51 protein-coding genes (1 of these 51 running past the window's edge) are annotated in these 57671 nt (G+C 62.8%); 23 read left to right on the top strand and 28 right to left on the bottom strand.

Annotation, left to right across the window (positions count from 1 at the left end; all coding sequences use genetic code 11):
* The first annotated feature begins 71 nt into the window (after window positions 1–71).
* Together QN222_RS23235 and QN222_RS23230 are read left to right on the top strand one after the other, a co-directional pair.
* Window positions 72–530, top strand: coding sequence for a (2Fe-2S)-binding protein (locus QN222_RS23235; RefSeq protein ID WP_283962107.1), 459 nt, complete (start codon window positions 72–74; stop codon window positions 528–530).
* Between the two features lie 3 nt (window positions 531–533).
* Window positions 534–2750, top strand: coding sequence for a xanthine dehydrogenase family protein molybdopterin-binding subunit (locus QN222_RS23230; RefSeq protein ID WP_283962106.1), 2217 nt, complete (start codon window positions 534–536; stop codon window positions 2748–2750).
* On the opposite strand, the gene QN222_RS23225 is transcribed toward QN222_RS23230, so the two are convergent.
* On the bottom strand, window positions 2740–3711 hold the full coding sequence (locus QN222_RS23225; protein WP_283962105.1) for a hydrogen peroxide-inducible genes activator: 972 nt from the start codon (window positions 3709–3711) through the stop codon (window positions 2740–2742). The genes QN222_RS23230 and QN222_RS23225 overlap by 11 nt on opposite strands.
* A gap of 283 nt (window positions 3712–3994) precedes the next feature.
* Here QN222_RS23225 and katG point away from each other — a divergent pair, with 283 nt between their 5' ends.
* From katG to QN222_RS23205, 3 genes are all read left to right on the top strand, one after another.
* A complete protein-coding gene (gene katG / locus QN222_RS23220; protein ID WP_283962104.1) occupies window positions 3995–6175 on the top strand; it encodes a catalase/peroxidase HPI in 2181 nt (726 codons plus the stop codon).
* Between the two features lie 352 nt (window positions 6176–6527).
* A complete protein-coding gene (locus tag QN222_RS23215) occupies window positions 6528–6704 on the top strand; it encodes a hypothetical protein (RefSeq protein ID WP_283962103.1) in 177 nt (58 codons plus the stop codon).
* A 609-nt stretch (window positions 6705–7313) separates the two neighbouring features.
* On the top strand, window positions 7314–9374 hold the full coding sequence (locus QN222_RS23205; protein WP_283962101.1) for an ATP-dependent helicase: 2061 nt from the start codon (window positions 7314–7316) through the stop codon (window positions 9372–9374).
* Between the two features lie 290 nt (window positions 9375–9664).
* On the opposite strand, the gene QN222_RS23200 is transcribed toward QN222_RS23205, so the two are convergent.
* The gene (locus tag QN222_RS23200; protein ID WP_283962100.1) at window positions 9665–10093 is read right to left on the bottom strand and encodes an EF-hand domain-containing protein; all 429 of its coding nucleotides are present in this window, start codon (window positions 10091–10093) and stop codon (window positions 9665–9667) included.
* Window positions 10094–10429: 336 nt separating this feature from the next.
* On the opposite strand from QN222_RS23200, the gene nuoH reads away from it, so the two are divergent.
* From nuoH to QN222_RS23185, 3 genes are all read left to right on the top strand, one after another.
* Window positions 10430–11416 carry an NADH-quinone oxidoreductase subunit NuoH gene (nuoH, locus tag QN222_RS23195; RefSeq protein WP_283962099.1) on the top strand — a complete coding sequence of 329 codons (987 nt, stop codon included), beginning with the start codon at window positions 10430–10432 and terminating at the stop codon, window positions 11414–11416.
* Between the two features lie 53 nt (window positions 11417–11469).
* Window positions 11470–12036, top strand: coding sequence for an NADH-quinone oxidoreductase subunit I (locus QN222_RS23190; RefSeq protein ID WP_283962098.1), 567 nt, complete (start codon window positions 11470–11472; stop codon window positions 12034–12036).
* 146 nt (window positions 12037–12182) lie between these two features.
* Window positions 12183–12623: a CBS domain-containing protein gene (locus QN222_RS23185; RefSeq protein WP_283962097.1), complete on the top strand. Its 441-nt coding sequence runs from the start codon at window positions 12183–12185 to the stop codon at window positions 12621–12623.
* Between the two features lie 42 nt (window positions 12624–12665).
* Here the strand turns inward: QN222_RS23185 and nuoG are convergent, their stop codons facing one another.
* The 14 genes from nuoG to QN222_RS23115 form a co-directional block, all read right to left on the bottom strand.
* Complete coding sequence (gene nuoG, locus QN222_RS23180; RefSeq protein WP_284005608.1) at window positions 12666–15242, bottom strand: NADH-quinone oxidoreductase subunit NuoG; 2577 nt, start codon at window positions 15240–15242, stop codon at window positions 12666–12668.
* Between the two features lie 78 nt (window positions 15243–15320).
* On the bottom strand, window positions 15321–16586 hold the full coding sequence (nuoF, locus tag QN222_RS23175; protein WP_283962095.1) for an NADH-quinone oxidoreductase subunit NuoF: 1266 nt from the start codon (window positions 16584–16586) through the stop codon (window positions 15321–15323).
* A gap of 4 nt (window positions 16587–16590) precedes the next feature.
* Window positions 16591–17103 carry an NADH-quinone oxidoreductase subunit NuoE gene (gene nuoE / locus QN222_RS23170; protein WP_283962094.1) on the bottom strand — a complete coding sequence of 171 codons (513 nt, stop codon included), beginning with the start codon at window positions 17101–17103 and terminating at the stop codon, window positions 16591–16593.
* A gap of 14 nt (window positions 17104–17117) precedes the next feature.
* Complete coding sequence (gene nuoD, locus QN222_RS23165; protein WP_283962093.1) at window positions 17118–18332, bottom strand: NADH dehydrogenase (quinone) subunit D; 1215 nt, start codon at window positions 18330–18332, stop codon at window positions 17118–17120.
* Between the two features lie 99 nt (window positions 18333–18431).
* Window positions 18432–18968: an NADH-quinone oxidoreductase subunit C gene (locus tag QN222_RS23160; protein ID WP_283962092.1), complete on the bottom strand. Its 537-nt coding sequence runs from the start codon at window positions 18966–18968 to the stop codon at window positions 18432–18434.
* Entirely contained in the window at window positions 18965–19468 is a 504-nt protein-coding gene (locus QN222_RS23155) for an NADH-quinone oxidoreductase subunit B family protein (RefSeq protein WP_283962091.1), read from the bottom strand. Before QN222_RS23155 ends, QN222_RS23160 begins: the two co-directional genes overlap by 4 nt.
* On the bottom strand, window positions 19456–19821 hold the full coding sequence (locus tag QN222_RS23150; protein WP_283962090.1) for an NADH-quinone oxidoreductase subunit A: 366 nt from the start codon (window positions 19819–19821) through the stop codon (window positions 19456–19458). Before QN222_RS23150 ends, QN222_RS23155 begins: the two co-directional genes overlap by 13 nt.
* Window positions 19822–20054: 233 nt before the next feature.
* The gene (locus QN222_RS23145) at window positions 20055–21494 is read right to left on the bottom strand and encodes an NADH-quinone oxidoreductase subunit N (protein WP_283962089.1); all 1440 of its coding nucleotides are present in this window, start codon (window positions 21492–21494) and stop codon (window positions 20055–20057) included.
* A complete protein-coding gene (locus tag QN222_RS23140) occupies window positions 21491–22966 on the bottom strand; it encodes an NADH-quinone oxidoreductase subunit M (RefSeq protein ID WP_283962088.1) in 1476 nt (491 codons plus the stop codon). Before QN222_RS23140 ends, QN222_RS23145 begins: the two co-directional genes overlap by 4 nt.
* Window positions 22967–22974: 8 nt before the next feature.
* The gene (locus QN222_RS23135) at window positions 22975–24735 is read right to left on the bottom strand and encodes a Na(+)/H(+) antiporter subunit D (RefSeq protein WP_283962087.1); all 1761 of its coding nucleotides are present in this window, start codon (window positions 24733–24735) and stop codon (window positions 22975–22977) included.
* The gene (locus QN222_RS23130; protein ID WP_283962086.1) at window positions 24728–24982 is read right to left on the bottom strand and encodes a hypothetical protein; all 255 of its coding nucleotides are present in this window, start codon (window positions 24980–24982) and stop codon (window positions 24728–24730) included. The genes QN222_RS23135 and QN222_RS23130 overlap by 8 nt, the downstream gene beginning before the upstream one ends.
* Entirely contained in the window at window positions 24979–26442 is a 1464-nt protein-coding gene (locus QN222_RS23125) for a monovalent cation/H+ antiporter subunit D family protein (RefSeq protein WP_283962085.1), read from the bottom strand. The genes QN222_RS23130 and QN222_RS23125 overlap by 4 nt, the downstream gene beginning before the upstream one ends.
* Window positions 26443–26446: 4 nt before the next feature.
* Entirely contained in the window at window positions 26447–26749 is a 303-nt protein-coding gene (gene nuoK, locus QN222_RS23120; protein ID WP_136504789.1) for an NADH-quinone oxidoreductase subunit NuoK, read from the bottom strand.
* Window positions 26749–27249, bottom strand: a complete 501-nt coding sequence (locus QN222_RS23115) for an NADH-quinone oxidoreductase subunit J (protein WP_283962084.1) — start codon at window positions 27247–27249, stop codon at window positions 26749–26751. Before QN222_RS23115 ends, nuoK begins: the two co-directional genes overlap by 1 nt.
* Window positions 27250–27829: 580 nt before the next feature.
* On the opposite strand from QN222_RS23115, the gene QN222_RS23110 reads away from it, so the two are divergent.
* Complete coding sequence (locus tag QN222_RS23110) at window positions 27830–30097, top strand: PBP1A family penicillin-binding protein (RefSeq protein WP_283962083.1); 2268 nt, start codon at window positions 27830–27832, stop codon at window positions 30095–30097.
* 93 nt (window positions 30098–30190) lie between these two features.
* Here the strand turns inward: QN222_RS23110 and QN222_RS23105 are convergent, their stop codons facing one another.
* Window positions 30191–30406, bottom strand: a complete 216-nt coding sequence (locus tag QN222_RS23105; protein ID WP_180943237.1) for a hypothetical protein — start codon at window positions 30404–30406, stop codon at window positions 30191–30193.
* A 651-nt stretch (window positions 30407–31057) separates the two neighbouring features.
* On the opposite strand from QN222_RS23105, the gene QN222_RS23100 reads away from it, so the two are divergent.
* The gene (locus QN222_RS23100) at window positions 31058–31462 is read left to right on the top strand and encodes a DUF1236 domain-containing protein (RefSeq protein WP_283962082.1); all 405 of its coding nucleotides are present in this window, start codon (window positions 31058–31060) and stop codon (window positions 31460–31462) included.
* Window positions 31463–31608: 146 nt separating this feature from the next.
* Here QN222_RS23100 and QN222_RS23095 read toward each other — a convergent pair whose 3' ends face one another.
* Together QN222_RS23095 and QN222_RS23090 are read right to left on the bottom strand one after the other, a co-directional pair.
* On the bottom strand, window positions 31609–33552 hold the full coding sequence (locus tag QN222_RS23095; protein WP_283962081.1) for a DUF5054 domain-containing protein: 1944 nt from the start codon (window positions 33550–33552) through the stop codon (window positions 31609–31611).
* A gap of 109 nt (window positions 33553–33661) precedes the next feature.
* Entirely contained in the window at window positions 33662–34714 is a 1053-nt protein-coding gene (locus tag QN222_RS23090) for a LacI family DNA-binding transcriptional regulator (RefSeq protein WP_283962080.1), read from the bottom strand.
* A 296-nt stretch (window positions 34715–35010) separates the two neighbouring features.
* Between QN222_RS23090 and QN222_RS23085 the strand changes: the two genes are divergently transcribed.
* From QN222_RS23085 to QN222_RS23055, 7 genes are all read left to right on the top strand, one after another.
* On the top strand, window positions 35011–36363 hold the full coding sequence (locus QN222_RS23085; RefSeq protein ID WP_283962079.1) for an extracellular solute-binding protein: 1353 nt from the start codon (window positions 35011–35013) through the stop codon (window positions 36361–36363).
* A 158-nt stretch (window positions 36364–36521) separates the two neighbouring features.
* The gene (locus QN222_RS23080; protein WP_283962078.1) at window positions 36522–37433 is read left to right on the top strand and encodes a sugar ABC transporter permease; all 912 of its coding nucleotides are present in this window, start codon (window positions 36522–36524) and stop codon (window positions 37431–37433) included.
* Window positions 37430–38260, top strand: coding sequence for a carbohydrate ABC transporter permease (locus QN222_RS23075; protein WP_283962077.1), 831 nt, complete (start codon window positions 37430–37432; stop codon window positions 38258–38260). Before QN222_RS23080 ends, QN222_RS23075 begins: the two co-directional genes overlap by 4 nt.
* A 6-nt stretch (window positions 38261–38266) precedes the next feature.
* The gene (locus QN222_RS23070; protein ID WP_283962076.1) at window positions 38267–39376 is read left to right on the top strand and encodes an ABC transporter ATP-binding protein; all 1110 of its coding nucleotides are present in this window, start codon (window positions 38267–38269) and stop codon (window positions 39374–39376) included.
* Window position 39377: 1 nt separating this feature from the next.
* On the top strand, window positions 39378–40775 hold the full coding sequence (locus QN222_RS23065) for a CehA/McbA family metallohydrolase (protein WP_283962075.1): 1398 nt from the start codon (window positions 39378–39380) through the stop codon (window positions 40773–40775).
* Between the two features lie 10 nt (window positions 40776–40785).
* Window positions 40786–41637: a sugar phosphate isomerase/epimerase gene (locus QN222_RS23060; protein ID WP_283962074.1), complete on the top strand. Its 852-nt coding sequence runs from the start codon at window positions 40786–40788 to the stop codon at window positions 41635–41637.
* Between the two features lie 12 nt (window positions 41638–41649).
* Entirely contained in the window at window positions 41650–42708 is a 1059-nt protein-coding gene (locus QN222_RS23055) for a Gfo/Idh/MocA family oxidoreductase (protein ID WP_283962073.1), read from the top strand.
* Window positions 42709–42941: 233 nt separating this feature from the next.
* On the opposite strand, the gene QN222_RS23050 is transcribed toward QN222_RS23055, so the two are convergent.
* A complete protein-coding gene (locus QN222_RS23050; protein ID WP_283962072.1) occupies window positions 42942–43817 on the bottom strand; it encodes a LysR family transcriptional regulator in 876 nt (291 codons plus the stop codon).
* Between the two features lie 205 nt (window positions 43818–44022).
* Here QN222_RS23050 and QN222_RS23045 point away from each other — a divergent pair, with 205 nt between their 5' ends.
* Window positions 44023–44277, top strand: a complete 255-nt coding sequence (locus tag QN222_RS23045; protein ID WP_283962071.1) for a hypothetical protein — start codon at window positions 44023–44025, stop codon at window positions 44275–44277.
* A gap of 15 nt (window positions 44278–44292) precedes the next feature.
* Here QN222_RS23045 and QN222_RS23040 read toward each other — a convergent pair whose 3' ends face one another.
* Genes QN222_RS23040 through QN222_RS23030 form a run of 3 tightly spaced genes read right to left on the bottom strand, consistent with a single transcriptional unit; the run spans window position 44293 to window position 46287 of the window.
* Window positions 44293–45267 carry a DUF3618 domain-containing protein gene (locus QN222_RS23040; protein ID WP_283962070.1) on the bottom strand — a complete coding sequence of 325 codons (975 nt, stop codon included), beginning with the start codon at window positions 45265–45267 and terminating at the stop codon, window positions 44293–44295.
* The gene (locus QN222_RS23035; protein ID WP_283962069.1) at window positions 45264–45683 is read right to left on the bottom strand and encodes a phage holin family protein; all 420 of its coding nucleotides are present in this window, start codon (window positions 45681–45683) and stop codon (window positions 45264–45266) included. The genes QN222_RS23040 and QN222_RS23035 overlap by 4 nt, the downstream gene beginning before the upstream one ends.
* Window positions 45676–46287: a nutrient deprivation-induced protein gene (locus QN222_RS23030; protein WP_283962130.1), complete on the bottom strand. Its 612-nt coding sequence runs from the start codon at window positions 46285–46287 to the stop codon at window positions 45676–45678. The genes QN222_RS23035 and QN222_RS23030 overlap by 8 nt, the downstream gene beginning before the upstream one ends.
* Before the next feature lie 287 nt (window positions 46288–46574).
* On the opposite strand from QN222_RS23030, the gene QN222_RS23025 reads away from it, so the two are divergent.
* Window positions 46575–47003 carry a peptidylprolyl isomerase gene (locus QN222_RS23025; RefSeq protein WP_283962068.1) on the top strand — a complete coding sequence of 143 codons (429 nt, stop codon included), beginning with the start codon at window positions 46575–46577 and terminating at the stop codon, window positions 47001–47003.
* Between the two features lie 120 nt (window positions 47004–47123).
* Here QN222_RS23025 and QN222_RS23020 read toward each other — a convergent pair whose 3' ends face one another.
* Window positions 47124–48116: a YihY/virulence factor BrkB family protein gene (locus QN222_RS23020; protein ID WP_283962067.1), complete on the bottom strand. Its 993-nt coding sequence runs from the start codon at window positions 48114–48116 to the stop codon at window positions 47124–47126.
* Window positions 48117–48433: 317 nt separating this feature from the next.
* On the opposite strand from QN222_RS23020, the gene QN222_RS23015 reads away from it, so the two are divergent.
* From QN222_RS23015 to QN222_RS23000, 4 genes are all read left to right on the top strand, one after another.
* Window positions 48434–49192 carry a DUF3365 domain-containing protein gene (locus QN222_RS23015; RefSeq protein WP_283962066.1) on the top strand — a complete coding sequence of 253 codons (759 nt, stop codon included), beginning with the start codon at window positions 48434–48436 and terminating at the stop codon, window positions 49190–49192.
* The gene (locus QN222_RS23010; protein ID WP_284005606.1) at window positions 49189–51945 is read left to right on the top strand and encodes a response regulator; all 2757 of its coding nucleotides are present in this window, start codon (window positions 49189–49191) and stop codon (window positions 51943–51945) included. The genes QN222_RS23015 and QN222_RS23010 overlap by 4 nt, the downstream gene beginning before the upstream one ends.
* Before the next feature lie 123 nt (window positions 51946–52068).
* Window positions 52069–52434 carry a response regulator gene (locus QN222_RS23005; RefSeq protein WP_283963461.1) on the top strand — a complete coding sequence of 122 codons (366 nt, stop codon included), beginning with the start codon at window positions 52069–52071 and terminating at the stop codon, window positions 52432–52434.
* Between the two features lie 19 nt (window positions 52435–52453).
* A complete protein-coding gene (locus QN222_RS23000) occupies window positions 52454–54016 on the top strand; it encodes an adenylate/guanylate cyclase domain-containing protein (RefSeq protein ID WP_283963460.1) in 1563 nt (520 codons plus the stop codon).
* Between the two features lie 40 nt (window positions 54017–54056).
* Here QN222_RS23000 and QN222_RS22995 read toward each other — a convergent pair whose 3' ends face one another.
* The 4 genes in view from QN222_RS22995 to QN222_RS22980 are tightly spaced (at most 22 nt apart) and all read right to left on the bottom strand, a layout consistent with a single transcriptional unit that may run on beyond the window.
* Window positions 54057–54698, bottom strand: coding sequence for a dihydroxyacetone kinase subunit L (locus QN222_RS22995; RefSeq protein WP_284005605.1), 642 nt, complete (start codon window positions 54696–54698; stop codon window positions 54057–54059).
* Window position 54699: 1 nt separating this feature from the next.
* Entirely contained in the window at window positions 54700–55704 is a 1005-nt protein-coding gene (locus QN222_RS22990; RefSeq protein WP_283963458.1) for a dihydroxyacetone kinase subunit DhaK, read from the bottom strand.
* A 22-nt stretch (window positions 55705–55726) separates the two neighbouring features.
* Complete coding sequence (locus QN222_RS22985; RefSeq protein ID WP_283963457.1) at window positions 55727–56761, bottom strand: ABC transporter permease; 1035 nt, start codon at window positions 56759–56761, stop codon at window positions 55727–55729.
* Window positions 56758–57671, bottom strand: the 3' portion of a protein-coding gene (locus QN222_RS22980) for a sugar ABC transporter ATP-binding protein (RefSeq protein WP_283963456.1). 640 nt of this gene lie beyond the right edge of the window; 914 of the gene's 1554 nt are visible here — the last part of the coding sequence; its start codon lies beyond the right edge, outside the window; its stop codon occupies window positions 56758–56760. The genes QN222_RS22985 and QN222_RS22980 overlap by 4 nt, the downstream gene beginning before the upstream one ends.

Genomic DNA, 57671 nt, shown 5'->3' with positions numbered 1-57671 from the left:
GGCGAATGGCTGCGGCGCATGAACGGCATCTCCCAAATGCCGAGAGCTGCGTCCAACGCGAGGAGACCACCATGGCAATTGTGACGATCAACGGCGTCAAGCACTCGGTCGAAGCCGAGGCGGATATGCCGCTTCTTTGGGTAGTCCGCGATCTTGTGGGCCTGACAGGTACGAAGTTCGGTTGCGGCATGGCGCAATGCGGTGCCTGCACGGTCTATGTCGACGGCGCGCCGGTCCGGTCCTGTCAGACGCTCATCGGCGACATCGAAGGCGCCGAGATAACCACCATAGAGGGGCTCAAGGGCAAGGTCGCGGAAGCGGTCCAGGCCGTCTGGGCCGACCTCGACGTCCCGCAGTGCGGCTACTGTCAGTCGGGACAGATCATGTCGGCGACAGATCTCCTGACCAACAATCCGAAACCCAGCGACGAGGACATCGACGCAGCGATGGCGGGCAATCTCTGTCGTTGCGCCACCTATCATCGAATCCGTGCCGGCATTCATGAAGCCGCAAAGCGCCTGGAGGGCTAAGTCATGATCCCGAGATTGATGCAATCGGTTACCCTCCCTGCAGCACGGGTCCAGGCGTCGCGGCGGCAGTTCCTCATCGGCGCCCTTGCCGCCGGCACCGGCATCGCCGTCGGCTTCCACCTCCTGCGTGCATCGCCGGCGGCGGCAGGCGAAACGACGTCGGCAGAGGGCGCGCATTCCTTCTCCCCCTATCTGATAATCGACGGGGAGGGAAAGGTGACCGTACTCTCGTCGCAGTTCGAGATGGGGCAAGGATCCTATAACGGTATCGCCACGCTGGTGGCGGAAGAACTCGATGCCGACTGGTCGGCGATCGACGTGAAGGGTGCCGCCGGCAACATCAAGGCCTACGGCAATCTCGCCTTCGGCGGCGCAATACAGGCAACCGGAGGCTCGACCTCCATGGCGTCCTCGTGGGAGCGCTATCGCAAGGCAGGTGCAGCGGCCCGCGCGATGCTTGTCGCTGCAGCAGCCTCCGAGTGGGGCGTCGATGCGGCGGAAATCACCATCGAGAACGGCGTTCTTGCCCATCCCTCCGGCAAGAGCAACGGCTTTGGCGCCTTTGCCGCCAAGGCGGCGGCCATGCCGGTGCCCGGCGACGTCAAGCTTAAGCAGCCTGGCGACTGGAAGCTTATCGGCAATGCCGGCCTGAAGCGCTTCGACAGCGCCCGCAAGGCGAACGGGACGGAGCAATATACGATCGACGTTAAGCTGCCCGGCATGCTGACGGCCGTGATGATCCACCCGCCGCTCTTCGGCGCGAAGGTGAAGTCCTTCGACGCTTCCGCCGCCCGCGCCGTCAAGGGCGTGGTCGAAGTCGCCGAAACTCCGCGCGGCATCGCGGTGATCGGCGAACACATGTGGGCGGCGATCAAGGGACGCGAAGCGGTCAAGGTGGAATGGGACGACGCGTCGGCGGAAAAGCGCGGCACGCAGCAGGTCATGTCCACCTACCGCGATCTCGCCAAGGAGACGCCGGTGGCGGTTGCCCGCAAGGACGGCGACGCCGACGCCGCCTTTGCGCAGGCTGCGAAGGTCATCGAAGCGAGCTTCGAGTTCCCGTACCTGGCGCACGCCGCCCTGGAGCCGCTGAATGCCGTCGCGCGCATGAATGAGGACGGCACGCTCGAGGTCTGGGGCGGGCACCAGTTCCCGGACGTCTACCAGAAGCTTGCCGGCGAGATTGCCGGAATCGCCCCCGACAAGGTCCGCCTGAACGTCATGAAGTCGGGCGGCAGCTTCGGCCGGCGGGCCGTCTTCGACGGCGATGTCGTCGTCGAGGCCGTGCATGCGGCGAAGGCGATCGGCTTCCGTGCCCCGGTAAAGGTGCAGTGGACGCGCGAGGACGACATGCGAGCGGGCCGCTATCGCCCCGCTTATGTGCACACGCTCAAGGCGGGCATCGACGCGGACGGAAAGCTCGTCGCCTGGGACAACCACATTGTCGGCCAGTCCATCATGGCGAAGACGGCGTTCGAGGGAATGGTCAAGAACGGCGTGGACCCGACTTCGGTGGAAGGGGCAAGCAACCTCCCCTATGGCATCCCGAACCAGACAGTCGGCCTCACGACCACCGACGTCGGTGTTCCCGTTCTCTGGTGGCGTTCGGTCGGCTCGACGCATACCGCCTTTGCCGCCGAAACCTTCCTCGACGAGATAGCTGAAGCGGCGGGACGTGATCCGGTGGAATTCCGTCTGTCCTTGCTCGAGCCAGAGTCGCGCCACGCAACCGTGCTCAAGCTGGCGGCGGAAAAGGCGGAATGGCAGAAGCCGTTGCCCGAAGGTCGTTTCCGCGGTGTCGCCCTCGCAGAAAGCTTCGGCTCTGTGGTGGCACAGATCGCCGAGGTATCGACGGATGGGAATGGCGGCATCGGGGTCGAACGCGTGGTCGCCGCCGTTGATTGCGGTCTGGCGATCAACCCGGATCAGGTCCGCGCGCAGGTCGAGGGCGGCATCGGCTTCGGGCTCGGCGCCATTCTGGGCGAGGAAATCACGCTGACGGATGGCAAGGTCGATCAGGGCAATTTCGACGTCTATACGCCGCTCAGGATCGACGCCATGCCGAAGGTCGAAGTCCACATCGTGCCCTCGGCCAATCCGCCCTCCGGCATCGGCGAACCTGGGGTTCCGCCGATCGGCCCCGCCGTTGCCAATGCCGCCTACAAGGCGCTCGGCAAGCGGATCCGCGTCATGCCGTTCTCAAAATCGCTCAACGCATAGTCTCCGATGCCCGGCCGCTGCTCCGGCCGGGCATTTGGTCTCTCGGCGAAGAAATTTCGCTGCTCGCCGGCCTCTTATCCGCGCATCGGCGAACGACTTCTGAAATCTGCCGGAGCTGCTTGGCCAAGGGGCTCGTCTTGCGCCAGATCATGCCGATCGTGCGCGAAGGCTGGGGGCTCTCGAAGCGGGCGACAGACACGGACGCCGAGCGCGTTTCCACCGGTACGGCCATCTCCGGGATCAAAGTGACCCCGATGCCGGCGCTGACCATCTGGACCAGCGTGGACAGAGAACTGCCGTCCAGCAATTCCCGCGGCAGCGCCGAGCGCATATTGCAGAACGACAGGGCCTGGTCGCGAAAGCAATGCCCCTCCTCAAGCAGAAGCAGCCGCATTTCGCGCAAGCTTTCGCGACTGGGCACCGGCTTTCCTTCGTCGTCTTCCGGCCGAACGAGCACAAAATTCTCCTCGAACAGCGCAACCTCGGTCAACGAGGGTTCGGATATCGGCAGTGCCACGATGGCCGTGTCGAGCCGGCCCTCCAACAGGTCCCGAACCAGCTTCGACGTCACCGTCTCGCGAACGTTGATATCAAGGCCGTCATACATGCGGGTCAGATTGCCTATTATCCGAGGCAGCAGGTAGGGTGCGACCGTCGGGATGACGCCGATCCGCAGCCGTCCTGCCAGTCGGTCCTGCGAGGCGCGCGCCAGGTCTGCAAGTTCATCGACCGAGCGCAAGATGTCGCGCACGCGCTGGGCAAGCACTTCCCCAAAGCTGCTGAGCCGCACCTGGCGCGCGCCTCTTTCAAACAGCTCCGTGCCGAGCGCTTCCTCCAGTTCCTTGATCTGCACAGACAATGCGGGTTGAGAGATTGCGCAGGCATCCGCCGCACGCCCGAAATGGCCGTATCGTGCCAATGCCTCGAAATAGCGAAGCTGCTTGAGTGTGAAATTGATCATAACCGCATCTTATCGCAGCGATCAGGAAATCCAACTTAAATTAATGAAACCCTTTTGTTAGAGTGATTAAGCTGCAGAGGAGATGCAGCCACCGCCTCGAATTCCGACGGCGGGAAGGTTGCCGGCGTCCTGATCGTTCAGAACGCCGGCACTCGAGGCTGTTTTGTTTCAGAGGGCCTTGTCCCAGAAGGACCTCAAGCAAAAGACATTCCATGTGCCGGGCGCTCGCGCGGGCCATGAAACCGAACCAGCGAAATTCGCGCAATCACAATGGGAGACAAAAATGGACGCAAAAGCCGAAAAAACGGGCCGCTGCCCAGTCGTGCACGGCACGTCGAACCGCGACTGGTGGCCCAACCAGTTGAACCTGAAAATTCTTCACCAGAATTCGTCGCTCACCGATCCTATGGACGAGGCGTTCAACTACGCCGAGGAGTTCAAGAAGCTTGACCTGAATGCCGTCAAACAGGATCTCTACGCGCTGATGACGGACAGCCAGGACTGGTGGCCGGCCGACTTCGGCCATTATGGCCCGCTTCTCATCCGCATGGCCTGGCATAGCGCGGGCACCTACCGCACCGGCGATGGCCGCGGCGGCGCGTCCTCCGGGACGCAGCGCTTTGCGCCGCTCAACAGCTGGCCGGACAATGCCAACCTCGACAAGGCGCGCCGGCTGCTCTGGCCGATCAAGCAGAAATACGGCAACAGCATCTCCTGGGCCGACCTGATGATCCTCGCCGGAAACTGTGCGCTGGAATCGATGGGCTTCAAGACCTTCGGCTTTGGCGGCGGCCGTGCCGACGTCTGGGAGCCGGAGGAAGACATCTATTGGGGCATGGAGACCGAGTGGCTCGGTGACAAGCGCTACACGGGTGACCGGGAGCTCGAAAATCCCCTTGCCGCCGTGCAGATGGGTCTGATCTACGTCAACCCGGAAGGACCGAACGGCAACCCCGATCCGGTCGCGGCCGCGCGAGACATCCGCGAGACCTTCGCCCGTATGGCCATGAACGACGAGGAGACCGTCGCTCTCATCGCCGGCGGCCACACGTTCGGCAAGACCCACGGCGCCGGTGATGCCGCACTCGTCGGCCCGGAACCCGAGGGCGCCGGCATCGAAGAGCAGGGCCTCGGCTGGAAGAGCAGTTACGGCAGCGGCAAGGGCGGCGACACCATCACCAGCGGCCTTGAAGTCACCTGGACATCGACGCCGACGAAGTGGAGCAACAACTTCTTCTGGAACCTGTTCGGCTATGATTGGGAGTTGACCAAGAGCCCGGCCGGCGCGCACCAGTGGAGACCGAAGCATGGTGCAGGCGCCGATGCCATACCGGATGCGCACGATCCGTCAAAGCGTCATGCGCCATCCATGCTGACCACCGACATTGCGCTCAGGGTCGACCCCGCCTACGAGAAGATCGCAAGGCGCTTCTACGAGAATCCGGATCAGTTCGCTGATGCCTTTGCCCGGGCGTGGTTCAAGCTGACGCACCGCGACATGGGTCCGCGCTCGCGCTATCTCGGCCCGGAAGTCCCAACGGAGGAGCTGATCTGGCAGGATCCGGTTCCGGCCGTCGATCATCCGCTGGTCGATGCGGCTGACATTGCCGGCCTCAAGGCCAAGATCCTCGCCTCGGGCCTTTCGGTCCCCGACCTGGTCTCGACGGCCTGGGCGTCGGCTGCCACCTTCCGCGGCACCGACAAACGCGGTGGAGCGAACGGCGCGCGCATCCGTCTCAGCCCTCAGAAGGACTGGGAAGTCAACCAGCCCGCCCAGCTCGCCAGAGTGCTGGAAACTCTCGAAGGCATCCAGAAGGCCTTCAACCAGGCGCAGTCCGGCGGCAAGAAGATCTCGCTCGCCGACCTGATCGTCCTCGGCGGCGCCGCTGCGATCGAGGAGGCAGCAAAGGCTGCCGGGCACGATGTGGACGTTCCCTTCGCGCCTGGCCGCACGGATGCATCGCAGGAGCAGACCGATGCGGAAGCCTTTGCCGTCCTCGAGCCGATCGCCGACGGCTTCCGCAACTACCAGAAGGCTCAATATGCCGTTTCGGCAGAGGAGTTGCTGGTCGACAGGGCGCATCTCCTGACGCTGACCGCCCCGGAGATGACGGTTCTCGTCGGCGGCTTGCGCGCCCTGAACGCAAATGCCGGACAGTCCCAGCATGGCGTCTTTACCAAGCGCCCAGGGGCACTCACCAACGACTTCTTCGTGAACCTGCTCGACATGGGCACGGTCTGGAAGGCGTCCACGGAAGCCCAGGACGTGTACGAGGGGCGTGACCGCAAGAGCGGCGAAGTGAAGTGGACCGGCACCCGCGTCGACCTCGTCTTCGGTTCGAACTCCGTGCTTCGTGCGGTCGCGGAAGTCTACGCACAGCAGGATTCGCAGAAGAAGTTCGTGCGCGACTTCGTGGCGGCCTGGAACAAGGTGATGAACGCCGATCGGTTCGACCTCGTCTGATACTACAGCGCCGCGCGTCTTATCAGACGCGCAAAGGACGCTGTAGCACTTTGAAGTGCTGCATGTTTTTGTCCTTAAATCGGATAGGATTTAAGGAAACATGCAGTGGCCGAATCCGCCGTCCCCTGTAGCGGGGCGGCACACAAACAAAAAAGGTCCCGGCGATCCGCCGGGACCACGATTCATGGGGCGCTCCGGCGGCCATCGACCCCACGCTGAGGGTTTGAAACCACAGCTCCAATGAATGGACATTCAGCTGGCCGTTTCACCACACTCACACGAGACTTCTATGCGGAGCTTGACAACTTGGTGCCCGAATGAGAACATAACGTGAACATTCGGAGAGCTTACCATGACCCACGCCGAAGAAGTCATGAACCGCGCCATGGCCGTCGTCGATGCCTCTCGCGTCAGGCGAGAGCGCGAAGAGGAACGGCGAAGACTGATCTTCGGGCGGATTCAACTGACTCCGCCCCTGCCCGCGCTGAAGCGTGGCGGCACGCAGCTTTCGCTCAATCTGGACAGCTAAGCGCATGAATGACGATGAGGCATCGACGGGGGATCGACCTGGCACCGCGCGGAGATACCGCGGAATCCGCTTTGACCCTGGAGACGCTGCCCGAGTGGTATGTGCTCGCTGCCAGGTGCGGGAAGTGTCGGCATCAGGCGCCGGTTGATCGTCGTCGGATTGCCAGAACGCGCGGTGGCGGCACATCCTTGATAGCCATCGCAGGCATGCTGAAATGCCGTCGATGCGGAAACGCCGAGGGAAATGAGCTGTTACTCGGCAGGCTTCCGCGCGATTGACGTCGGGAACTGCAACGTGTGCTCGCATCATTGTTCCCCGCCAATGTGGGGAGGGGAGCCCGTGTTCGCAGCAATTCCGGGCGCGCAGCGACGCTTATGCGTCTTAAAGAGCCGCGGCGCTCCAGAAATGTTCATTTGCTGGGGTCTTTTGCCATTCCTGTCGTTTTTCAGCTTGACCGCACCCGCTGCATGTTTCCTTAAATCGGAGCCGACTTAAGAGCAAAAACATGCAGCAACTCAAAGTGCTGCAACATCCTTTGCGCGTCTGACAAGGCGCGCGGCACTGTGGGTGCAGAGCCGGACTCATTGCGGAACGGACATGGCAGGGCGAATGAGCGCAGCTTACCTTGAAAAACTGAACGACAGGCAGCGCTGCGCCGTCGAGCATGGTATCGGACCGGACCACGGCATTGTCGGCGGGCCATTGCTGATTATCGCCGGAGCGGGGTCGGGGAAGACCAACACGCTGGCCCATCGGGTCGCTCACCTGATCGTCAACGGAGCAGATCCCCGCCGTATCCTTCTCATGACCTTTTCGCGCAGGGCCGCGGCTGAAATGTCGCGCCGTGTCGAGCGCATCTGTGCTGAGGTGCTTGGTGCCGGCTCCGGCGTGATGACGGACGCGCTTGCCTGGGCCGGAACATTTCACGGCATCGGAGCGCGCCTGCTGAGGATCTACGCCGAGCAGATCGGCCTGAATGTGGATTTTACCGTCCACGACCGCGAGGACAGCGCCGACCTGATGAACCTCATCCGGCACGAGCTCGGTTTCTCGAAGACCGAAAGCAGGTTTCCGACGAAGGGGACCTGCCTGGCGATCTATTCGCGGACGGTGAATTCGCAGATGCCGCTGAACGACGTGCTCCGGAACTGGTATCCTTGGGTTTCCGGCTGGGAGAACCAGTTGAAGGCGCTGTTTTCCGGATATGTCGAAGCCAAGCAGGCGCAGAACGTTCTCGACTACGACGACCTGCTCCTCTACTGGGCGCAGATGGTGACCGACCCGACACTTGCCGCCGACATCGGCGGCCGGTTCGACCACGTGCTTGTCGACGAATACCAGGACACCAACAAGCTGCAGTCTTCCGTCCTGATGGCGCTGAAGCCCGGCGGGCGTGGCCTCACGGTCGTCGGCGACGACGCACAGTCCATTTATTCCTTTCGGGCGGCGACCGTTCGCAACATCCTCGATTTTCCGAAGGAGTTCGCCCCGCCCGCCGACGTCATCACGCTCGATCGGAACTACCGTTCGACGCAAACGATCCTCGCGGCCGCCAATGGCGTCATCGAGCTTGCGCGCGAGCGCTTCACCAAGAACCTCTGGACCGACAGACAGTCGGCGGAGCGTCCGAAGCTGCTGACAGTCAAGGATGAGAGCGATCAGGCGAACTACATCGTCGAGCAGGTCCTCGCCAACCGTGAGACCGGAATGCGCTTGAAGCAGCAAGCCGTCCTCTTCCGCACGTCGAACCACAGCGGTCCTCTCGAGGTGGAACTCACCCGCCGCAACATCCCCTTCGTGAAGTTCGGCGGCCTGAAGTTCCTCGACTCGGCCCATGTGAAGGACATGCTCGCGGTACTGCGTTTTGCACAGAACCCGCGCGACCGCGTCGCCGGATTCAGACTGCTCCAGATGCTACCGGGAATCGGGCCGCAAACCGCCAGCAAGATCCTGGACGCGATCGCGGCCGACCCCGAACCGCTGATGGCCCTCGGCGAAGTCCCTTCCCCGCCCAAAAGCGGAGACGACTGGGTGCGTCTGGTGGAACTGCTGCAGGGTCTCCGCAGATCCGGGTGGCCCGCAGAACTCGCCATGGTGCGCGCCTGGTACGAGCCGCATCTCGATCGCATCCACGAGGATGCCGAGACACGCAAGGCCGATCTGCTGCAACTTGAGCAGATCGCTTCCGGCTATCCGAGTCGCGAACGTTTTCTGACGGAACTGACCCTCGATCCACCGGATGCGACCAGCGACCAGGCGGGCGTGCCGCTGCTCGACGAGGACTATCTGATCCTCTCGACCATTCATTCGGCCAAGGGGCAGGAATGGCGCGCCGTCTTCATGCTCAATGTGGTCGACGGCTGCATTCCGTCCGACCTCGCAACCGGAACGACCCATGATCTCGAAGAGGAGCGGCGGCTGCTCTATGTCGGCATGACGCGTGCCAAGGACAGCCTGACGCTGGTGCTCCCGCAGCGCTTCTTCACCGGTGGCCAGCATGCCCAGGGCGACCGCCATGTCTATGCGAGCCGAACGCGGTTTATTCCCGCGACGCTCCTGCAGTTTTTCGAGGCGGCAAGCTGGCCCATGGCCGGCCCGACGAGCGCCGAGCGTAACGCCCTGCAGATCCGGATCGACGTCGCCGAGCGCATGCGCGGCATGTGGCGATAAGGGGCGACGGTCACCGAGAAGCAATTCCAGGAAAAGTGTGTAGCGGTTTTCCGTCCGTACTTGCGTAGTTTCAAAGAGTTAGATCATTTCACTGTTTCAATGAAACAATGAAATGATCGCGGAGGGACGGCGGCCCGCGTCCCTTGTACAAGGGACGCTAAGACTGAACGCTCCTCGGCCAGAGCGGGACAGGGAAAAGTGTTGCCGGTTTCCGGCCGCATCCCGCGCTAGCTTGTCGAAATCGAGCACGTTTATGATTTTGGGTCGATTCAACCCAAAATCATCGTGATCTAGGGCCGCATGAACGCCTGAACCTCTTCGACAGAAACCTTCCCGTCCTTGTTGGCATCCACCTTGTCGAAGATCCGCTTGTGGATGGCCGTCACCTCATCGAAAGAGAGGCTGCCGTCCCCGTCCGCATCGGCGATGGCGAACATTATCTTCATCATGTGCCCGCGCATGTGCATCATCGGCATGCGCCCCATCATGCCCCTACCCATGTCCTGGCCCATCATGTCCTGGCCCATCATATCCCGCTCGCGAGGCTGGTCGCCGTCCCTCATCGTGCCTTCCGGGCTGGAGGGCTGCGCCTCCGCTTCAGGTGGCGCGTCGGGCCGACGCTCTTCGCTCTCGGTTGTTTGCGCGCTGGCGCCAGCACTCAGGCCAAGGGCGATGAGACCGGCAACAGCAGCCGAACGCAGTAATGCAGTCGGTATCATGGACTCCTCCTTCCCGTCAGGGGCTGTCAGAACCGTTCGAAGCCATCGGCGTTCTTCGCCGATGGCTGATGACGCGGTCATTATATCTTAGATCGGCGACGGCCTCGCGACCTTGCACCGGATCAAATTGTCGGGAAATGTCGCCTATCGCATCGTCGGCTTCGGGCGATGGTAACGTGGGACCGACCGACAGGCCGCGGCGGCAGAACTGTGATCCCATTGTGGTTCGGGCGACGCCGTTGTACCGTGCAGATAGACAGCGCCCAGATTGCCAGTGCTTAGCCGGCGCAAAAGTCCGGCCACGTGTTTCAACCCGTTGGAAAAGCAGCCACGGACATGGAACTTATCGTCGCCCTTGGCCTGATCCTCTTCAAAGTCGCGTTGCTGATCGCGATGCTCTTGCTCTTGCCCTTGCCGCTGACCTGGCTGGAACGCAAGATCGCCGGGCACATGCAGCAGCGGATGGGGCCGATGCGCGTCGGGTGGCACGGGATGCTGCAACCGGTGGCGGACGGCATCAAGCTCCTGACCAAGGAGGACCACATCCCGGCCGAAGCCGATCGCTTCCTGTTCAAGCTGGCGCCGATCCTGGCGCTCGCCCCGCCCTTTGTGGTGTTCGTCGCGATCCCCTTCGGCGAGAGCGTCTCGGTGCTCGGCAACGAGATCTCCCTCTACGTTTCCAACATGAACGTGGCGCTGCTTTTCGTCTTCGCGGTGATCGGGCTCGAGGTTTATGGCGTCATCTTCGGCGGCTGGGCCGCAAACAGCAAATATGCCGTGCTCGGCAGCCTCAGGACCTGTGCCCAGATGATCAGCTACGAGATCCCGATGGGGTTCGCTGTCATCGGCGTGGTGATGCTGGCGCAATCCATGAGCCTTTTGGACATCGTCCGGGCCCAGGCCGATGGCTGGAATATCCTTTACCAACCGGTCGGATTCTTCGTGTTCTTCGTCGCCGGGCTGGCCGAAGCGCAGCGCATCCCCTTCGATCTGGCGGAAGCGGAAGGCGATCTGGGAGCCGGATTCCACACCGAATACAGCGGCATCCGCTTCGCCTTCTTCATGGTCAGCGAATACGTCATCATGCTGCTCGTCTCGGTCCTCTCGGTGATCCTGTTCTTCGGTGGCTGGAACGGGGTGCTGATCCCCTTGCCGCCGCTCCTCTGGTTCGTGCTCAAGGTGGCGTTCTTCGTCTATTTGTTCATGTGGTTTCGCTTCACCTTCCCGCGCTACCGCTATGACCAGCTGATGGCCATCGGGTGGAAGGTCTTGCTTCCGCTGTCGATGGCGAACATAATTATAACGGGTATTGTTTTCTCCTAGGGGCCGGGAGCGGCTTCCTGCATCCAAGGAGACGATGCAACAGCGAGGCGGCGATGTCGCGCGCACGAGACAGAACTGGAACATGGATCGGCTGGGCGTTCTTCTCCGATCTGTCGAGCGCCCTGGCGCTGACCTTCGGCTACATGTTCTCCAGAACCGTGACCATGCAGTACCCGGACAAGGAGAAATGGCTGCCCTATTCGCGCTATCGGGGACATCACTTCCTCAAACGTGACGATGAGGGCGAGATCAAGTGCGTGGCCTGCGAACTCTGTGCGCGGATCTGTCCCTGCGACTGCATCGAAGTCGTTCCCTACGAGGACGAGAAGGGCAACCGGCGCCCGGCCAAATTCGAGATCGACACGGCCCGGTGCCTGTTCTGCGGGCTGTGCGAGGACGCCTGCCCAGCCGATGCAATCGCGCTTGGCCAACAATATGAATTCTCGAGTTTCTCCTCGCGCGACCTGGTAATCGGGCGCGACGACCTGCTCGCGAAGCCCGGCAAGGCGGCGACCGGCGGCGGCGTGGTTGCCGCCCGGCTGAACACAAAAAAAGACGTTCTGGTGGAGGCGAGCGAGCCGCAGGGCTACAACTGGTGGCGGAATATCCGCCGAACTTGAACGCGCGTCAGTTGTCGATCCCGGGGCGGGCGCATGACCGCTTAAATTGCAGGCGATTTGAGGGTAAAATCGTGCGGCAATTCAAAGTGCTACGCGACCCTTGTGCCTTTGAAAGGACGCACGGCGCTGCAGGGCAGGAGGCTCAGATGTTTGTCGGCGAAATCGTGAAGAACAAGGGCGTCGGGGTCATTGCGGTCACGCCCGCCCACACGATGGTGGAAGTGCTCCGGCTGTTTCGCGAAAGCAATATCGGCTTCGTGGTCGTCAGCCGCGCGCCGGGGGAATACTTGGGTACGCTTTCGGAACGCGATTGCTGCAACGCACTGGCTGAATACGGGGCCGACGCGGCGATGATGCGGGCTGTCGACATCATGAACCGCAGTGTCGCGACCTGTTCGACACAGGATTTGCTGCCTTACGTGATGGCGATGATGACCCAGCGGCGTACGCGCCATGTGCTGGTGCTCGAAGGCGACAGCGTTGTCGGCGTGGTCAGCATCGGCGACGTGGTCAAGCACAGGCTCGACGAAGCGTTGCGCACGGAGCAGGACCTGCAGGATTACATTTGCGGGAACCGCTATCACTGACGAGATCAGCTGGGCGGTGTGGCGCGCAGGGCCTGGATCCAATCAAATTCGATCTTGCTCAAAAACGGAGCCGGTAGAAGCGGCGCTATCGACAGCCGGTGCGGCCCCGCATACTTCCACCGGACATGGATATTCGTTTCGCCGCATCAGGCTGTTGAGGCGCAGCGCCCTGTAGTTCTCGGGAACAAATACGAGGCCGCTCGGAAAGCGCCGGTTGACTTTGAGCTTCGCCGTCAGTTCGCCGTGCGCGGATCGCACTACCACCTGGGCGCCATCCGAAAGGCCAAGCTCGGCGGCGTCCTCAGCGCTCATTTCGACATAGGGGTCATCTGCAACGGTGTTCAGGATCTCCGAGCGCTCGGAAAGATATCCGTTGTGGAACAGCGAGTTGCCGGTCACCAGCGCGAGCCGGTCGGTCGCCTTCGGGACAGGCGGCGCCGGGAAGAACTTGCCAGCCGCAGGTAGCGCGGCCGATCTCGTGAAGGCACCGTCGGCGCCGAGCCCGTCCTGCGTCAGTCCCTGATAGGCTGGAACGAGCCGGGCAATCTCGTCGAAAATCCCCTCTTGCGTCGACGGCTGCAGCGGTTCTTTGCGGAGCGCCGCGACGAAGTCGAAGATCGCCAGATTACCCCGCGCCTCGAAGGCTGGTTCGCGGAATTTGCGAACCGTCTGGACCCGGCCCTCGTTGTTGGTGAACGTACCGGCTTCCTCACCGAACCCCGCCGCGGGCAGGACGACCTCCGCCAAGCCTGCCGTCTCCGTGAGGAAGGTATCCTGCACGATCAAAAGATCGGCGGCGCTAAGCGCACGCGTCACAAAATCCCGGTCGGGATAGGCGATCAGGGGGTCGGTTCCGGCGACGTAGAGCGCACCCATCCGCCCGTCGATTGAGAGCTCCAGCATGGCGTCGAGATCGGCGCCCGGTTGGGACGGAATCGCGGTGCCCCAGGCCCGTCCGAGCGCTGTGCGTGCTGCATCGTCGGAGACCGCGCGAAGCCCCGGCAGCGCCGCCGGCAGAACGCCCATGTCCCAGGCGCCCATCTGGTTGGCACGGTCGAAGAGGAACTGTATCGCAGGGCGCTTGCCGAGCAGATGGAGAATCTTGAGCAGGTTGTTGAGCTGCTGCAGCGTCGCGCGCGCTTCGGGTGATCTCAGGAGCTCGATGCTGACAAGTACGGCGACACGACGGCTCTCCTCGAGTGCGGAGACCAGACGTTCCTGCGCGCCGCTGCTCACCGCTGGCCTTGTCGCGCCGACATTGGCAGAAACGTCGCCCGGCAAGGCCTGGCCGTCCGCCGTCACGAGTGCGGACACGACCGCCGCAAGGCTCGCCGCCTCCCCGCCCGGTGGCACGCGAACCACCGCACGGGCATCGGCGTCCAGGCGGGACGGCCGCGCCGAGAGCATCAGCAATCCGGTCTGCCGACGTCGCACGGCATCCCTCAGCAGGTATTCGGTGACCGGGTTTTCCTCCGTCACGTTGCCGCCGATCACGAGCACACAATCGCCACCGATCACCTCTTGCAACGGAGCACGGCTATAGAAACCCGCCACCAGCGGACCGAGCACATCGAAAGGCGTAGACCAGCGCGACGAGCAGTCGATATTGTTGGTGCGGAACACCGTCCGCATCAGCTTCTGGAACTGATAGAGCACCTCGTTGGGCAGGCGTGCAGAGGCAAGCCCGCCTGCGGCCTTGCCCTCGACCGCCGAGAGGCGCCGGCGCAAGTAGTCCCCAGCCTCCGCCCAGGAAACCGGAGTGAGCGCGCCGTCACGACGGATCATCGGTCGCTTGATCCGGTCCCGGCTCTCGATGAAGTCGAGGCCAAAGCGCCCGCGCACGCAGAGCGTTTCGCGGTTGACCCCGTGCTCCCAGTCCGAGCGGACGCGCATGAACTCCCCCTTGCGCGCGCCGACGGTCAGTTGACAGCCGGTGCCGCAATGCGGGCAGATAGTGTCGGTCTCGTTGAGATCCCAAGGCCGCGCCTTGTAGCGATAGGGGAAGCTCATCAGCGCGCCGACGGGGCAGACCTCGACGCAGTTGCCGCACTGGTCGCAGCTCGCAAGACTGCCCTCGAAACCGGTGACGGCGGTATCCATCCCCTTTTCGACCGTGCCCAAAGCAACCGCACCGACGACCTCTTCGCACATCCTGACGCAGCGTTGGCACTGAATGCAGCGGTTGACGTTCATGATGATGACCGGGCTCAGACGGATGTCCTTCGAATGGAACACCCGCTTGGGGTCGCGGAACTCGCTTTTGCGCGGACCGTAGGCCATCACCATGTCCTGCAGCTCGCACTCTCCGCCCTTGTCGCAGATCGGGCAGTCGAGCGGATGGTTGGCGAGCAGCATGTCGAGCATGGACGAACGCGTCTCCTCGATTAGGGGCGTGTCCGTCCTGATCACCATGCCGTCGGTGACCACGGTCGCGCAGGACGGTTGCAACCGCCTGAGCCCCTCGATCTCCACCAGGCACATGCGGCACGAGGCAAGCGCCGGCAGCCGCTTCCAGTAGCAGAAAGTCGGGATGTCGATGCCCAAACGCTCGGCCGCACTGAGCACCGTGGAGCCAGCCTCAACTTCCAGCGTTTGTCCGTCGATTGTGATACTGACCATATTTCCTCACAGCCCTGTCCGTCTTGCTTTCATGCATGTCGTTGTCCCAAACTGCAGAACGCTTTTGGGCGACATGCATTAGTGGAACGGGCACCTCCCCTCCTCGATATGGGCGACGAATTCCTCGCGGAAATGCTTCAACGCGGCCCGCAATCCCATCGCGGCGCCGTCACCCAAAGCGCAGAACGTGTTGCCGAAAATCCCCTTGCAGAGCATATCTAGCTGCTCCAGGTCGCCGGGCACGCCCTCCCCGGCCTCGATCCGGCGCAGGACCTTCACGGTCCAGTTCAAGCCCTCCCGGCATGGCGTACACTTGCCGCAGGACTCATGGTGGAAGAATTCGATGATCCGGGTCGCGACCTTGACCATGCAGGTGGAATCGTCGACCACGATCACGCCGGCCGAGCCCAGCATCGAACCGGCGGCGGCGAGCGAATCGAAATCCATCCCCACCTCCAGCCCGCGCTCCGGTATGACCGGCGCCGAAACGCCGCCCGGGATCACCGCCTTGATCTTGCGTCCCGGCAGCGGTCCGCCGGCGTGCTCCTCGACCAGTTCCTTGAGCGGTATGCCCATCGGCAACTCGTAAAGACCGGGTTTCTTCACCTGCCCGCTCACGCAGTAGAGCTTCGGGCCGGGGCTCTTGTCCGGACCGATGCCGCGAAACCAGGCAGCCCCGCGCGTCACGATATGCGGCACGCAGGCGAGCGTCTCGACATTGTTGATCACCGTAGGGCTGGCATAGAGCCCGGCCACGGCCGGAAACGGCGGCTTCAATCGCGGCTGCGCCCGCTTGCCTTCGAGTGACTCGAGCATCGCGGTCTCCTCGCCGCAGATATAGGCGCCGGCGCCACAGTGGATATGGACAGTGAAGTTGAAATCCGTGCCGAGAATGCTCCTTCCGAGATATCCCTTTTCGTGAGCCTCGGCGATCGCCTGCTCCAGGCGACGGATCGCCGCCACATATTCCCCGCGGATGTAGACATAGGCAGTTTCCGCCCCGATCGCGTAGCCGCTCACCGCGAGCCCTTCGATGAGTTGGTGGGGGTCGCGTTCCATGATGATCCGGTCCTTGAAGGTGCCGGGCTCGCCCTCGTCGGCGTTGCAGCAGAGATATTTCGGCTTGTCGGCCCCTTTCGGCACGAAGCTCCACTTCATCCCCGTCGGGAATCCGGCACCGCCGCGACCGCGCAGGTTGGATTGTTTGACGAGCTCGACGACCTCGTCAGGCGTGTTTTCGCTGAGCACCTTCCTGAGCGCCTGGTAGCCGCCGCCGGCCTCGTAGGTCGAAAGCAGATGGCCGTTCGAGGCCTCGATATTCTTGAGAAGAACCGGCTCGAACATGGCGCTACTCTCCCGGCAATGGCTGAGACGCATGCTCATCGCCCGCGACACGCCCCGCCCCAGCGCGAAGGCTTTCCAAAAGGGCGTCCAGCCGCGCGACATCGAGATTGCCGTGGTAATCGTCGCCGACCTGCATCACCGGGGCCATCTCGCAGGCGCCGAGGCATTCGACGGTCGAAAGGGTGAAGAGCCCGTCCGCCGTGGTGTCGCCCTTTCTGATGCCGAGCGCCCCCTCCATATGCTTCAGGAGGTTCTCCGATCCGCACAGCATGCAGGAGACATTGTCACAGAGTTGCAGATGGAACATACCCACCGGCTCGGTGTGGAAGAGCGTGTAGAAGGTCGCGAGCTCATAGACCCAGATCCGCTCGACGCCGAGGATGTCGGCAACCTCCTCCAGCACGGGACCGGGCAGATGGCCGTGCTCCTTCTGTGCGATCACAAGCGCCGGCATGATCGCCGAGCGCTGGTCCGGATACGCCGCCGCCGCCTGTTCGATTTTTTCGCGCATGCTCATCGCGTCCAAATCTCCTATTTGTCCACCTCCGCCATCACCGGGTCGAGGCTGCCGAGCACGGCGATCATGTCCGCCAGGTAGCGGGCGTTGGTGACCCCGAAGAGCGCCTGAAGATTGACGAACGAGGGTGCCCGCACCTTCATGCGGAACGGTTTTGGCGACCCGTCGCTGATGATGTAGAAGCCAAGCTCGCCCTTCGGCGCCTCGATTGCCGAATAAACCTCGCCGGCCGGCACGTTGAAGCCATAGGCCGACAGGTCGAAGTGCTGGATCAGCGCCTCCATCGAACAGTGTACCCGTTCCTTGTCCACCGGGAAGGCGATTGTCGGCATGTCGATCTGGAACGGCCCTTCGGGCATCTGGGCGATACATTGCTCGATAATGCGGATGCTTTCCCGCATCTCGTCGACGCGGCATCGCCAGCGCGCATAGCAATCGCCCTCGTCGCGGGTGATGACGTTGAAATCGAGCCGGTCGTAGATTTCGTAGGGTTCGTCGCGCCGGATGTCCCAGTCGACGCCGGAAGCACGCAGGTTCGGGCCGCTCAGGCCGAGGTCGATGGCATCCTCGGCAGAGATCACCCCGATGCCTTCGGTGCGGTTGAGGAACACCCGGTTGTCTTCGAGCAATCGCTCATAATCGCGGATCCGGCTCGGGAAGATGTCGCAGAACTCCCTGATCTTCGGAAGGAAGCCGTCGGGCAGGTCTTCACGCACCCCGCCAACCCTGCAGAAGGACGTGTGCATGCGCGCACCGGTGATCATTTCCAGGAGGTCCATGATCATTTCGCGTTCGCGCATGACGTAAAGCAGCGCGGTCATGGCACCGAGGTCCATCGGCAGCGCCCCGGTAATCAGGAGATGGCCGGAGATCCGCGCCAGTTCGGCCATCAAGACGCGGATATATTGCGCGCGGATCGGCGCTTCGATCCCCAGGAGCTTTTCCACCGCCAGCGCGAAAGCCAGGTTGTTCGAAGGCGGACAGAGATAGTCGAGCCGGTCCGTCAGCGGGAAAATCTGAGTATAGGTAAAACTCTCCGCCAGTTTTTCGGTGCCGCGGTGGAGATAGCCGATATGCGGATCCACGCGCTCGACATACTCGCCATCCAGTTCGAGGACGAGGCGCAGCACCCCGTGGGTGCTCGGATGCTGCGGGCCGAGATTGAGAAGCACCTCCTTGGTATCGAGCGCTTCGCCTTGCGGCCTCGTGAGCTCAGTGACTTCGGTCATCTCAAGTCTCCGGTGCGGAGCGGCCTCCTTTGAACCAGTGAGTACGATGCGGGCGGAAAACCGCCGACAAAACCGCTGCACATTTTTGGGCGACATGCATCAGGGAATCTCCCTGGTGGCAAGATCGGGCTGCGTCGGCGGCGGGCCTTCGGCGCCAAACGGGTTCAGCTCGTCCTTGTAACCCCGGAGCGGAAAATCCTTGCGCTGCGGGAAGCCCTCGAACCCTTCCCACATATAGATCCGGCGCAGGTCGGGGTGCCCCGTAAACCGGATCCCGTACATGTCCCAGGCCTCGCGCTCGTGCCAGTTCGCGGTGCGCCAAACTCCGGTGACCGAGGGAACCTCCGGGGGATCGCCAAGCCGGCACTTGATGCGGATCCGCCATTTGTTCGGCAGCGAATAGAGGTGGTAGACGGCCTCATAGCGCGGCGTTTCGGGATAATGATCGACCCCGCAGATGTCCGAGAGAAAATTGAATTTGAGCGCCGGATCTTCTTTCAGAAACCGGCAGAACTCGACGATCTTCTCAGGCGGAACAGCAAAGGCATCGATGCCGTGCGCGGTGCCCAGGTCCTCGATTGCTCCCCCGAAGCGCTCCGTGATCGGAGCGCGGTTGAGAGATGGTTCCACACTCATGACGCTACAACCCGACCCACAGGCGTTCCCGTCAACGCGCGGGACTTCTTGATCTTCTCTTGCAACAGGAGGAAGCCGTGCATCAGCGCCTCGGGCCGCGGCGGGCAGCCGGGCACGTGCACGTCGACCGGCACGAAGGTTTCCGACCCCTGAACCACGGCGTAGGTGTTGTAGACCCCGCCCGAAATGGCGCAGGTGCCCATGGCGATCACCCAGCGCGGTTCCGGCATCTGGTCGTAGAGCCGCCTGACGACCGGCGCGAACTTCCGCGTGACCGTGCCGGCGATGATCATCACGTCGGACTGGCGCGGCGAAGGCCGGAACACCACGCCGAACCGGTCGAGGTCATAGCGGGCGCAGCCGGCCGAGATCATTTCGATGGCGCAGCAGGCAATGCCGAAGGTCTCCGGCCACAATGCCGACCTTCGGCTCCAGCTGATGACGCTGTCGGCCGTCGTGAACAGGACGCTGTCGCGGATCGCGTTTCCTACTCCTCCCATTCAAGCGCTCCCTTCAGCCAGGCGTAGGCAAAGCCTACGAGCAGCAGCACGATGAAAACGAACATCTCGATAAAGCCGACCAGCCCGATCTCTTTGAGGACGACGGCCCAGGGAAAGAGGAACATCGTCTCGACATCGAAGACGACCAGCAGGATCGCAAGGATATAGAACTGCACCCGGAAGCGGCCTGCCGCAGCCTCGCCCGCAGGATCCATGCCGCATTCATAGGGCATGTTCTTTGCCGGATAAGGATTGGAGGGGCGCAGCAGCGAGGAAACAAAAAGCGTCACCCCCGCCACCAGAACAACTCCGGCGACCATGAAAAGAACCGGCAGGAATTCCATTGCCGTCATATCATCACGCCCCGCTCAACCAACGAGGGCTTTGCTCAGTCGCGATATGGGGCCGGTACTATCATCGCCCCGAGAAGCAAGCTGGGCAATCCTCCTGAGACTTTATTCCGTCGGGCGGATCATTGCAAATCCAATCGATTAGGCGGAATCGGTGGATCGTTTCGGGTCGTGACTACGTGTGCGCCGAGTGAAGGGCACCCCCCTCTACCCTGCCTTGCGCACTGACCCATGCACTACCCTCCAGCCGCCGACTGTTGTGCAAGCCCAAGGAACCAAGCCGGGAATAGCCCGATGCCGATGGTGCCGAGGGCGGTGAAGGCAAGCGTGGCGCGCACCATGGGCGTCAGCGCCGGGTCGAACGCCCTCTCGGGCTCGCGCATGTAGATCACCATGACGACGCGGATGTAAAAGTAGGCGGCGACGGCGCTCAAGAGCACGGCGATCACCGCCAGCAGGACGAATCCTCGCTCGACGAGTGCGACCAGCACGTAGAACTTGGCGAAGAATCCGGCCGTCGGCGGAATGCCGGCGAGCGAGAACAGATAGATGAGCATCAGGAGCGCGAGTCCCGGATGCGACTTGGCGAACCCCGCGTAGTCGTTGATGACCTCGCCCGAGAAATCGCCGTTTCGCATCATGATGACGGCGCCGAAAATGCCGAGATTCATGAATGCGTAGATCAGCAGGTAGAGCATCACGCTGGCGATCCCGTTCTGGCCGCCGGCCACCACGCCGAAGATGGCGAAGCCGGCATGGGCGATGCTGGAATAGGCGAGCAGACGCTTGAAATTGTCCTGCACCAGCGCCACGAAGCTGCCGAGCGCCATGGTCACCACGGCGATGACCGCGACGATGATCCAGACGTCCGAGGCGGCGACCAGAGGGTTGAGGAAGACCCTGAGGATCACGGCGAAGCCCGCCGCCTTCGGCCCCACCGACATGAAGGCGGTGATGGTTGTCGGCGCGCCCTCATAGACGTCCGGCAGCCACATGTGGAACGGCACCGCGCCGACCTTGAAGACCAGCCCCGCGACAATGAAGACCACCGCCAGCAGTAATCCGGGATCGAGCGGATCGCCGGTGACCGCCTGAGCCATCGCATCGAGTTGGGTCGTGCCGGTCAGCCCATAGATCAGCGACACGCCGTAGAGGAAAATCCCGGTCGAGACCGCGCCAAGGATCACGTATTTCAACGCCGCTTCGTTCGAGCGCCGCTCGCGCCTGAGGAAGCCCGTCAGCACATAGGTGCAGAGCACCATCAGTTCGAGGCCGACATAGATCGACAGAAGATCCGTCGCCGAGGCCATGATCATCATTCCGAAAAGCGCGAAGAGCAGCAGGACGTAGTATTCGCTGCTCCCGATCCCTTCGATATCGGCATATTTTCGCGACAGGAGGAAAGTCAGGATGGTGGCCAGGTAGAACACGAGCTTGAAGAAGACCGCGAAGCGGTCGGCGATAAACATGCCGGAATAGGCCGGCCGCACCTCGCTCGCCAGCAGCAGCGTCGCAAAGGCCGCGATCAGCACAACCGCGACGGATGCCGCGACAAGGAAATGTTCCTGCCCTTTGCGCACGAACTGGCCCAGGATCAGCAGGATGCAGGCCCCGGTGACCACCACGATCTCTGGCAGGCTTGCGATGATCGATTGGAAAAGCGCGGCGTCGGTCATTGGCCGCTCCCCTCGCCATGCACCTCTACCAGCAGATTCTTCACAGAGGCGTCGATGATCTCGAGAAAGGGTTTTGGATAAAGCCCGACCCAGAGCACGAAGACGGCGAGCGGCAAGATCGCCACCATCTCGCGGGCGTTCACGTCGCGGATCTTGAACCGGGCGCCGACGCTGGCCGGACCGAGCGCCACCCTCCTGTACATGCCGAGCAGATAGGCCGCACCCAAGGTTGCGCCCAAAACGGCGGCCGCGCCGACGGCGAGGTTCGCCGCAAACCCGCCCGACAGCACCAGCAATTCACCCACGAACGAATTCGTTCCCGGCAGCGCCATCGACGACAGGGTGAACAGCGCGAGAAACACGGTATAGACCGGCGCCACCTTCATCAGCCCGCCATAGTCGGCGATGCTTCGCGTATGGGTGCGCTCGTAGATCAGGCCGACAAAGAGGAACAAAGCGCCCGTCGTCACGCCGTGATTGAACATCTGCAGGATGCCTCCCTCGAGCCCGCGGATGTTCAGCGCAAAGATTCCCATCGTCACGAAACCCATGTGACTGATACTGGAATAGGCGACCAGCTTCTTCAGGTCATCCTGCGCGAGCGCAAGCAGCCCGCCATAGACGATTGCGAGCGCGGATAGCGCGAGCATCAGCGGCGAAAAATACACCGACGCCTCCGGCAGCATCGGCAGCGAGAAGCGCAGGAATCCATAGGCGCCCATCTTCAGGAGCACGCCGGCAAGGATGATGCTGCCCGCCGTCGGCGCCTGCACATGGGCATCCGGGAGCCATGTATGCACCGGGACCATCGGCACCTTGACGGCGAAGGCGATCAGGAAGGCGAAGAACAGCCAGGACTGGACGCGGAACGGCAAGTCCTGCGCCGTCAAAGCGAGGATGTCGAAGGTCTCACCGCCATGGAAATAGAGCGCGATGACGCCGATGAGGAACAGGAGGCTGCCCGCCAGCGTGTAGAGGAAGAACTTGAACGCCGCATAGACCCGGCCGTCGCCACCCCAGACGCCGATGATCAGGTACATGGGGATCAGCATCGCCTCCCAGCACACATAGAACAGGAACAGGTCGAGCGCTGAAAACACCCCGAGCATCAGCGCCTGCATGGAAAGCAGGCTGACCATGAACGCCTTCACCTTTCGCTCGATCGCGACCCAGGAGGCGAGCACAGAGACGGAGCCCAGGAGCGCAGTCAGGAACACGAAGAGCGCGCTGATCCCGTCGACGCCGAGCGCGTAGGTGATCCCGAGCGCGGGCACCCACGGAACGGTCTCGGTGAACTGCATCTCGTGGGTCGTCGTGTCGAAGCCGGCCAGCAGCACGATCGAGAGTGCGAGGTCGAGGACGGCAACAACGAGCGCTGTCCACCGCACCGCGTCGTCGCTGCGGAGGAACATCAGAACCGCCGCCCCGGCGGCCGGCGTGAATAGGATGAGACTGAGCAGCGGGAATCCCATCGCGCCCCCTACCGCCATACCACGGCGAAAACGACGATGGCCGCGATCACGCCGGCGATCATCGCCAGCGCGTAGTGGGTCACGACGCCGGTCTGCAGCCGCCTCAGCTTTCCGCCGCCGTTGAGGATCGAACGGGCGACGCCGTTTACGACACCATCCACGCCGTTAAGGTCGAGCCGCAGCCCGGCGCGCGCCGAACCGTGCAGGAAGGGCAGCACCGCAGTCTCCGACGCGTCGCTCACAGCCTTCTCGTAGCGCGCCAGCGGCTTTTCCGCGAGCCACATGAAGCCTCGCGCTCCTTTGCGATAGAACCAGTCCGTATCGAGGCTGATCGTGTTCTCGGGATCGAGCGCCTTGAGGAAGATGACAAAGCCCAATGCGGTGAACATCAGGATGCCGAGGCTCTCGGTGACATGGGCGCCGGTATAGGGCTCGAAGTCGACCGGATAGGGCAGGAGCGCGTAAAGCGGCCCGGGGAACACCCCGATCGCAATGCAGAGCGCCGCCGCCATGCCCATCGCAACCAGCATGTTGCGGGGAGGCTCCCGCGCCTCCAGCTTCCGGTCGGTGCCGAAGAACATGTAATAGGGCAGCTTGAGGCCCGTATGCAGGAACGTCCCCGACGATGCCATCGTCAGCGCCAGCATCACCAGTGCACGGTGATCCTGGCCCGCGGCCGCCACCACCATCGACTTGGTAACGAAGCCCGAGAAGAACGGAAATGCCGAGATCGCGAAGGCGCCGACCATGTAGAGCGCCACGGTCAGCGGCATGGTCTTGTAGAGCCCGCCGAGCTCGGTGAGCTTGCGCCGGCCGGTGACATGGATCACCGCGCCGGCCCCCATGAACAGCAGCCCCTTGTAGAGGATATGGGCGAAGGCATGGCTGGTGGCTCCGTTCACCGCCAACTCGGTCCCGATGCCGACGCCCGCCACCATGTAGCCCACCTGGCTGACGATGTGATAGGCGAGCAGCCGCCGGCAGTCATTTTCCAGGACCGCGTAGACGACACCGTAAAGCGCCATCACCGTGCCAAGCCAGACCAGGAGCTCCGTCCCGGGAAAGGCTCGCGCCAGCACATAGACGGCGGTCTTGGTGGTAAAGGCGCTCATGAACACCGCGCCGGTGACGGTTGCCTCCGGATAGGCGTCGGTGAGCCAGGCGTTGAGCGGCGGCACCGCCGCGTTGAGCAGGAACCCGGCGAGGATCACATAGGCGCCCGGGCCCATATTGCTCTCGATCGGGCCGAAGAGCAGCGATCCGGTGGCGGCCCCATGGACAAGGATGCCGCCGAGCAGGGCGACGCCGCCGGTGACGTGGACCATGAGGTAGCGGAATGCGGCGCGTGTCGCCTTCTCGCTGCCTTGTGCGAAAACCAGATAGGCCGAGGCGAACGCCATGCCCTCCCAGAAGAAGTAGAGCGTCAGGTAATCGCCGGCGAACACCACGCCGAGCGCGCTGCCGACATAAACGAACGCCGCCACGTGTTGGCCGGCGCGTGTGAGATGCAGCGCGTAGACCATGCCGATCAGGGCCATGATGGTGAAAACCGTGGCAAAGACGATGCTCAGCCTGTCGACCTTCGCAATCAGGATTTCCTGTCCGATGAAGGCCGTCGCGCCGTAGCTGCCCGGCTCAATGGCGAGCACGGCGAAGATCGCCAGGAGCGGGATCAGCACCAGATAGACCTTGCGAACTACCCCCTCCAGGAACGGGATCGCTACAGCGCCAAGAATAAACAGGAGGGCGGGATGGACAAAGTCAGTCATAATAGTCCTCGCGCCGCATGAGCCCGCCTTGATGGCCGAGAAACTTGGAAACGAAAATCAGGATCACGCAGGAGCCGAAGCCGTAGACTGCCGACCAGCCAGGCAGGCCCTCCCACAAATATTCGGCATGTTCGCGGGAGACCAGAAAGTCGGCGGCGACGATCAGAACGAGCACCAGATAAAAAAGCCGGCGGCGGCGTGTCGCGTGTCTCTCGTCGCCAAAGAAATCGACGATGCGCTCGATCATTTGATCACTCCCTCCGCCAATACGAGGAAATAGCCGGGGAAGACGCCCATCAGCACCGACAGGACGGCGGTCGCAACCAGCGGGATCGTCACCAGCGGAATCTCACGTACCTTTGCCGAACTCTCCTGCGCGTCCGCCCCGAAAAAGGCGACATAGCTGACCGGCAGGAAATAGGCGGCGTTCAGCACCGAGCTCGCCAGGAGCACGATCAGGAACGCGACCTCCCCCGCCTGGACCGAGCCGAGCGTCAGATACCACTTGCTGACGAAGCCAGCAGTCGGCGGCACGCCGATCATGCTGAGCGAGGCGACGAAGAACGCCCCCATCGTCCAGGGCAGCCTGCGGCCGATACCGGCCATGTCGCTGATGTTGCGCTTGCCCGACGCGCAGTAGATCGACCCGGCGCAGAAGAAGAGCGTGATCTTGGAAAAGGCGTGCGCCGCGATGTGAATGATGCCGCCAACCATCGCGACCGGCGACAACAGCACCGCGCCCAGCACCACGTAGGAGAGCTGGCTGACTGTCGAATAGGCGAGCCGCGCCTTGAGGTCGTCCCGCGTCAGCGCGTAGATGGACGCCATCAGGATCGTGAACGAGACCAGATAGGCGGTGGCGATGCCGAGTCCCAGCCCGCCCATCAGGCCCACGCCGAAGACATGGAACACTACCCTTAGCACGCAGAAGACGCCCATCTTGACCACGGCCACTGCATGCAGGAGCGCGCTGACCGGCGTCGGCGCGACCATTGCGGCAGGCAGCCAGGCATGCATCGGCATCACCGCGGCCTTGGCGAAGCCGAAGAGATAGCAGAAATAGACGACCGTCAGCAGGGCCGCCGGGGCGTTGGCACCCGCCAGCAGTCCGCCGGGCACGAAGTCTAGCGACCCCGCGATGTGGTAGGTCAGCGCCAGCGCGGCAAGAAGCACGCTTTTCGAAGCACCCATCAGATAGACGAGATACTTACGGCTGCCCTTCCAGCTCTCCTCGTCCTCGTGGTGGTAGACGAGCGGATAGGTGACGAGGCTCAGCACCTCGTAGAAGATCACCAGCGTGAACAGATTGGCGGCGAAGGCGCCCCCGACGGCCGCAGCGAGGCTCATGGCGAAGCAGGCGAAGAACCGGGTCTGCGCGTGCTCGTGCAAGTGCCGCATGTAGCCGATGGAATAGACCGCCGCCACGATCCACAACAGCGACGAGACGGTGGCAAACACCATGCCGAGCGCATCGACCCGGAAAGCGAAATCGATGCCGGGCAGTATCTCGAAGAGACGCAGCTCGACAGTCCCGCCGGAGAGCACCGTCGGCGCCATCGAGGCGACGGTTGCGAACATGGCAATCGCCGCCAGCGGCGAGACGAGATCGCGGGGTTTTTCGCGCTTGTTCAACAGGAGAACTGAAAGGGCCGCCAGGCCGGCAATGGCGACGGCAAGCAGCGGCCGGATCGAGATCACCGGTTCCAAGCCGCTATCCTTTCATCACGGTCACGTCGTCGACCTTGAGAGTAGCCTTGTTCCTCACGAGGGCGACCAGGATGCCAAGGGCGACGGCTACCTCCGCAGCGGTGGTTGCGATGACGAAGATCGCGAAGATCTGCCCGCGGAAATCGGCGTAGTAACGCCCGAAAGCGATGAAATTGATGTTGACCGAGTTGAGCAGCAACTCCAGCGACATCAGCACGACCAGAATATTGCGCCTGAGCAGCACGCCGGCCGCCCCGATCACGAACAGCACCACTCCGAGCAAAATGTACCACGAAAGCGGAACCATCACCCTGGCTCCTTCCGCGCCAGCACGATCGCGCCGACAAGGGCAGCCAGCAGGATGACGGAGGCGGCTTCGAACGGCAGGAGATAGTCGGCGAAAAGGGTCGTGCTGAGCTCCCTGACCTCATCGCCGCCACGGATGGCGACAGGTTCCGCGATCGAAAAGCGGTCGCTCCAGAGCACCAGTACAACCATCTCGACGCCAAGCAGCACGAGCAGCACGAGCGCCGGCAGGTTGCCGCCCGGCAAGAACCGCTGCAACACCGCTTCCCGCACGTCGATCATCATGATCACGAACAGGAAAAGGACCATGATCGCGCCGACATAGACGAAGATCTGGATGACCGCGAGCAACGGCGCACCGAGCAGGACAAAGATTGCCGAGACCTGCAGGAAACACGCCATCAGTGCCAAGGCGCTGTGAACGGGATTGCGCGCCAGGACCACAGTCAGGGCCGTGATCACGGACACCGCAGCGAACAGAAGAAAGAACCCCTGATCCATCGACGCCGACCCCTCCCACGCGAACTAGTCACTCGGCGCGAGGCGGCCGGACTGCGATAGCTCCGCACTTCGGGTGCATTCACAAATTGTGCCCTAGTATCGGATATTTCACAAGATTATTGAGATCGGCCGGGTAGACCGGGGCAGTCCGGACCTGGCACACAGGCACCGTTCCTCGAACGGTCGCTCGACCCCACCAACCGCTGCCGTGCGAGACGAGGGAACACACCTCTTTTCGAACGCCGCCCCTGGATGCCGGCCGGCTGCCGGGAATGCCGGCCCGTTTGTTCATTGCCATCCGGCCAGCAGGTAGCGCAGGGGCAGCGTCGAGAAAGCCGCCGTCAATCGGATGGCACCAGTCGAAAGGCTCTTCGCAATTTCTGCCATAGAGCTCCAATAGAGTATGCTTGCACTCCGCCAGCGGCGCAGCATCTATCATTCCTTGTACCTGTCGTTGGCAACCTCTTGCCCGGCCAATGCGTTTTGCGCGCAAGGCGATCCGAACCGAAGCGAGAATATCGGAAGGGTCGCGTCGCGCCTCATGGCGGCGTTGGCGCAGTCGTTTGGAAAGAGTTCACGCATGGCGGACAACAACGCTGCTCCGGGTGGAGGCGCGGAAAACCAAGGGCCAGGGTCATCCGGGCCCGGCATCGAAGCGGCAGGAAGCTCCGATGGCGCTGCATTTGCGCGTACGGGGAGAGCGCTTGCAGAAATCGGCCGGGCGTTGCTGAGGCTCGGACAGGCAGTGCGTCACGATGCGGCCGGCGCGACCTCCCAGCTCGCTGAAAAGCTTGATGGCAACAAGCTCCGGCGGCGACCGCGAGAGACGGAGGTCTCTGACGCGAGGCAGAACGCTGCCGGCTTGGATGGAAGCATTTGGACAGGCCTTCGGCGCCGGCGTTCGAGCAACATGCCTGCTCGCCCAGCGAATGCACGCAGGAAGCGCGCAATCTTCGCGCGGGGCGCGGCAATTGCGAGCGCCGTATTGCTTGCCGTGCTGATCGCCGTTCTCTCGTGGGCATTGAGGGACGTGCCGTGGGACGAGATTGCCGATGGTTCATTGAAGCCGGTGGTGGTGCTTGAAACGGCTGCTGGCAAGCCGCTGGTGACCCAAGGGCCGCTTCAGGGCCCCTATGCGGCCCGAGGAGATTTCCCGCCGCATCTCATCGATGCCGTGCTTACGAGAGAGGATCGGCGTTTCTATGCGCACTTCGGTATCGATCTAAGGGGCATCCTGCGTGCGCTTTACACGAATGTCGGTGCAGGCGAAGTCGTGCAGGGCGGCAGCACGATCACGCAGCAACTGGTCAAGATCCTCTATCTGGAGCGAGACCGCACCTGGAAGCGGAAGATCCAGGAAGCCGTCATCGCCTTCTGGCTGGAGCGCAAGCTTGGCAAGGACGAGATCCTCACGCGATACCTGAACAACATCTATCTTGGTGCCAGCGCAACGGGCGTCCCGGCGGCTGCCCGCATCTACTTCGACAAGGACGTGCGCGAACTCAATGTGAGTGAATCAGCGATGCTTGCCGGCATCATCCGCGCGCCCTCGCAGCTCAATCCCATAAGCAATCCGGATGGCGCGCGCCGGCAGGCGGAGCTCGTGCTTGATGCCATGATCAAGAGCGGCAAGGTAACCGCAGAGCAGGCCAAGGCAGCGACCGCCGAACTTCGTCCGGTAAAGCCGGCAATACGGTCAGGCAGTTGGTTTGCCGACTGGGTGATGCAGGAGGCGCGCGAGCTTGCAGGCCCTTACCGGGGCACGATCAAGGTCAGAACGACGATCGTGCCGCGGCTGCAGGCGACCGCCGAAAAGGTGGTTACCGAAGCCCTCGAGCAGGCAGGCAAAGAGGCGGGAGTGCAACAGGCCGCCTTGGTGGCGATGACGCCGGAGGGCGCCGTGGTCGCCATGGTCGGCGGGCGCGATTACTCGAAGAGCACCTTTAACCGCGCAGTTTCAGCGATGCGCCAGCCGGGCTCCGCCTTCAAGCTCTTCGTCTACTATGCCGCCTTGAAGGCCGGCCTCACGCCTTTCGACTGGGTTGAAGATGCGCCGATTGAGGTCGACGGCTGGTCGCCGGAAAACTACGATGGCGGCTATCGCGGGCAAGTGAGTATAGCGGAGGCATTCGCGCGATCGCTGAACGCCGCGACGGTGGCCCTGGCGATGGAAGTTGGGATCGACAAGGTTGTCGCCGCCGCTCGCGAATTGGGGATCGATGCCAAACTTGCTGAAACGCCGAGCCTGGCCCTCGGCTCATCGGAGGTGAACCTGCTTGATCTTACTGGCGCCTACGCTTCGGTCCGGGCGGGCGCGGCACCGGTCGAGCCGTGGGGCATCGTATCCTTCCGAGCCGATGGCGAGCCCCGCGCGTTCCGCTTGGGCGCTCCCAAGCACCCCACCACCGATCTTCGCCAGTACCAGCCGGATCTGGTCGGTTTGTTGCGGCTGGTCGTCGAACGAGGGACGGGCCAGGAGGCCAATCTCGGGATGTTTGCGGCGGGCAAGACGGGCACCAGCCAGAACCATCGTGATGCCTGGTTCATCGGTTTCAACGAACGGCTGGTCGTCGGCGTCTGGGTCGGTAATGACGACGAGACGCCCATGAACGAAGTAACAGGCGGCAAGCTGCCGGCGCGAATCTGGCGGAGCTTCATGAGCGCAGCATCGGCCGCGGGCGACGAAAGTGCGCCCAGCGAGTCCGATCAGACGATCAGTTCCGCAGATGACGGCGGGGCGCCTGCGTCCTGCAATGTTCACGCCTGCGCACGCGCCTATCGCTCGTTCCGGCCGTATGACTGCACGTTCCAGCCCTACACGGGGCCGCGTCGGCTTTGCGAAAAATGATCCGCTCCGCGACCTTGGGAACCGTCTGCCGGAAATGAGGTGAGGTCGCGAATTCCGCGGCCAAGCGACGCCTTGCCGTCGTTTTCGCCGGGATTAGGACTTGCGCCTGGCGATGGCTTGCATGTCTTCCAGTTTGAGCTCATCGATCGCCGATAACGCCTCCTCGGCGGACCAGCCGGCGCGTATGGCCGCAGCCACGAGCTTGGCTTCGGCTTCCTGTTCGAGGTGCAGATATAGCAACTCCAATGCCTCGCGCGCGGTCACAATGTGCTCGGCGGGGGTGGCAATGGAGTGAGGCTGTTGTGGCATCGCACTTCCTCCCTTGCTCGCTTGTTATCCCTGTTATTGTCCCTATTAATGCGATTAATGCAATGCATGCGCGGCTGGCAGTTCCTCGTCGGCCGCGGAATTGCCGCCCGGTCAAAATGGAATAGGGCGCTCAACCCATCGAGGGGAGCGCCCTATTCGACCCGGAGAGGTTTTCGGCCAGACCAGTCGTCGGCTCGAAAACGCCTCGATACGGGCAGTGTGCGATAGATGGGTCTTGACCCGCAGGTTTCAAGACCCGATCGACCAAATTGCTTCTCAAAACCCGCAGCCCCGCACGCCTTCTTGAAAGTCGAGACGGTCCGCTGATTGCCTCTTCCCGGGAACTCGGCCGTGGGGATCCGGTCCAAATCAAACTCACCGGGGTTTCGGCCGTCAAGTGCGTCAAGAAAGTCGCGGAGGAGGATTAGAGGCTTGATCGTTGCTTGCGCGCCAGCGATCGTCAAAACCAGGCGTATGTTATGTAATTATTGGGAGGATTCGCGTCGCTTCACGGGAAACTCAGAATATAGGTCGCGCGATTTTTCAAAGTATAGTTTTCACGTTTTATTTTATTCTTTAACATTCCGCAAATATGCGGAACCAATGCACATGCCCAACGTTTTATCCTCCACAGAAGAAGGAGGATTGATTATGAGTACGAAAATTCTTCTGGTTCCCGCCCTTGCAGTCGGGCTTATGGCAGCGCCTGCGATGGCAAATGACAATAATGACGGCGCCGTGACCGGTGCGGCAGGCGGCGCTGTTACCGGTGCGATTGTCGGAGGCCCGGTAGGCGCTGCTGTCGGCGGCGCGGTTGGTCTCATCGCCGGTGCCGCCATCTCGCCTCCGCCGCAGCAGGTGGTTACCTACGTGCAGCAGCAGCCGATGGCGGATACGGTCGTTGTTCGTGAGCGTATCGCAGTCGGTCGGCCGCTTCCGCGGACCGTTGCCCTGACGCCGATACCGGAGAATCCGACCTATGCGTACGCGGTCGTGAACAATCAGCGCGTCATCGTTGATCCCAGGACCTATACCGTAGTGCAGGTCATTCGGTAAGCCACCGGTGCTCCCCGCGCCTTCAGCAGCGGGGAGCACTTTCATTTCCGTCTTCCCCCTCCCCTTCGGCCGTACGCTTTCGCCATAGCTAGGCAAGGCAGCGCGACTCTCCGGCCACGGCGGCAAGACCCATGACCGGAGCCGTTTTAGCCGTCAATTTGGATGCGGAAACGGCTCATGAAGTCGCCTTCCCACCACATCGGGAAATTGGTGCCCCATTTGTTGTTATGGAGGTTGAACGCGAGCCCGCTCTCGTAGGCCGGCGGCCTGTCGGGGAACAGCATGAAGGGCTGCCCGAGCGGTCCCGCGAGCGGCGAGTCGAGCGGTTCGATCCTTATGTGCCCGCCGTCGGCTAAGGTCGCTCGCGCGGCGAAGATCGCCTGCAACGCTCCGCCACCCCGCCGGACAGTCCGCGCCGCCTCCTGCCAGAGTCCGGTCTTGCAAAATTCCCAACCGCGGACACCCTTCGGCGCAACTTCGAGAAAACCCGCTTCCGGCATCCGGTTGGCGGGCTTGCCGCGCAGCACCACCGCGAGTTCGACGCCGTCACCCGTCGGCCGCACGATATAATCCACCTGGGCGGGGGCGCCCAGATACTCCTGCGCTGCGCCGGAAAACCGGCAGCCGATCACAAGCTGGCTGCCATCTCTTGCAACTCCGATCAATTGCGGCCTGAAGGAAGCGGATAGCGCCGTCTGCGCTTGGTGGAGCCCCGGCTTGCCATGATCGAGGATCGCCCATTCCGGTCGGTCGGTGAGGTAGCTGTCCATGAACAGGGCCAGATCGTCGGCGTCGTAGCTCTCATAACGGTAGCCGACCAGCCGCTCGTCTCCTTCGAGCCGCCGGTTGCCTGCGGCGAGCGCCAGGATGTCGCCGGTCCCGGGATCGAGTTCCAACTCCATGTCGCCCAAGACGACCTTGCCCGTCGGCGCCAGCGGCTGGCCGTCGATCGCAGCCGGCACCTCCGTTTCCCGAATGGCAGCCTCCGCTCGTCTGCGGTCGTCAGCAGAAAGCGCCTCGACCGCTTGGCCGAGATAGGCCCGCTGCTCGCCCCAGGAAGCTTCCGTGTAGCGGAAGCGGTAGTCGTCTTTCCTGATCGCCTCGAAGGCCGGCCGGTCCCAGGCCGTTTCGTCGCGCAGGAACGTCTTGACGTCGACGCCGCAGGTGTGCTCGGCCACCAGCGTCAGCTTGCGCCCGAAGTCATGCCGCGCCGGCGACAGCCCCTCCGCCTCGAAGATGTCGTGGAGCCGCTGCAAGGCCCGGAACCGTGCGATCTTTACCGGGTCGGAGGCAGCGCCGTGGATCCAGCTGTCGCCGAGTTCCATGTCCACCACCGGGAACCGCTCCCGGTGTTCCCACAGGAACGCGCCATAACCCTCAAGGGTGCCCGCTCGAATTTCGGCGTCCGGGTGCCGGTGGCCCATTTCGCGCAGGACTTCCACCACCTGATGGATCTGCTGCGGGCCGATATTGTCGTTGGTATGGGCAAAGCTCAGGCCCTCGGAAAGCCCCTCGGGCAGGTGGGTGGCGCCGTAGCTTTGCTGGTACATGACGACGATCTCCTCGCCGCCGGGAGCGCGCCATCGGAAGATTTCCGGAACGTCCGGAGGAGGACAGGCGGTGTTGACGCCGATGTGCAGGAATTTCAGCCCTGCCCCCGCCATCAAAGGCACGATTCCGCCCGTATGGCCGGGCACGTCGGTCATCTTGGCAGCGATCGTCTGCCGCCCGAACCGACGGTCGAGTTCGGCCGCATAGGAGAGCCCGGCCCGGAAGAGCGCGGGGCTCATCAGTTCCGAATGGGTGGTGAAGGGCAGGCCGTGCCAGCGGATCACCCCCTTCTCGATCGCCCGCTCGAGACGCGCCACCTCCTCGGCCGACCGCGTGTTGAGGTGGTCCCAGATAAGCCAGGCGCCCGTCGTCCAGATGAACTTCGGGTTTTGCGGGTCCTCTGCATGAAAATGCTCGCCCGTCGCGATCGCCTGCGGGATGAACCGCTCGTGATAAAGCCGCCGCACATTTTCCGCGTGGTCTGTGAAGCCGATATCGAGGTGGGTCTTGAAGATCAGGTGGATGCGTCGAGCGGTCATGCAATGCCTTTCGCGTAGATCACTTCACTGGGAAGCATTGAAGTGATCTAACTGCTTGAATTTACGCAATTCCGGACGGAAAACCGTTGCACACTTTCCTGGAATTGCTCTAGCCCACCGTGCCGCGCACCACGAGCCGCGTGCGCACGGTCTCGGAAAGGGCTGGCGCGGCCGGATCCTTCAGGCGACGCAGGATCAATCGGACGAGCGCGCGCGTGCGCGCCTCGAGATCCACCTTCACGGTCGTCAGGTTGTAGCTGCGCCAGTGCGACTGGGAGATGTCGTCGAAGCCGACCACCTTCACGTCCTCCGGCACGCGCCGCTTCAACTCGTAGCGCAGCGCGTCGAGCGCGCCGAAGGCGCTCTCGTCATTGGCGGCGAAGATGGCGTCGGCCCCTTCGCCGACCCGGAAGAGATCGAGCGTGCCGGCATGGCCCGCGTCGTAGCTGAAATCACCGGGAATGATGATCGGCGGGTTCAAGCCCCGGCGCGCCATCAGCACTTCCAGCGTCCTGCGGCGGGCCTGTTCGGCAAGGGAATCGCGTTTGCCGGAAAGATAGGCGATGCGTCGGCAGCCATAGCCGGCAAGGAGCGCCACCGCCTGCTCCATGCCTTCCCACTGATCGACATCGATCCGGTCGTAGAGCGCCTCCGGCCCACCCGTGCGCACTCCATCCGCCGGTTCCTCGTCCATAAGGTAGTTAATGTAGATCGGCACGGCCCGGTCGAGGAAGCGGGCAAGGATGTGCGGACGCACGTTCTCGGTGAAGGCGATCACCGAGTCCGGATTGAAGCCGCGCATGTAGGCGAGCAGCGTCTCGTCCATGCTGAAATCCGTGCGCGTCTTGAAGAGCAGCGTGGCGAAGCCTTCCGCCTGGAGGGCTGTGGTGAGCGCATCGATCTCCTGGCTTTCCCAGGGACTGCAGACATCGGGCACGATCATGCCAACAAGATGCGTGCGCCGGGTCACGAGCGCGCGCGCCGCACGATCGGGGACATAGCCCAGTTCCTCGGCGATCTTCAGGATGCTTGCCCGCTTTTCCGGCTTCAGCGGCGCGTCCGGATTGAAGGCGCGCGAAACGGCGGCCCGGGAGACCTTGGCCGCCTCGGCTACCGTCTCCGCCGTGATGCGCTGCGGCGTCTCGTTAAGTTTGTTGGTCAAGCGATCGACCTGACTTCCCCGAAAAACTGAAATCGTGTTCACTATCATCCTTCCGCGCGAGAACCAGACGGTCAAGCCCCGTCTCGGCGATTCCGCGAAAATTTCCTTGTTTCTCAGCGATTTTAACGATCCGCTCTAGGGGATGAGCGCTAGCAAGTGAATTCGCCTCCCCGTCGGGTTGACGGAAAACTGAAAACGTGTTCACTTTTCAACACGGGGGACGACGGCACTGGCCGGGCGGCCGCTCGTGGGCCGCGGGAGCCGGCCTGACCAATCGCGAAGGGAGGAAAATCGCGATGCGCATTCACCTGCATGCATTCTGGCTGAGTCTTGCAGCGGCGACGACGTTCGCCTCGCCGACAATCTCCGCCGATCTTTCGATCACCTGCCGCTGCGTCGAGGGTGGCGTGAACTCCGAACTCGCCGCTTGGGTCAAGAAAAGCGTCATTCCCGGCTTTACCAAGATGAAGGGTGACGCGGTCAAGGTCACCCTGACCGAATTTGCCGGTTCCGACGAGCAGTTGACCCAGCAGCTCGCCCTCGACTTCTCCACCGGCGCCGGGCCGGACGTCGCCGGCTTCGACGGCTTCCTGATCCCCAGTTTCGTCGAGGGCGGGCTTTTGAAGCCGCTTGACGAGCTGGCAGGCGATGCCGTGAGAAAATGGGACGGCTGGAGCCATATTACCGAGGGATCCAAGGCGCTGATGTCCTATCAGGGCAAACCCTACGGCCTTTCGCTCGGCACCGATGTGCGCGTGATCTTCGTGCGCGCCGATCTCCTGAAGGAGGCCGGCATCGACCCCGCAAGCTGGCAGCCCAAGTCGTGGGCGGACCTTCTCGATACCGCCCGCAAGCTCAAGGCGAAGAACCCCGACTCCTTCCCGCTGCAGATCAACGCCGGCGTGCCGATGGGCGAGGCGACGACCATGCAGGGGTACTGGATGGCGCTGCTCGGCACGGGCGAAGAGGTCACCGACGACAAGGGCCGCTATATCGTCTCCAGCCAGGGCATTCTCGACACGCTCAACCTCTACAAGACCGTTTATGTGGACGAGAAGCTCGGCGACCAGCGGGCCCAACTGCTGGGCGACGGGCGCAACCGCACCTTTGCGAACTTCCGCGATGGCAAGACCGCGATGCTTCTCGAAAGCGACTGGTTCTATCGCTCGGTCACCGCACCCGACTCCGAATTTGCCGTCGAAAATCGCGATGAGGTGATGACCTGGGCGAAGATGCCCGCCAAGGAGCCCGGTAAGGGCATCCGCGGCCAGGACTTCGTAACGATCTCGGGCGGCACGGGTTTCGTCCTCAATCCCAATACCGATGAAAAGGAACTGGCCTGGGAACTGCTCGCCTTCATGAACAGCAAGGAACAGCTCGCCGAGTTCCAGAAATACGAACCGCGCATCCGCATTCGCGACGACGTGGAGATCGCGGACGCCCCCTTCCTTGCGGAAACGTCGCAGGCGCTGCTGCCGCTTACCACGGCGCGGCCGAACGATGCCAAATACAACGCCGTTTCGGCCGAGGTCCAGCGCATGACCGAGGCGGTCGTCTCGGGCGAGTTGTCGCCGGAAGACGCCATGAGCCGCTATCGCGATGCCGTGATCCGGATCGTGGGCGAGGAAAAGACCGTGAGCCTGCTCTAGATCACGAGCGGGATGCGGGCGGAAAACCGCATACACTTTTCCTCATTGCGCTCTAACGGGTTGCGGTCGCCGCCGCGTCCCGCTCGGCAGATGTGACAACCCTCCGCGCATATGGGGCCGGCAGGAGACGCCCCATATGCGCGGAAGCAGGAGGTCGGATGAAATCCTTTTCCCTTCTATCGCGCGGCACCGGGGCTGCCTTCCTCGCCCCGGCGGGACTCCTGATCGGTGCCTTCGTCATCGCGCCGTTCTTCTGGGTCATCTTTGTTTCCTTCACCAACCGCTCGCTGCTGGGCCGCACGGCTGTGGATCCGGATTTCGTGGGGCTGGCGAACTATTTCTCGCTCTTCGACGCGGCGACCTTCTTCACGCGCGGTGAATTCGGCTCCTCGCTGATCCTTACTATCCAGTTCGTCCTCCTGTCGGCGGTGGTGGGTCAGGCGGCACTCGGCATGCTGCTGGCGTGGATGCTGCGGTCGGTGCCCAGATCGCTGAAGCACCTGACCGAAACGGTGGCGATCGGCGCGTGGATCCTTCCCGAGGTGGTGATCGCCTTCGCATGGTTCGCCTTTCTCGACTACGAGAACGGCACGCTCAACATGATCATGGAAGCGCTGCGCTTCCCGCGGGGCGATTGGCTCCTGTCCTTTCCCTTCTGGGCGATCGTCGTCTTCAACACCTGGCGCGGCACGGCCTTCTCCATGATGTTGTTCAACTCGGCCTTCTCTTCCATTCCGCCGAGCTATTTCCAGGCGGCGGACGTCGCCGGGGCTTCGAGCTGGCAGAAATTCCGCGATATCGGCTTTCCGCTCATCCGCGGCCATGTGGTGACCGATCTGATCCTCATCACCATGTGGAGCTTCAATGTCTTCACGCCGTTCCTGCTGACGAGCGGCGGGCCGTCCTATCGCACCGAGATCCTGCCGATCTACACCTACCGCATCGCCTTCCGCGACTTCGATTTCGGCAAGGGCGCGGCGGTCGGCGTGGTCGTGATGTTGATCAATCTCATCTTCGCCCTCTTCTATCTCTGGGTAATGCGCCGTCGCGCCAAGGGAGTGGCTGCATGAGAAGCTACCTCGGCCTCTACTTCACCCGCATCGGCTTTTCGGTGGCGACGGCCCTGATCGGCGTCTTCTTCGCGCTGCCGCTCGTCTGGTTCATCTTCGCGCCGTTCAACCCGCGCGCCGAGCTGGGGCTTTCCATTCCGGAGCCGTTCTCGCTTGCCAATTTCGAGGCCGTCTTCCAGAACGGCTTCGCGATGCGGGGCCTCTGGAACTCCCTCGTCCAGAGCGTCGGCGGCGTCATCCTCGTCGGTGCGGGCGCCACGCTTGCCTCCTATGCGCTGTCGCGCTCGCCCATCCCCGGCAAGAGCGTCATCACCTACATCCTGCTGCTGTTCTCCTCCGTCGTGTCGGGATCGGCCGCGATGGTACCGATCTTCCTCATCATCAACGGCATCGGCCTCATCGACACGCAGATCGCGGTGATCCTCGTTTTCGCCGGCGGGCTCTTGCCGACCGCCATGTTCATCCTGCGCGATTTCATCGACAGCATCCCGAAGAGCTACGAGGAGAGTGCGATGGTCGCTGGAGCGTCGCCTGTCCAAGCCTTCTTCGACGTGGCGCTGCCGGTCATCCGCCCGGGCATCGTGGTTGTCGTCGTGTGGGCATTCGTGAGCATCTGGGGAAGCTTCCTCATCCCCTTCATCCTGCTGCGCTCCAGCGAAAAGATGCCCGCCTCCGTGGCGATCTATTCCTTCTATTCAGAGGCGGGAACCCCGATCGTCACGCTGCTCGCCGCCTATTCCCTGCTCTACTCGCTTCCCGTCGTCATTCTCTACCTGTTCGTGAGCTGGAAGTTCGGTTTCCGGTTCTTCGGCGGTATCAAGGCTTAAGGTTCCATGGCTTCCATACGCTTCAAAGGCATCACCAAGAAATTCGGCGAGTTCGTCGCCGTGTCGGATCTCGACCTCGAAATGAATGACGGTGAATTTGTCTGCCTGCTCGGCCCCTCCGGCTGCGGCAAGACGACGACCCTGCGCATGATCGCCGGCCTGGAGACGCCAACCTCCGGCCAACTGCTGATCGGTGACCGCGACGTCACTTTCCTGCATCCCAAGGACCGCAAGATCTCCATGGTGTTCCAGGATTATGCGCTCTATCCGCACATGAACCTCGCCGACAATATCGCCTACCCGCTGAAGGTGCGCGGCGAAGCGGAAGCCAAGCGCCATGCACGCGCCCGCGAAGTGGCGGATGTGCTGAAGATCGGGCACCTCATGGAGCGCATGCCCTCGCAGATTTCCGGCGGCCAGCAGCAGCGTACCTCGCTTGCGCGCGCGTTGGTCTATCCGTCCGAGGTCTATCTCTTCGACGAGCCGCTCTCCAATCTCGACGCGAAGCTCAGGCTGGAGGCGCGCGGCTTCCTGAACCATCTGCAACGCGACATGGGCATGACCGCGGTCTATGTCACCCACGACCAGGCCGAAGCCATGGCGCTTGCCACCCGGGTCGCGGTGATGGACGCCGGCAAGGTTGTGCAATATGCGCCGCCGATGGAAGTCTACCGCCGGCCCGCCACCACCTTCGTCGCCAATTTCGTCGGCAGCCCGCCGATGAACCTGCTGCCCGTCGAGGCGACGATCGCCGACGGCGCGCTCCAATTGAAAGCGGACAGGGTTTCCGTCGCGCCACTCCCGGTCTCCCGCTCGGCCGCCGCGGCGTTGAAAAACAATGGCAAACTTACCCTCGGCGTTCGCCCGGAACATCTGTCGATCGCGCGCGGCGGAGAAGCGAACACCGTCTCCGGCCAGCTCTTCGCCAACGAAAACATGGGGCCGGAGAAGCTGGTTACGCTTGAGCGGGACGATGCTGCGCGCTTTACCGCCCGCATCTTCACCGACGACGTGATCGCGCTCGACGCGACCGTGACGCTCGGCTTTTCCTCCGAACACATCCACCTCTTCGATCCGGCCGGAGCCCGGCTTCCGATGGATGGGGAACCGGTCTGACATGCTCACGTACAACCTGCATCTGACACCGGCCGACAAGGCGCGCTCGCCCTATTTCTACGTGCCTTTCGACGTGCCCGCGGGCACGACGCGCCTCGACGTGACGATGCGTTACGAGGGGGCGAGCGACTGCATCATCGATCTCGGCTGCGCCGATCCGCGGCTTGGCGATTTCCCGAGCGAACAGGGCTTTCGCGGCTGGAGCGGCGGCGCGCGCGACCGCTTCTTCGTGGCGACCGACGACGCCACGCCGGGCTATGTCCATGGCGCCATGCCGGCCGGCACCTGGCGCGTGATACTGGGGCTCTACCGGGTTCCCGAGCACGGCGTCGATGTCGAGTTGGCCTTCGCATTCGACGACGCGCCGCGCCTGCACGTGCCGCCGCCACAACGCCCGCGCCCCGTTCGCAAGGGTGCCGGCTGGTACAGGGGCGACCTCCACTGCCACACGTTCCACTCCGATGCGAAGGGCAGCCCGGAACTCCTACATGCCGCGGCGAAACAGGCAGGCCTCGATTTTCTCGCCGTGGCCGACCACAACACCACGACCCAGCGGCGCTATTTCCATGCCCATTCATCGCCGGAGCTCGTCTTCGTACGCGCCATGGAAGTGACCACCGCCGAGGGCCACGCCAACGTCTTCGGCGTCGACGACTGGATCGACTTCCGTATGACCAGGCGAGAGGACGCGCATAAGCTGTCGCAGATCGTGCGCGAAAAGGGCGGATTGCTCTCGATAAACCACGACAAGCCGACTATCCCCTGGGATTACGAGTTGCCACGGATCGACTGCATGGAGGTCTGGCAGCAGGCCTGGTTTGCCCGCAACCGGATATCGCTGCGGCGCTACCAGGAGCGGCTCGCTTCGGGCTGGAAACTGTCCGCCATCGGCGGCAGCGACTATCATCAGCCGGCCCGCTTGCTGCCGGAAGGGCCGTTGGTGCTCGCCCGTCCAACCACGGTTTTGTGGCTGCCCGAACTCTCGGAGGATGCCGTGCTCGCAGCGATGAAGAAGGGGCTCGGCTATGTTACCGAAAGCCCTCGCGGCCCGCATCTCGCGCTGACCGTCGACGGCGCGCCGATGGGATCGACAGTTATCGGCGGGCGCGCCGAGGCGCATGTGATCGGCGCGGCCGGCGACCTCCTGGCCTGGTACGACGCCAGCGGCGAGATCGCGCGCATGCCGATCGACGGGGTCGACCAGAAGCTCAGCCTCGAAGCCGCCCCACAAAAATTCCTGCGTTGTGAAATCCTGGCGCATGCCAGCCACGTCGCACTTGTCGAGGAGTTTCGAGCGGCGGTGGGCGATGCCCGCCTTCCCTGGGGCCTGACTGAGGCGGAGCTCGAGGCCGAGCCGCTGCGCCGCGCAATTTCCAACCCCGTCTATTTCGCGCCATAGGAGAGCCCGAATGCTCCTGTCCAACGCCCCGTGTTCCTGGGGTATCTTCTACCCCGACAATCCGCGTGTAAGCGCCGGGCAATATCTCGACGAGGTCGCGGCAGCCGGCTACCGGGGTACCGAACTCGGCCCCTACGGCTTTCTGCCCACCGATCCGGCGGCTTTGCAGGACGCGCTGGCCGGCCGGGGCCTCGAACTCGTCGGCACGGTACACGTGCACACCTTCTCGGATCCACTGAGCGGCCCGCAGCTGCTTGCGGATGCGGAGAAGATCGGCAAGCTGCTTCATGCCCTTGGCGCCCGCTACCTCACGCTCATGGACGAGGGCAACGCCTATCCGCCGCATGCGGTCGGCCGGCTGGACGACGCGCAGTGGCGGGCGATGACAGCCATGCTGCACGATGCCCAGGCGCTGCTCAGGGAAAAGTTCGATATCGCCCTCGCCTTCCATCCGCACGTGGCAACGGCGGTGGAGTTCGAAGAGCAGATCGACCGCCTGCTGCAGGATACGGAAATCGAGCTGTGCTTCGATACCGGTCATCACGCCTTCTGGAATCAGGACCCGCTCGCCTACATGGGCAAGGTCTGGGATCGCATCGGCTCAATGCACCTGAAGAATGTCGACGCCAGCGTACGCGGGCGCATGCTCGCCGGAGACCTGACCGTGCGTGAAGCCTTCGAGGCGGGCGCCATGTGCCCACTCCCGGACGGCGTGGTCGATATCGCCGCGGTGGTGCGGATGCTCAAGGAGCGCCGCTTCGCCGGCCCCGTGGTTGTCGAACAGGACTATTTCGAGGTCATGAGCGAGAGCCCCGTCCAGCTTGCAAAGCGCAACGCCGAATTCCTGAAACCTCTTATCTAGGAGCAGTCGCCGATGCAGATTTCTGTCGGCCTGATCGGTCTGGGCGAGGTCGCCCAGCTCATGCATCTTCCCCTTCTCGCGGATCACCCCGGCTTCCGGATCGCCGGCGTCTGCGACGTCTCGCCGATGCTGGTCGAGGCGATGGGCGCCCGCTACGACGCTCGTCTTCGCACCACCCGTGTCGAGGAAATGCTCGCGGCACCGGAGATCGATGCGGTGTTCATCCTCGCACCGGACTACCTGCATTCGGAGCTTCTCTCCAAGGCGATCGAAGCGGACAAGCACGTCTTCATCGAAAAACCCGTCTGCCTCACGCGTCGCGAACTTCTGCCGCTCATCGACCGCAACAGAAACAACCCGAAGACCGTCTTCGTCGGCTACATGCGCCGTTACGCCCGGCCGTTTCTGGAACTCAAAAAGCGCATGCCTCCGACCGAGGAGATCCGTCATGTCCGCATCCGCGACCTGATCCGTGAATCGCGCTTCTTCGTCGACCAGACGCGCCATATCGTTCGTGCCACGGACGTGTCCGCTGCCGTCATCACGGAAGGTCGCACGCGGACGCAGGCCCTTCTGCGCGACGTGATGGGCGCGGATCGCCCTGATCATGCAGTGCGCGCCTATCAGGTGTTGACCGGATTGTCCTCGCACAGCTTTTCCGCCATGCGCGAGCTCCTCGGCCAGCCGAAATGCGTGGCGGCGGCGCGGCAATCGGGCGGGGAATCGCTTGTGGTGCTCTTCGACTACGGTCACTTCACCGCGGTCTACGAGGCGGTGATCCACGACGTCGCCCGCTTCGATTCAGGCATCGAGGTGCTGACCCAGAACCGCCAATACAAGATCAGCTACGACACGCCCTATATCCGCAACCTGCCGACCCGGCTCGAAATCACCAGTTCCACCGACACCGAAACCGGCACCGAGATCATCGGACCGTTTTACGAGGATGCCTTCCGGGTGGAGCTCGGCGCCTTCCACGACTGCGTGACGCAAGGGACACGCCCAAAAACCGACCTCGAGGATTCACTCGCCGACCTTGACCTCTTCGCCGAGGTCGGGCGGCATTTCTGAGACCGTCCCGCTCCCCGGCGCTGACCAGTTCGATGTCCGACCACAATGCCTCTGCGGCCGCCTTGGGTTGCCGCCGGCAACTGGCCTTTTCGCGGGAGGGGTGGCTCGGCCGGCGAGCCTACAGCGCCGCGCGTCTTATAAGACGCGCAAAGAACGCTGTAGCACTTTGAATTGCTGCATGTTTTTGTCCCTTAATAGGGCTAGGATTTAAGGAAACATGCACTAGCTGCCATTCAAAGCGGATCGCGGCCATTCGATCCTGAAAAAAGCGAGGCATTCGCTGTGAGCAGCGCCGAAAGCCGGTCTGCGACCGTGCGCACGGCTTGGCGACCCCGTTCGTCGCCATGCAGTACGATCCACAGATCATGGCCGAGTTCATCGATCACCGGCCCCGCCCGGACGAAACCTGGATCGCTATCGCCGATGAAACACGGCATGACGCCGATGCCCGCTCCCGCCTTCACCAGATCGAACATCATCCGCGGTGAATTTACCCAGTTCGTGATGTGCCGGCCCGGCCGTTCGAACGCCCACCGCTTCCAGGGCTGGTTGGCGACGTCGGTACCGAGCGAGACCCAGTTGCAATGGCGCCGGTGGTCGAAGCCTTGGGCGCAGTAAGGCGCGTAGGCGACGGCAACGGAACGCCGGACCGCGACATTGCCCAACTGCGGCCGCTCCGCGGTGAGCCCGATATCAACGTCGCGGTGTGTCAGGTCGATCGCCGCCTCGGTCGTCTTGAAGCAAACGCGAAAGGCATCGTGCGGCGTCCAAAGGTGCCGAAGGCTTGTTGCCGTGAAGCACGACAGCGTGTTGTCCGAGAGAAGCCGTACGATCGGCATCGAGTGCACCGTCTCATGCCAATCGGCGATGTCCTGCGCTGCCAGGTGCATCGCCCTCACGTGGTCCAGCAATATCTGCCCGTCCGGTGCGAGCTCGTATCCCGTCCGCGCCCTGACGAACAGCGCTCGTCCCGTGGCACGTTCCAGCGCCAGCATCCGTCGCCCGATGGTCGGCGCGCTGATGCCGGTCTTCTCGGCAGCACCCGCAAGCCCGCCTTGTTCGGCGACGTGCAGAAAGAGACGAAGATCTTCCCAGTTTTCGACTTTCATGCCAGCTCGACTTTCATCCATGAAAGATGGCTTTCGTTTCTGCCTCTACCGTTGCACTGCCTCACGGACCACCTTCGGGCAACGCTACTGCACGTTTCCTTAAATCGTAGCCCACCTAAGGAAACATGCAGCAAATTCAAAGTGCTACGGCGTCCTTGGCGCGTCTGGCAAGACGCGCGGCGCTGTAGCAGCCCGGAGCAACGAGATGCTACTTCAATGGACGATCCTATATAGGGAACTGGTAGGCCAACAGCGCAAAAAGAGAAGCGACGCCTTTGCCGATCCACTGGACGGTGCCGAATGGGAGGGGTTCGGCTGGCTGGTGAAATGGATCGAGACCTCGGCGGCGCGTCGTTCGCAAGCCGATCACAAGGGCCTGCTCGGCGCGGCGAGCCGCGCGAGACACCCTCAGCCCTGCGGTCATCCGGCCAACCGGTCGATCAGCAATTGCAGCCCCTGAAATGAAAGCAGGACGTCATTCCCGGGACGATTCGCGTAACCGCTCCCGGGCGGCGTCGTGCGCTTCAAGCATGGCATCGCCGGTCTTTTCCAGGACCTCCTGCCCTGTCTCGATCGCGTCGCCGACTGCCGCATTCGTCCGCGCCGCCAGATTACTGCGCACGTCGTCAGCGGCCTCACCCATGGCCTCGTCCTCGGTGTCGGTATGGGGCAGCGCGGCCCCTATCGCCGCACCGACCGCGAAGGCGAGTGCGCCGCCGACCAGCGGCTGGTCGCGGAAATGCTTGAGGATAGCCGCATTGAGATGTGCGCCCTCCTCCTGCAGCGATCGGCCGGTATCTTGCGCACGGCCGGCGAGGGACTTGCCGGTGTCCGCAAGGGAGCCCGACAGGCGACCGGCAGTGGCACTCATCTGCCGCCATTTGCTGGATGCCCAACCGGAAGCCTCGTCAAACAAGGCACCGGCCTCGTTGCGTATGTCTTCGATCTGCTTCCCCGTTGCGTCGGCGAAGCCGCGATAAACATTGCCGTTCGGGTCGACGAAGTGGCCCGCCCGACGATCGGCCGTGTCCGTCAAGGCCCTGAAGCGACTGCCGCTTTCATCCGTGAAGTGGCTGTAGCGCTCGCCGAAGCTCGCCTCCACAGGTCCGACGCGCCTTATGGAGCCCGTCACGGTCGCGAGCGGATAGTCGTCCGCGCCGTCGTCGTCATCCTTTAATCCGGGCGCGCGAGACCCCGGATTGGCGAGCAGCCAGGCGAGGCTTACGCCCATCAAGGCGACGGGGATCGGATTTGCCTTGAGCGCGACACCGAGATTGCTGAGGTATTCGGCTCCGCCGCTCGTCTTGGCATATTCGAGCATTTCATCCATCAGCTGCCCCGGGGACATGCGTTCCTGGATGGCGTGGAGCTTTTCTTCAATCCGTTGGCGATCAGCCTCGATCTCTCGCTGCAGCTCTGCAGACGAATGTGTGTGGAGGGATTCGTTCATCGCACTTGCTCCTTAAACACGTCCACGTCGCGCTGCAGGGAGGCTGTCGTCCTGTCGAGTTTGAGGCTGCTGCCTTTCATCGTCGACAGGCCGCGCGAAATCATTGCCCAGGAGAGCAACCCCACGACGACGCCGACGACGGCCGCGGACAATGCTTCGGCATTCGGTTCGGTGATGCCTCGCGTCGCGAAATACGCGGCCAGCCCCTGGACCACCGCGCTCAACAGCACGCCAATAGCGCCGATCGCGAAGATCAAGCCGACAAGAAGCGTCTCGAGGCCACCTGTCGCCCGGTTCAACGTCTCGGACGCCTCGGTCTTTGCCAGATCGATTTCCTTGCGGAAAAGCCCGGATATATCCGCCACCAAACCGGTCATCAGTTCCGATAGGGGGCGATCATCCCGATGGTTAGCCATTGTACTGTTCCTCCTCAAAATTCCACCCGCCTGCATTTGGCCGGCCACTTTCTGGCTCTGCTGCGGAGGACGGTTGGGAAACGGTTCGGCGAGGGCGCCGCTGGGCCGAGGCGGTCAGAAACCGGCTGGCGGCCAGGCCGGCAATCGCCGCGATCCCGAGAAAGGCGAGCGGCTGCTTTCGGCCGAAGTCTTCGGCCATGCCCGCAACTTCGCCGAGGTCGCGACCCTCGATGTCGCGTGCCAAGCCGTGAAGCGAGGTGCCGATTTGTTGCGCGTAGCGGCCAAGCGCCTGTTGATCCGACTGCTGAAGCTCGGAGCCGACTTTCTCAAGGGCCATTGCGACGCCGCTCAGTTGGCGTGCTGCGACGTTCTTCTCACGCTCGGCGGCGCGGCTTGCAGCTTCCCGGGCTTGTTCCGCCTGCTCATCGGCAAACTTCCGGACGTCGTTCAGATCTTCACGCACCGCCTGTTGCAGGTTGCGATCTGTCGCGCCCTCCTCAATTCCACTGGACTGCGCGCCATGGGCATCGTCGACACCTTGCGGGGTCGTTGCAGGCACCCGCAATGGATCGCCGGACGCCCGGCCACTTGGTTCATTGTTCATTTTGGCTCCTCCCATCCCGTATTCGGGATCGATCACATATTTGCAATCAAACGAGCCACTTGCAGCCTTGTTCCCTGGCGGTTCCAATTGCGAAGCAATTGCTTGTGTTGCTGCTGCCGTTGCCACGCGGCCGGGAAGGCAAGCGCATCGACCCGCGGTTTACATTCGCCGTCAGCGCCCTAGTTCTCGCATGTACCGATGCCGGCAGAGACCGGCATGTCGCGCCGCGGTCGGCCCTTTCGCCAAGCGACCGCAATCATCACTCCAACATCCATCGAGAGGCAGATATGACCGAAGTCAAAAACGGCGATGTCGTTCGCATTCACTACACTGCCAAGCTGGCAGACGGCACTGCAGTCGAATCCTCGCAGGGTCGGGAGCCGCTCGAAATCGAGGTGGGCGCAGGCCAGATCATTCCCGGCCTCGACCGCGAGATCAGCGGCATGACCATCGGCGAAACGAGCACGGTAGCCATTCCCGCCGAGCAAGCTTACGGCCCTCACGATGACGCCCAGGTGCAGACGGTGCCGCGTTCCGTGGTTCCCGACGGGGTCGAGATCGGGACCAGGCTCCAAGCAACCACCGCGGACGGCCGTCAGTTGGCGTTCACCGTTACCAGCGTTGAGGACGACCAGGTGACAGTGGACTCCAACCATCCGCTCGCCGGAGAGGATCTGGTTTTCGACGTCACCGTCGTGGAAGTCGTCAACACGTAGGTGCCGCTTTTGTCGAGGCCGGTCAGGTAAAACGAACGCGGGAGGAATACCGGGCATCGATGCCTCCCGCAGGCGGCCGGGGCATTCGTGCCGCGGCCCAAGGCTGGCGTGCGATATCCGTCAATCGACGGCTTTCCCGAGCGTGTCGGCCACGCAAGCGCCGCGTTGGCCCATTGGCAGCGGCTTTCCTGTCGTGGAGTCCACCGCCGTCTGGTGCTCGAGTTCGGCATTAATGAGTGCACCCACGATGAGGATGATCACCGAGATCCAGACCCACATCATGAGCCCGGCAAGGGCGCCGAGAGCGCCGTATGTGGCGTTGTAGTTGGCGAAGTGTTCCAGATAGAAAGAAAAGATCGCGGAGGCAGCGAGCCATAACAATGTGCTGAATACAGCGCCCCAGTTCAGCCATCTGAGTTTCGCGCGTTCCCGGCTCGGCCCAAAGCGATAGATGAGGACCGTGCCGATCGTCGCGAGCAGCAGAATAGCCGGCCATCTGGCCATCTTGGTCAAAACTTCCACCCAACGATCGAGCCACAAATAGGCAAGCACGGCCGGCACGACGCCGATCGCCACGATCAGGGCGACAGCGAACAGCAGCGCTGCAAAGGTAAACACAAGACACAGCAGGGTTCTCGACAGGATGCCCCTCTTTTCCCTTTCTCCATATGCGACATTCATCGCGTCGAAGAGCGCTGCCATGCCATTGGCGGCGCTCCACAGGGAAACCAGCAGGCTCACCAGGAAGCTGAGGCCGAGCGTGGACGTTTTCTGCGTCGTCAGCGTCTGCAACTGATCCGCGATCAGGTCGTAGGACCCGGGCGGCAGCAACGCTTCCAGCACGCCCATGTGGGTGCCGATTGCTGATGGATCCGCGACAAGCCCGTAGATCGAGACCAGGGCTGCCAGTGCAGGAAACAGCGCCAGCAGAAGATAGAAACTCACCCCGGCCGCGATCAGGACGATTCGCTCCTCGGAGATTTCGGATACCACGCGCCAGAAGACATCCCGCAGCCCCTTCGCAGGTATTTCCCGCGGCGCAGCAGCATCCCGCCCCCTCCCCGGCTCCGCGGCCGCCAGCCTTTCGGCAACATCGATTTCGTTCGTACCCATGGATTGTCCGCCGATGGATGAGAGGAGCTTCCTCTCGCCGCATGCATAAGCAACTCCGGAGAAAATCGCTTGTTCCGACACTTCGCCATCCTGCATGCATTTGCCCCAGCGCATCGCACGCTGCCTCGATCGCGCAGGATTCGAGATCCCAATAGGGCGCCCCGGACCTGCTCCTCGCAGCCCCGCTGAAACAAGTCCACCCGCACGCTCGTCCCTTCGCCCACTTCAACGGCCAGCATGTTCCATAGATGACTCCTTCCAGCGGTCTTGCTGTGCTATCTTTCCCACTTGCGCTTCCTCTCGGGGGGGGAAAGACAATGGAAGCCCTTGTAGCTTTGGCGCGAAACCGCATTTTCACCGTCTTGTGCGGGTGTCTGCTCTTGTCGTCTTCGGTGGCGGCTCAAGAGGCCGCCGATGTGGCGACCGGGGAGCGGCTCGCCGACTTGCTGAGGGCGGCCCGGAGCGTCCTTTCGAATTATCAGTCGCTCATCAATGATCCGGCCGTCGGCGACAAGCATCTCGATGGCGACCGTTTCACGGCAGAGGCGATTGCGCTCTATGCCAAGCGCACCGGCCATCCGCTGATCACCGACGATCTCGCCGAACGCGACCGCAAACTGCTGCAGGCGCAAGTCGAGGCCATGCGTGAGGTCGTCGACGAAGAGCAGGACGACATCAACCGTCCCGGCATCGGGTTCAAGGGTTTTGTGCCGGCCGTTTTTGCGCGCCTGATGAACGAGAAATTCGCCGCCAAGGTGGGAAACGAGGCACTGGTTCGCGTAACCGCGCCGGAAGTCCTGGTGCGTAACCGCAAGTCGCTTCCCGATGCCTGGGAGACCCAGGTCATCACTGAAATCCTCTCCGACCCGCAGAAGCCGAAGAGTGAGGCCCATACCGAAGTGACGAAGGTAAACGGCCGCCCTGCCTTCCGGATGCTGCTGCCGGAATACTACACGGAGTCCTGTCTTTCCTGTCACGGTTCGCCGAAGGGCGAGATCGACGTCACCGGCTACCCGAAGGAGGGCGGGAAAGCAGGTGACCTGGGCGGTGCCATCAGCATCGTCTTGTTCAAATGAGCGCGTTGGGGCAGCAGCGGTCGATCGAGGCTGCCCCGGCGCCGGCCAGGAGCCTCGCCAGCCGGCTTGCCAATCTGCCGATCTCGGCCCGCGTCGCGGCGCTGACCGCCGCCGGCCTGATCAGTTTGATCCTCTCATCGGTTTTTCTCACCCAGGCGCTCTACCGCAGCGCCGAGCAGATGGCCGAGACAAGGGAACTGTTCGATCGCGCCGATTCGGCGGCTGCGGCGCACGTCGCCTTCGGAGACCTCAGATACTGGCTGACCGACCTCTCGGTCAGCCTGCTGATGAACTCGCAACGCAACGCCGACGAGGCCCGTGAACGCCTGCAGGTTCAGTTGCAGCGTCTTGCGGAGCACTCGCCCGACGCGGTCGAGAAAATCCGCACGGAGGTCAACGCCTATGTCGAGACGGCGCTCCAGGCAACGGATAGCTATACTCAGGACAACCGCATCGTCGGCAACGCCTTCCTGGCAAAGGCGCGCACCCACAGCGGCAACGTCGACGCGGATCTCAACAGGCTCGTCGAGCAGGTAAGAGCCGATGCCGATGCCGCCCGCAACGAGGTCGTCGCGCAAACGCAGAAGACCGCAACGGCAGCCGCCGTCCTCGTCGGCGTCGTGGTTCTGGTCGGCTCGCTTCTTACTCTTCTTGTCCTGCGCTCGATCGTCGGTCCGCTCCGGCGCCTCAGTCGTGTTGTCGGCGAGCTGACGGAAGGACGCTATGACGTCGAGATACCCCAGGAGGGCGGCGACGATTTTGGAGCGATGGCGAAGACGCTTTCGCTTTTCCGAGAAGGCGCGATCGAAAAGGAGAAGCTCGAGGACGAGGCAGAACGGCAGAGGCGGACGATCTCCGCGGCGCTCGAGGTGATTTCCGACGGGTTCGTCCTCTACGATCCGGATGACCGAATCCTGGTCGCCAACAGCAAATATTGCGAAATCTTCCCGAGCCATAAGCCGTCAGCGCTTCGTGGCAAGAGCTTCCGCGAAATCGTGGAGCAGAACCTGGAAAGAGGGCAAGTAGACCTCGAAGGCAAATCGCCGGAGGAGTGGATCGCGGAGCGGCTGCGCCTCCACAGGGATCCCGCTGGCCTGGTCGACGAGAAGCGGTTCGGTGATAAATGGGTCCGCATCAGCAAGCGCAAGATCCCCGATGGCGGGACCGTCGCGGTCTATACCGACATCACCGAACTCAAGCAGAGGCAAGTCGAGCTCGAGCGGGCGAAGAGCCATGCGGAATCGGCAAACGAGGCCAAGAGCCGTTTTCTCGCCTCCATGAGCCACGAGCTGCGCACGCCGCTGAACGCAATCATCGGCTACAGCGAAATGCTGATCGAAGAGGCACGCGACCACGAGGACCGCGAGCTTGTCCCGGACCTCGAGAAAATTGCGTCTGCCGGCCGGCACCTTCTCTCGCTCATCAACGACATCCTTGACCTGTCGAAGATCGAGGCGAACAAGATGGAGGTTTTCCTCGAGACTTTCGACGTGGCCGAATTGCTCCGCGACGTCGCCGCCACCGTCGCACCGCTGATGGCGAGGAACCGGAACGATTTCATAGAAGACCTTGGGGCCGATCTTGGGCAGATGCACTCCGACCAGACCAAGCTGCGCCAGAATCTTTTCAACCTGCTCAGCAACGCGGCGAAATTCACCAATGGCGGCCGGGTCACGCTCTCGGTCCGGCGCGAGGGGCGCGCCGACGGCGACTGGCTGGTATTCAAGGTATCCGATACGGGGATCGGCATGACGCCGGAGCAGCGGGAACGGCTCTTCAACGCCTTCACGCAGGCCGATGCCTCCACCACCCGCAACTACGGCGGCACCGGGCTGGGCCTGAGTATCACCCGCAGCTTCAGTCACATGATCGGCGGTATCGTCACCGTCGAAAGCGAAGTCGGGAAAGGCTCTGTCTTCACGATGGAGGTGCCGGCGCAGTGCGGGCGAGAAGCCGAGGAGCCTCGAACGGCCGAGCCGGCGCCGACTTTGCAGCCGGGTCGCACCGCCCTCATCATTGACGACGAACCGGCTGCGAGAACCCTGATCGCAAAGGCGCTCGCCGAGGCGGGGCTCGCCTCGATCGAGGCGGCAAGCGGGGCGGAAGGAATAGCCGCCGCTCGAAAGCATAGGCCGGCCGCGATCATCCTCGACATCATCATGCCCCATCAGGACGGCTGGTCGGTGCTGCGCACGTTGAAGAGCGATCCGGAACTATGCACGATCCCTGTGATCCTGGCGACGATCCTGGCGGATCGCGAACTCGGCCTCTCGCTCGGCGCAGTCGAATATCTGACGAAGCCGATCGACACCGACAAGCTGATCCGGACGATCGAGGCGCACGGCGGCGGCAACCGCGACGTGCTGGTCATCGACGACGACCAGGCTTCACGCGACTTTCTCCGGCGCATTCTGGTGAAGAGGAACTGGACTGTCCACGAGGCAGGTGACGGTATTCGCGGCCTGGAAATGATGAAGCGGCTGCAGCCGCGCCTCGTCCTGCTCGATCTTCTGATGCCGGAGATGGACGGATTCCAAACGCTGAGCGAGATGCAGAGGACTCCGGAGCTGCAGAACATCCCGGTCGTGGTGGTCACGTCGAAGGACCTCTCTTCGAACGAATTGATATGGCTGCGCGATCGAGCGGTCGCGGTGGTAAACAAGGGCGCAAACAGCAGGTCCCAGTTGGTCAAGGCACTCGAGCGCCAGATAGCAAGGCAGGAAACAGTCGGTAACGCCGTTGCCGAGGGCTGAAGCCTGCAGCACCGCGCGTCATTTCCGACGCGCGGTGCTGCAGCACTTGGAATCGCTGCACGCTTTCATCGTTAGATCGGCTCCGATTCAAGCGAACATGCAGCAGGCCGGAGGAAACCGGAAATGACGAGAATCCTTCTGGTGGAAGACAATGAAATGAACCGCGACATGCTTTCGCGACGATTGTCTCGTCGCGGCTTCGACGTCCTGATCGCCGAAAACGGCAAGGCGGGCGTCGAGCTTGCCGCGTCGGAAAAGCCCGACCTCATTCTCATGGACATGAGCCTGCCCATAATGGACGGCTGGGAGGCGACCCGGCGGATCAAGGCCAATCCGGTGACGTCGGGAATACCAGTCATCGCGCTTACTGCGCATGCAATGGCGAGCGACCGCGACATGGCGCTCGAGGCTGGCTGCGACGACTATGACAGCAAGCCTGTCGACCTGCCGCAGCTGGTGCGGAAAATCGAGCAGTTGCTCGCGACATAGATTGAACGGCGTCCGCAAGATGAGTATCGGGAACGAATTCCAGCGCCAGGCGATCGCGGCGCATGTGGCCCAGAAGTTGGCCGGCCCCGCTCGGGCGATTTCGGGTTTTCAGGAGCTGCTCATCGAGCAGGCGCGGGATCTCGGCCTGCCCCACATGCAGCCCGACCTGGAGCGGATCGGCACTGCCGCCAGGCAACTGAACGGTCTGGTCGATCACCTGCTCGACGGCACGGCCTGCTCTGCGGAGATCCCGGAAGCCGAGGCGGAGGCAAGGCTCCGCCATGATCTGCGCACGCCGCTCAACGCCATCATCGGCTATTCGGAAATGCTCCTTGAAGACGCAAGGGATTCGCACGAGCACCCGCTGAAGGAGGACCTCGGCGTCATACTGGCGGCGGCGGCCGAGCTTTTGAAACAGGTCGATGCCATTGCGGGCCTTTCGCGCGGCGAAGCGATCGAGACGCTCCAGTCGGGCGAGAAGGCCGAAATCGACGCGGCCGGGCTTGAACGGCTCCTGTTCACGACCGAGCATGCCGCATGGCCGGACCAGGGTGGCAGAATTCTCGTCGTTGACGACGTCGCCAGCAATCGTGATCTCCTATCCCGCAGGCTGCGGCGCGAGGGTCATCGCGTCGTCACCGCCGAATCCGGACTGTCAGCGCTCGCACGATTGGCCGAGGACGAGTTCGATCTTATTCTGCTCGATATACTGATGCCCGACATGAACGGCATAGAAATGCTCTCGCGGCTGAAGTCGGAGGTCCGATGGCGGCACGTCCCGGTGATCATGATATCGGGCCTGAGCGAAGTCGCGGCGGTCGCCCGATGCATAGAGGCCGGAGCCGACGACTATCTGACGAAGCCGTTCAATCCGGTCTTGCTGCGCGCACGCATCAACTCGACGCTGGAGAAGAAGCGCTGGCTCGACCGCGAGCACCGCTATCTTCAGCAGATAGAAACAGAGAAGCGGCGAGCCGATACGCTCATTCATGCGATCCTGCCCGACCAGATCGTCACCCGATTGCAGGAGGGCGAAGGGATCATCGCAGACCGCTTCGAAGAGGTTTCCATTCTCTTTGCGGATATCGTGGGCTTCTCCGCCATCGCGACAAGGCTGCCACCGTCCGATCTCGTCAGCCGGTTGGACGGCATGTTCAGCCGCTTTGACGTCCTGACGGAACAGCACGGGGTGGAGAAGATCAAGACCATCGGCGACGCCTACATGGCCGCATGCGGGATCCCGGAACCCGCAGCGGATCACGCCGACAGGCTCGTGGCTCTCGCGAAGTCCATGCTCGAATCATTGAGGGACATGGCTCCCGAGCGCGACCGCTTTCGGGTCCGGATAGGAATCCATTCAGGACCGGTTGTCGCCGGGCTGATCGGCCGCCTCCGTTTTGTCTACGACGTCTGGGGAGAAACCGTGAACATCGCGAGCCGCCTCGAGTCCCAGGGAGTTGCCGACGGCATACAGATCTCCGAGGCGACCCGGCGCTCCCTTCGAGGCCAATGGACGCTCGAGCCGCGCTGCGCCTTGGATCTGCGAGGCATCGGCGCTGTCGAAACCTACCTCGTGCAATGAGGGGTTCCCGCCCGCGCCCTTGCGGGCGCGGGGCGACCGCTCAACTGTCGGCGAACTCGGCCATGCTCCTGACCAGGAAATAGCCGACCGTGGCGCCTGCATCCTGAAGGCCGATGGTTTTCTCCTGGAAGGCGGCTGCCTTGCCATGTTGCGCAAGCATCGATTTGGTGGCTTCAAGAGCGCGCTCCGCGGCATCCGATGCCGCCGCGAGCGCCTTGGCGAGCGGCTCGCCGGAGCCCGCCGCCGTCTCGAGCGCAACGGCGATCGGATCCAATACGTCGAGCAGCGTCTTGTCGCCCAGCTTCGCCTTGCCGCGCTCGGCGACGCCGTCACGGAATGCCCGCCAGAACGCGGCCGCTTCGCCGGTCCCCAATACGTCGGCGCCTTCGGTCGCTTTGCTCGCACGCAGGAAACCGGTCGCCGTCAGCGTCCCCATCGTCGACGGCGCAGTCCGCGCCATCGTCGCCCCTGCCGTCCGCAGGAGTTTGGAGATGCCCGCCCCCTCGCCCTCGGCCGCGACCACCTCGGCGGCCGCAGCAAACGCCTTGCTCATGGTGATGCCGAGGTCACTGTCGCCGACCTTGCCATCGAGCGAGATGAGGAAGTCGCGCTGTTCGGCAAAAAGCGACTGCCAGGTCTCGAAAAGCCGGATCAGGTCGGAAGCCTTTATCGCGTCCATCATCTCACCTCAGGATGCAGTGCTTGAAGAACGGGGTGTTGGCAGGCGCAGCAACGAGCCGGTCGAGCTCCTCGTCGAGATGCAGCACCGAAACCGAGGCTCCAGCCATTTCCATCGAGGTGGCGAATTCGCCGACCCAAACGTGCTTTGCCTTGACGCCGCGTTGATCCAGAAGCTGCGCAACACGACGGAACAGAATGTAAAGCTCTTCCAGCGGCGTGCCGCCGAGGCCGTTGACGAGCACGGCGACATTGTCGTCTTGCTTGTAATCCGTTTCGGCGAAGATGCGCTCCATCATCTCGTCGATGACCTTGTCGGCCGGCGCCAGCTTCTTGCGGCTGATGCCGGGCTCGCCATGGATGCCCATGCCGATTTCCATTTCGTCCTCGCCGATCGAGAAGGTGGCGTGCCCGATCTCCGGTACGACGCAGCTCGACAGCGCGACGCCCATCGTACGGGTCCGCGACCGCGCCTTGTCGGCAATCCTGGTCACTTCATCGAGAGACAGGCCCTCGGCCGCAGCCGCGCCGGCCGCCTTGTAGACGAAGAAGATTCCGGCGACGCCGCGGCGCTTGTGCTCCTCGCCCACTACGGAAGAAGCCACGTCGTCGTTGCCGACCACCTGCTTCACCTGGATGCCATCGAGATCGGCAAGCTCGGCTGCCATGTCGAAATTGATGATGTCGCCGCTGTAGTTGCCGTAGATAAAGAGGACGCCGGCGCCTTGGTCGATCTGCTTGGTGACCTGGTACATCTGCTCGGCGCTCGGCGACTGGAAGACGCCGCCGACGGCCGCGCCATCGAGCATGCCATCCCCCACATAGCCGAGGAAGAGCGGCAGATGGCCGGAGCCGCCGCCGGTCGCAATCCCGACCTTGCCGGCCTTGGGCTTCGCCGTCACCATGCAGCGCTTGTCATCGGCGACATAGGTCAGTTCCTTGTGCGCGCCATAGATGCCTTCCAGCATCTCGTCGACGAAATTGACCGGGTCGTTCAGAAACTTCTTCATGGATTCCTCTCTGGATAGGGACTTATTTCTTGCGCTGACGGGTGACGAAGAAGGCGGCGGCGAGCAGGATGAAAATGCCCACGACAAGCCGCTGCCAGGTGCTGGGAATTCCCACCATCACGAGCACGCTGTTGATGACGACGATCAGAAGTACGCCGAGAAGGGTGCCGAGCACGGTGCCCGTACCGCCGGTGATCCTTGCACCGCCGAGGACGACGGCTGCGATCACGTTGATCTCGGTCCCGACCAGGTCGAAGGGATTGGCCTGCCGGTTGGCACAGACGTGGATGATGCCAGCAAGTCCCGCCAACGCCCCGGCGTAACCGAACAGGAAGATCTGGACGGTGCGCAGATTGTAGCCGAGGCGGCTGGCGATGTTGGCGTTCCCGCCGACGGCAAAAATCGCGCGGCCCATCAGCGTGCGGTTCAGGATCCACCAGGTCACCAGGGCGGCAATCGGCAGGATCAGGAAATAGAAGGGCAGCGTGACCACGGCACCGTTCGCGGACTCGAACTGAAAGAGCGGCATGCGGCCGAACGCACCCATCTGCGGCGGCAGCGACATGATCCATACCGTGCCGATGAAAGAGAGCAGGAAACCGCGGAACAGGTACTGGGTGCCGATCGTCACGATCAGCGATGGCACCTTCAAATGGTACACCAGCAGGCCGTTAATAACGCCGAGAAGCGTGCCGCCCAGGATGGCGGCAACCAGAATGACGACAATCGGCGTGGCGGGAAAGTGGTTGAGCACCAGCACCGTCAGCGAGTACATCGTGAAGGCCGCGATCGCCGTGAACGAGACGTCGATGCCACCGGCCGCCAGGATGATGAAGACGCCGAGGGCGAACAGGCCCATCACGACGCTCGCGCGACCGATGTCGATCAGCGTCGAAGGCTGGAGGAAACCGGGATTGATTGCCGTAACGATGACGCAGATCGCTACCAAAAGCATGAGCGTGATCGTTTCCGGCCGCCTGCGGATCAGGTCCCCCAGGCTGAAGGACCGGGTCTCAGAGGTGCTCTCCTGAAGCTCCTCGATCCGTGAAGCACTCATTGAACGGTCTCCATCTTCGAAGTCAGCATTGCCCTATAGAGCTGGTCCTCGGTCGCCTGCTCCGCGTCGAACTCGGCGACGACGCGTCCGTTGTTCATGACGAGGATGCGGTCAGCGTTCTGGAGCAACTCCGGCAGGTCGTCGCTGACGATTATCAAGCCCATGCCGGCCTCGGCGAGTGACTGGATGGCGCGATAGATCGTATCCTTGGAGCCGACGTCCACACCGACCGTCGGACCATGGAGGACGAGCAGCTTCGGTGCGATGCTGAGCCAGCGGCCGATCAGCACGCGCTGCTGGTTACCGCCGGAAAGGGCACCGACCGGAAGATCGAGATCTTTGGTATTGAGGCGCATCTCCTCGGAAAGGCGGGCAGCGATGGTGCGGCCTTCTTCCTTGTCGACGACGCCGAGCGCATTGCTGAGTTTGGTGATGATCAGCGCGATCTCGTTCTCGAAAATGGACTTGTCGAGAAACAAACCTTCGGCAAGGCGATCCTCGGGGACGTAGCCGATGCCATTCGCAATGGCGTCGGCAGGACGTCTTATGGATACGTCGCGCCCCTCGAGGGTGATCGTGCCGGAACCGGCCGGCTCGACGCCGGCAATCGCCATCGCAAGCTCGTTGCGGCCGGAGTCCGCCAGCCCCGTGATGCCGAGGATCTCGCCCTGCCGCACGCCAAAGCTGACTTCCTCGACGCCGGCGGCCATCAGCCGGCTGACGTTCAGAAGCTCCGCAGCCATCGGCTTGCCGGTCCGGTAGCGCTCGGAGTCGATGACGCGTCCCGTCATCAGCTCGGCAAGCTGCTTCTTGCTGTAATTCTCAATGGGACCCTGCGCGACGCATTGCCCGTCGCGAAACACGATGGCGTGGCCGCCGATGCGGTAGCACTCGTCGAGCTTGTGGGTGA

The organism is Sinorhizobium sp. 6-70 (assembly GCF_030124375.1).
GTDB lineage: Bacteria > Pseudomonadota > Alphaproteobacteria > Rhizobiales > Rhizobiaceae > Sinorhizobium.
The sequence above is the reverse complement of the archived record's forward strand: the minus strand, read 5'-3'. Positions and strand labels throughout refer to the sequence as shown.

Coding starts and splice junctions, on each gene's coding strand:
- QN222_RS23235 (WP_283962107.1), top strand. CDS start 72: ATGGCAATTGTGACGATCAACGGCGTCAAGCACTCGGTCGAAGCCGAG.
- QN222_RS23230 (WP_283962106.1), top strand. CDS start 534: ATGATCCCGAGATTGATGCAATCGGTTACCCTCCCTGCAGCACGGGTC.
- QN222_RS23225 (WP_283962105.1), bottom strand. CDS start 3,711: ATGATCAATTTCACACTCAAGCAGCTTCGCTATTTCGAGGCATTGGCA.
- katG (WP_283962104.1), top strand. CDS start 3,995: ATGGACGCAAAAGCCGAAAAAACGGGCCGCTGCCCAGTCGTGCACGGC.
- QN222_RS23215 (WP_283962103.1), top strand. CDS start 6,528: ATGACCCACGCCGAAGAAGTCATGAACCGCGCCATGGCCGTCGTCGAT.
- QN222_RS23205 (WP_283962101.1), top strand. CDS start 7,314: ATGAGCGCAGCTTACCTTGAAAAACTGAACGACAGGCAGCGCTGCGCC.
- QN222_RS23200 (WP_283962100.1), bottom strand. CDS start 10,093: ATGATACCGACTGCATTACTGCGTTCGGCTGCTGTTGCCGGTCTCATC.
- nuoH (WP_283962099.1), top strand. CDS start 10,430: ATGGAACTTATCGTCGCCCTTGGCCTGATCCTCTTCAAAGTCGCGTTG.
- QN222_RS23190 (WP_283962098.1), top strand. CDS start 11,470: ATGTCGCGCGCACGAGACAGAACTGGAACATGGATCGGCTGGGCGTTC.
- QN222_RS23185 (WP_283962097.1), top strand. CDS start 12,183: ATGTTTGTCGGCGAAATCGTGAAGAACAAGGGCGTCGGGGTCATTGCG.
- nuoG (WP_284005608.1), bottom strand. CDS start 15,242: ATGGTCAGTATCACAATCGACGGACAAACGCTGGAAGTTGAGGCTGGC.
- nuoF (WP_283962095.1), bottom strand. CDS start 16,586: ATGTTCGAGCCGGTTCTTCTCAAGAATATCGAGGCCTCGAACGGCCAT.
- nuoE (WP_283962094.1), bottom strand. CDS start 17,103: ATGAGCATGCGCGAAAAAATCGAACAGGCGGCGGCGGCGTATCCGGAC.
- nuoD (WP_283962093.1), bottom strand. CDS start 18,332: ATGACCGAAGTCACTGAGCTCACGAGGCCGCAAGGCGAAGCGCTCGAT.
- QN222_RS23160 (WP_283962092.1), bottom strand. CDS start 18,968: ATGAGTGTGGAACCATCTCTCAACCGCGCTCCGATCACGGAGCGCTTC.
- QN222_RS23155 (WP_283962091.1), bottom strand. CDS start 19,468: ATGGGAGGAGTAGGAAACGCGATCCGCGACAGCGTCCTGTTCACGACG.
- QN222_RS23150 (WP_283962090.1), bottom strand. CDS start 19,821: ATGACGGCAATGGAATTCCTGCCGGTTCTTTTCATGGTCGCCGGAGTT.
- QN222_RS23145 (WP_283962089.1), bottom strand. CDS start 21,494: ATGACCGACGCCGCGCTTTTCCAATCGATCATCGCAAGCCTGCCAGAG.
- QN222_RS23140 (WP_283962088.1), bottom strand. CDS start 22,966: ATGGGATTCCCGCTGCTCAGTCTCATCCTATTCACGCCGGCCGCCGGG.
- QN222_RS23135 (WP_283962087.1), bottom strand. CDS start 24,735: ATGACTGACTTTGTCCATCCCGCCCTCCTGTTTATTCTTGGCGCTGTA.
- QN222_RS23130 (WP_283962086.1), bottom strand. CDS start 24,982: ATGATCGAGCGCATCGTCGATTTCTTTGGCGACGAGAGACACGCGACA.
- nuoK (WP_136504789.1), bottom strand. CDS start 26,749: ATGGTTCCGCTTTCGTGGTACATTTTGCTCGGAGTGGTGCTGTTCGTG.
- QN222_RS23115 (WP_283962084.1), bottom strand. CDS start 27,249: ATGGATCAGGGGTTCTTTCTTCTGTTCGCTGCGGTGTCCGTGATCACG.
- QN222_RS23110 (WP_283962083.1), top strand. CDS start 27,830: ATGGCGGACAACAACGCTGCTCCGGGTGGAGGCGCGGAAAACCAAGGG.
- QN222_RS23105 (WP_180943237.1), bottom strand. CDS start 30,406: ATGCCACAACAGCCTCACTCCATTGCCACCCCCGCCGAGCACATTGTG.
- QN222_RS23100 (WP_283962082.1), top strand. CDS start 31,058: ATGAGTACGAAAATTCTTCTGGTTCCCGCCCTTGCAGTCGGGCTTATG.
- QN222_RS23095 (WP_283962081.1), bottom strand. CDS start 33,552: ATGACCGCTCGACGCATCCACCTGATCTTCAAGACCCACCTCGATATC.
- QN222_RS23085 (WP_283962079.1), top strand. CDS start 35,011: ATGCGCATTCACCTGCATGCATTCTGGCTGAGTCTTGCAGCGGCGACG.
- QN222_RS23080 (WP_283962078.1), top strand. CDS start 36,522: ATGAAATCCTTTTCCCTTCTATCGCGCGGCACCGGGGCTGCCTTCCTC.
- QN222_RS23075 (WP_283962077.1), top strand. CDS start 37,430: ATGAGAAGCTACCTCGGCCTCTACTTCACCCGCATCGGCTTTTCGGTG.
- QN222_RS23070 (WP_283962076.1), top strand. CDS start 38,267: ATGGCTTCCATACGCTTCAAAGGCATCACCAAGAAATTCGGCGAGTTC.
- QN222_RS23065 (WP_283962075.1), top strand. CDS start 39,378: ATGCTCACGTACAACCTGCATCTGACACCGGCCGACAAGGCGCGCTCG.
- QN222_RS23060 (WP_283962074.1), top strand. CDS start 40,786: ATGCTCCTGTCCAACGCCCCGTGTTCCTGGGGTATCTTCTACCCCGAC.
- QN222_RS23055 (WP_283962073.1), top strand. CDS start 41,650: ATGCAGATTTCTGTCGGCCTGATCGGTCTGGGCGAGGTCGCCCAGCTC.
- QN222_RS23050 (WP_283962072.1), bottom strand. CDS start 43,817: ATGAAAGTCGAAAACTGGGAAGATCTTCGTCTCTTTCTGCACGTCGCC.
- QN222_RS23045 (WP_283962071.1), top strand. CDS start 44,023: ATGCTACTTCAATGGACGATCCTATATAGGGAACTGGTAGGCCAACAG.
- QN222_RS23040 (WP_283962070.1), bottom strand. CDS start 45,267: ATGAACGAATCCCTCCACACACATTCGTCTGCAGAGCTGCAGCGAGAG.
- QN222_RS23035 (WP_283962069.1), bottom strand. CDS start 45,683: ATGGCTAACCATCGGGATGATCGCCCCCTATCGGAACTGATGACCGGT.
- QN222_RS23030 (WP_283962130.1), bottom strand. CDS start 46,287: ATGAACAATGAACCAAGTGGCCGGGCGTCCGGCGATCCATTGCGGGTG.
- QN222_RS23025 (WP_283962068.1), top strand. CDS start 46,575: ATGACCGAAGTCAAAAACGGCGATGTCGTTCGCATTCACTACACTGCC.
- QN222_RS23020 (WP_283962067.1), bottom strand. CDS start 48,116: ATGGGTACGAACGAAATCGATGTTGCCGAAAGGCTGGCGGCCGCGGAG.
- QN222_RS23015 (WP_283962066.1), top strand. CDS start 48,434: ATGGAAGCCCTTGTAGCTTTGGCGCGAAACCGCATTTTCACCGTCTTG.
- QN222_RS23010 (WP_284005606.1), top strand. CDS start 49,189: ATGAGCGCGTTGGGGCAGCAGCGGTCGATCGAGGCTGCCCCGGCGCCG.
- QN222_RS23005 (WP_283963461.1), top strand. CDS start 52,069: ATGACGAGAATCCTTCTGGTGGAAGACAATGAAATGAACCGCGACATG.
- QN222_RS23000 (WP_283963460.1), top strand. CDS start 52,454: ATGAGTATCGGGAACGAATTCCAGCGCCAGGCGATCGCGGCGCATGTG.
- QN222_RS22995 (WP_284005605.1), bottom strand. CDS start 54,698: ATGATGGACGCGATAAAGGCTTCCGACCTGATCCGGCTTTTCGAGACC.
- QN222_RS22990 (WP_283963458.1), bottom strand. CDS start 55,704: ATGAAGAAGTTTCTGAACGACCCGGTCAATTTCGTCGACGAGATGCTG.
- QN222_RS22985 (WP_283963457.1), bottom strand. CDS start 56,761: ATGAGTGCTTCACGGATCGAGGAGCTTCAGGAGAGCACCTCTGAGACC.